Annotated in this window: 50 protein-coding genes, 1 tRNA gene and 1 other RNA gene; 33 read left to right on the top strand and 19 right to left on the bottom strand. The window is 69.4% G+C overall.

From position 1 onward, the window contains the following. The first annotated feature begins 14 nt into the window (after positions 1-14). The 4 genes from panB (at position 15) to AC4BGC_RS06410 (ending at position 5,211) form a co-directional block, all read left to right on the top strand. Complete coding sequence (panB, locus tag AC4BGC_RS06425; protein ID WP_490544900.1) at positions 15-890, top strand: 3-methyl-2-oxobutanoate hydroxymethyltransferase; 876 nt, start codon at positions 15-17, stop codon at positions 888-890. A 129-nt stretch (positions 891-1,019) separates the two neighbouring features. Beyond that, positions 1,020-2,678: a DUF1800 domain-containing protein gene (locus AC4BGC_RS06420; RefSeq protein WP_490554861.1), complete on the top strand. Its 1,659-nt coding sequence runs from the start codon at positions 1,020-1,022 to the stop codon at positions 2,676-2,678. A gap of 8 nt (positions 2,679-2,686) precedes the next feature. Then, on the top strand, positions 2,687-3,979 hold the full coding sequence (locus AC4BGC_RS06415; RefSeq protein WP_490554860.1) for a DUF1501 domain-containing protein: 1,293 nt from the start codon (positions 2,687-2,689) through the stop codon (positions 3,977-3,979). 50 nt (positions 3,980-4,029) lie between these two features. Further along, on the top strand, positions 4,030-5,211 hold the full coding sequence (locus AC4BGC_RS06410) for a PQQ-dependent sugar dehydrogenase (RefSeq protein WP_490554859.1): 1,182 nt from the start codon (positions 4,030-4,032) through the stop codon (positions 5,209-5,211). Positions 5,212-5,346: 135 nt separating this feature from the next. On the opposite strand, the gene AC4BGC_RS06405 is transcribed toward AC4BGC_RS06410, so the two are convergent. Further along, positions 5,347-5,610, bottom strand: a complete 264-nt coding sequence (locus tag AC4BGC_RS06405) for a hypothetical protein (protein WP_490554858.1) — start codon at positions 5,608-5,610, stop codon at positions 5,347-5,349. A 78-nt stretch (positions 5,611-5,688) separates the two neighbouring features. On the opposite strand from AC4BGC_RS06405, the gene AC4BGC_RS06400 reads away from it, so the two are divergent. Next, positions 5,689-7,095 (top strand): M15 family metallopeptidase, encoded by a 1,407-nt coding sequence (locus tag AC4BGC_RS06400; RefSeq protein WP_490554857.1) that lies wholly within the window; start codon positions 5,689-5,691, stop codon positions 7,093-7,095. 92 nt (positions 7,096-7,187) lie between these two features. Here the strand turns inward: AC4BGC_RS06400 and AC4BGC_RS06395 are convergent, their stop codons facing one another. Further along, positions 7,188-7,373 (bottom strand): hypothetical protein, encoded by a 186-nt coding sequence (locus AC4BGC_RS06395; protein WP_490544911.1) that lies wholly within the window; start codon positions 7,371-7,373, stop codon positions 7,188-7,190. A 67-nt stretch (positions 7,374-7,440) separates the two neighbouring features. Between AC4BGC_RS06395 and map the strand changes: the two genes are divergently transcribed. The 6 genes from map to AC4BGC_RS06365 all read left to right on the top strand — a co-directional run bounded on the left by map (position 7,441) and on the right by AC4BGC_RS06365 (position 14,295). Then, positions 7,441-8,289, top strand: a complete 849-nt coding sequence (gene map / locus AC4BGC_RS06390) for a type I methionyl aminopeptidase (protein WP_490554856.1) — start codon at positions 7,441-7,443, stop codon at positions 8,287-8,289. A gap of 51 nt (positions 8,290-8,340) precedes the next feature. Continuing rightward, positions 8,341-9,954, top strand: a complete 1,614-nt coding sequence (locus AC4BGC_RS06385; RefSeq protein ID WP_490555720.1) for a circularly permuted type 2 ATP-grasp protein — start codon at positions 8,341-8,343, stop codon at positions 9,952-9,954. Next, positions 9,948-10,874 carry an alpha-E domain-containing protein gene (locus AC4BGC_RS06380; RefSeq protein WP_490544914.1) on the top strand — a complete coding sequence of 309 codons (927 nt, stop codon included), beginning with the start codon at positions 9,948-9,950 and terminating at the stop codon, positions 10,872-10,874. Before AC4BGC_RS06385 ends, AC4BGC_RS06380 begins: the two co-directional genes overlap by 7 nt. Continuing rightward, the gene (locus AC4BGC_RS06375; protein ID WP_490544916.1) at positions 10,871-11,716 is read left to right on the top strand and encodes a transglutaminase family protein; all 846 of its coding nucleotides are present in this window, start codon (positions 10,871-10,873) and stop codon (positions 11,714-11,716) included. Before AC4BGC_RS06380 ends, AC4BGC_RS06375 begins: the two co-directional genes overlap by 4 nt. A 76-nt stretch (positions 11,717-11,792) precedes the next feature. After that, entirely contained in the window at positions 11,793-12,188 is a 396-nt protein-coding gene (locus AC4BGC_RS06370; protein WP_490554855.1) for a hypothetical protein, read from the top strand. A gap of 136 nt (positions 12,189-12,324) precedes the next feature. Further along, positions 12,325-14,295 carry a CotH kinase family protein gene (locus AC4BGC_RS06365; RefSeq protein WP_490554854.1) on the top strand — a complete coding sequence of 657 codons (1,971 nt, stop codon included), beginning with the start codon at positions 12,325-12,327 and terminating at the stop codon, positions 14,293-14,295. A gap of 109 nt (positions 14,296-14,404) precedes the next feature. On the opposite strand, the gene AC4BGC_RS06360 is transcribed toward AC4BGC_RS06365, so the two are convergent. Continuing rightward, entirely contained in the window at positions 14,405-14,713 is a 309-nt protein-coding gene (locus AC4BGC_RS06360) for a hypothetical protein (RefSeq protein ID WP_490554853.1), read from the bottom strand. 326 nt (positions 14,714-15,039) lie between these two features. Here AC4BGC_RS06360 and AC4BGC_RS06355 point away from each other — a divergent pair, with 326 nt between their 5' ends. The 7 genes from AC4BGC_RS06355 to AC4BGC_RS06325 all read left to right on the top strand — a co-directional run bounded on the left by AC4BGC_RS06355 (position 15,040) and on the right by AC4BGC_RS06325 (position 19,624). After that, the gene (locus AC4BGC_RS06355) at positions 15,040-15,432 is read left to right on the top strand and encodes a hypothetical protein (protein ID WP_490554852.1); all 393 of its coding nucleotides are present in this window, start codon (positions 15,040-15,042) and stop codon (positions 15,430-15,432) included. A 54-nt stretch (positions 15,433-15,486) separates the two neighbouring features. Then, positions 15,487-16,308 carry a fibronectin type III domain-containing protein gene (locus AC4BGC_RS06350; RefSeq protein ID WP_490554851.1) on the top strand — a complete coding sequence of 274 codons (822 nt, stop codon included), beginning with the start codon at positions 15,487-15,489 and terminating at the stop codon, positions 16,306-16,308. Beyond that, the gene (locus AC4BGC_RS06345; RefSeq protein WP_490554850.1) at positions 16,305-16,862 is read left to right on the top strand and encodes a fibronectin type III domain-containing protein; all 558 of its coding nucleotides are present in this window, start codon (positions 16,305-16,307) and stop codon (positions 16,860-16,862) included. Before AC4BGC_RS06350 ends, AC4BGC_RS06345 begins: the two co-directional genes overlap by 4 nt. Next, on the top strand, positions 16,847-17,101 hold the full coding sequence (locus AC4BGC_RS06340) for a hypothetical protein (protein ID WP_490554849.1): 255 nt from the start codon (positions 16,847-16,849) through the stop codon (positions 17,099-17,101). The genes AC4BGC_RS06345 and AC4BGC_RS06340 overlap by 16 nt, the downstream gene beginning before the upstream one ends. A gap of 595 nt (positions 17,102-17,696) precedes the next feature. Continuing rightward, entirely contained in the window at positions 17,697-18,014 is a 318-nt protein-coding gene (locus AC4BGC_RS06335; protein WP_490554848.1) for a hypothetical protein, read from the top strand. A gap of 168 nt (positions 18,015-18,182) precedes the next feature. Next, positions 18,183-19,319: a protein kinase domain-containing protein gene (locus AC4BGC_RS06330; protein WP_490554847.1), complete on the top strand. Its 1,137-nt coding sequence runs from the start codon at positions 18,183-18,185 to the stop codon at positions 19,317-19,319. Next, positions 19,319-19,624, top strand: coding sequence for a hypothetical protein (locus AC4BGC_RS06325; protein WP_490554846.1), 306 nt, complete (start codon positions 19,319-19,321; stop codon positions 19,622-19,624). Before AC4BGC_RS06330 ends, AC4BGC_RS06325 begins: the two co-directional genes overlap by 1 nt. 1,169 nt (positions 19,625-20,793) lie before the next feature. Here AC4BGC_RS06325 and AC4BGC_RS06320 read toward each other — a convergent pair. After that, positions 20,794-22,023 carry a hypothetical protein gene (locus AC4BGC_RS06320; protein WP_490554845.1) on the bottom strand — a complete coding sequence of 410 codons (1,230 nt, stop codon included), beginning with the start codon at positions 22,021-22,023 and terminating at the stop codon, positions 20,794-20,796. A gap of 1,459 nt (positions 22,024-23,482) precedes the next feature. Between AC4BGC_RS06320 and AC4BGC_RS06315 the strand changes: the two genes are divergently transcribed. Further along, on the top strand, positions 23,483-25,765 hold the full coding sequence (locus AC4BGC_RS06315; RefSeq protein ID WP_490554844.1) for a nuclease-related domain-containing protein: 2,283 nt from the start codon (positions 23,483-23,485) through the stop codon (positions 25,763-25,765). Positions 25,766-26,231: 466 nt separating this feature from the next. Here the strand turns inward: AC4BGC_RS06315 and rnpB are convergent. Next, an RNA gene (gene rnpB, locus AC4BGC_RS06310) (RNase P RNA component class A) lies at positions 26,232-26,618 on the bottom strand. Positions 26,619-26,762: 144 nt separating this feature from the next. On the opposite strand from rnpB, the gene AC4BGC_RS06305 reads away from it, so the two are divergent. Next, complete coding sequence (locus tag AC4BGC_RS06305; RefSeq protein ID WP_490554843.1) at positions 26,763-28,556, top strand: sensor histidine kinase; 1,794 nt, start codon at positions 26,763-26,765, stop codon at positions 28,554-28,556. 84 nt (positions 28,557-28,640) lie between these two features. Then, a complete protein-coding gene (gene yaaA, locus AC4BGC_RS06300) occupies positions 28,641-29,420 on the top strand; it encodes a peroxide stress protein YaaA (RefSeq protein ID WP_490554842.1) in 780 nt (259 codons plus the stop codon). Between the two features lie 10 nt (positions 29,421-29,430). On the opposite strand, the gene AC4BGC_RS06295 is transcribed toward yaaA, so the two are convergent. The 4 genes from AC4BGC_RS06295 to AC4BGC_RS06280 are packed head-to-tail and all read right to left on the bottom strand — an operon-like array spanning position 29,431 to position 33,563. Next, on the bottom strand, positions 29,431-30,138 hold the full coding sequence (locus AC4BGC_RS06295; RefSeq protein ID WP_490544925.1) for a histidine phosphatase family protein: 708 nt from the start codon (positions 30,136-30,138) through the stop codon (positions 29,431-29,433). Beyond that, the gene (locus AC4BGC_RS06290; RefSeq protein ID WP_490555719.1) at positions 30,135-30,848 is read right to left on the bottom strand and encodes a zinc ribbon domain-containing protein; all 714 of its coding nucleotides are present in this window, start codon (positions 30,846-30,848) and stop codon (positions 30,135-30,137) included. Before AC4BGC_RS06290 ends, AC4BGC_RS06295 begins: the two co-directional genes overlap by 4 nt. Positions 30,849-30,905: 57 nt before the next feature. Continuing rightward, entirely contained in the window at positions 30,906-32,030 is a 1,125-nt protein-coding gene (locus AC4BGC_RS06285) for a Nif3-like dinuclear metal center hexameric protein (protein ID WP_490554841.1), read from the bottom strand. Positions 32,031-32,039: 9 nt separating this feature from the next. Beyond that, on the bottom strand, positions 32,040-33,563 hold the full coding sequence (locus AC4BGC_RS06280) for an AMP-binding protein (RefSeq protein WP_490554840.1): 1,524 nt from the start codon (positions 33,561-33,563) through the stop codon (positions 32,040-32,042). Between the two features lie 106 nt (positions 33,564-33,669). Here AC4BGC_RS06280 and AC4BGC_RS06275 point away from each other — a divergent pair, with 106 nt between their 5' ends. Then, on the top strand, positions 33,670-35,139 hold the full coding sequence (locus AC4BGC_RS06275) for a sensor histidine kinase (protein WP_490554839.1): 1,470 nt from the start codon (positions 33,670-33,672) through the stop codon (positions 35,137-35,139). Here AC4BGC_RS06275 and AC4BGC_RS06270 read toward each other — a convergent pair. Continuing rightward, positions 35,084-36,418 (bottom strand): cation:proton antiporter, encoded by a 1,335-nt coding sequence (locus AC4BGC_RS06270; protein ID WP_490554838.1) that lies wholly within the window; start codon positions 36,416-36,418, stop codon positions 35,084-35,086. The genes AC4BGC_RS06275 and AC4BGC_RS06270 overlap by 56 nt on opposite strands. 202 nt (positions 36,419-36,620) lie before the next feature. Here AC4BGC_RS06270 and AC4BGC_RS06265 point away from each other — a divergent pair, with 202 nt between their 5' ends. After that, complete coding sequence (locus AC4BGC_RS06265) at positions 36,621-37,559, top strand: hypothetical protein (RefSeq protein ID WP_490554837.1); 939 nt, start codon at positions 36,621-36,623, stop codon at positions 37,557-37,559. Positions 37,560-37,579: 20 nt separating this feature from the next. On the opposite strand, the gene AC4BGC_RS06260 is transcribed toward AC4BGC_RS06265, so the two are convergent. From AC4BGC_RS06260 to AC4BGC_RS06245, 4 genes are all read right to left on the bottom strand, one after another. Further along, positions 37,580-37,654: transfer RNA gene (locus tag AC4BGC_RS06260), tRNA-Val, on the bottom strand. A gap of 224 nt (positions 37,655-37,878) precedes the next feature. Further along, positions 37,879-38,340: a peroxiredoxin gene (locus AC4BGC_RS06255; RefSeq protein WP_490554836.1), complete on the bottom strand. Its 462-nt coding sequence runs from the start codon at positions 38,338-38,340 to the stop codon at positions 37,879-37,881. Between the two features lie 38 nt (positions 38,341-38,378). Further along, positions 38,379-40,076 carry an AMP-binding protein gene (locus AC4BGC_RS06250; protein ID WP_490544938.1) on the bottom strand — a complete coding sequence of 566 codons (1,698 nt, stop codon included), beginning with the start codon at positions 40,074-40,076 and terminating at the stop codon, positions 38,379-38,381. Between the two features lie 39 nt (positions 40,077-40,115). Then, the gene (locus AC4BGC_RS06245) at positions 40,116-40,532 is read right to left on the bottom strand and encodes a DUF3052 domain-containing protein (protein ID WP_490544940.1); all 417 of its coding nucleotides are present in this window, start codon (positions 40,530-40,532) and stop codon (positions 40,116-40,118) included. A 226-nt stretch (positions 40,533-40,758) separates the two neighbouring features. Here AC4BGC_RS06245 and AC4BGC_RS06240 point away from each other — a divergent pair, with 226 nt between their 5' ends. The 4 genes from AC4BGC_RS06240 (at position 40,759) to AC4BGC_RS06225 (ending at position 45,945) form a co-directional block, all read left to right on the top strand. Then, positions 40,759-41,277, top strand: a complete 519-nt coding sequence (locus tag AC4BGC_RS06240) for an NfeD C-terminal domain-containing protein (protein ID WP_490554835.1) — start codon at positions 40,759-40,761, stop codon at positions 41,275-41,277. 63 nt (positions 41,278-41,340) lie between these two features. Beyond that, complete coding sequence (locus AC4BGC_RS06235) at positions 41,341-42,852, top strand: flotillin family protein (protein WP_490544944.1); 1,512 nt, start codon at positions 41,341-41,343, stop codon at positions 42,850-42,852. Between the two features lie 121 nt (positions 42,853-42,973). Further along, positions 42,974-45,727, top strand: a complete 2,754-nt coding sequence (aceE, locus tag AC4BGC_RS06230) for a pyruvate dehydrogenase (acetyl-transferring), homodimeric type (RefSeq protein WP_490555718.1) — start codon at positions 42,974-42,976, stop codon at positions 45,725-45,727. After that, positions 45,724-45,945, top strand: coding sequence for a hypothetical protein (locus AC4BGC_RS06225; RefSeq protein ID WP_490544946.1), 222 nt, complete (start codon positions 45,724-45,726; stop codon positions 45,943-45,945). Before aceE ends, AC4BGC_RS06225 begins: the two co-directional genes overlap by 4 nt. Positions 45,946-45,982: 37 nt before the next feature. Here the strand turns inward: AC4BGC_RS06225 and AC4BGC_RS06220 are convergent, their stop codons facing one another. Continuing rightward, positions 45,983-46,972 carry an alpha/beta fold hydrolase gene (locus AC4BGC_RS06220; protein ID WP_490544947.1) on the bottom strand — a complete coding sequence of 330 codons (990 nt, stop codon included), beginning with the start codon at positions 46,970-46,972 and terminating at the stop codon, positions 45,983-45,985. Positions 46,973-47,089: 117 nt separating this feature from the next. Here AC4BGC_RS06220 and AC4BGC_RS06215 point away from each other — a divergent pair, with 117 nt between their 5' ends. Beyond that, positions 47,090-47,365 carry an acyl carrier protein gene (locus AC4BGC_RS06215; RefSeq protein WP_490554834.1) on the top strand — a complete coding sequence of 92 codons (276 nt, stop codon included), beginning with the start codon at positions 47,090-47,092 and terminating at the stop codon, positions 47,363-47,365. A gap of 81 nt (positions 47,366-47,446) precedes the next feature. Here AC4BGC_RS06215 and AC4BGC_RS06210 read toward each other — a convergent pair whose 3' ends face one another. Both AC4BGC_RS06210 and AC4BGC_RS06205 read right to left on the bottom strand, forming a co-directional pair. Next, on the bottom strand, positions 47,447-47,950 hold the full coding sequence (locus tag AC4BGC_RS06210) for a DUF3145 domain-containing protein (RefSeq protein WP_490544951.1): 504 nt from the start codon (positions 47,948-47,950) through the stop codon (positions 47,447-47,449). Between the two features lie 169 nt (positions 47,951-48,119). After that, positions 48,120-49,043: an alpha/beta fold hydrolase gene (locus AC4BGC_RS06205; RefSeq protein WP_490544953.1), complete on the bottom strand. Its 924-nt coding sequence runs from the start codon at positions 49,041-49,043 to the stop codon at positions 48,120-48,122. Positions 49,044-49,144: 101 nt separating this feature from the next. On the opposite strand from AC4BGC_RS06205, the gene AC4BGC_RS06200 reads away from it, so the two are divergent. Then, a complete protein-coding gene (locus tag AC4BGC_RS06200; protein WP_490554833.1) occupies positions 49,145-50,554 on the top strand; it encodes a hemolysin family protein in 1,410 nt (469 codons plus the stop codon). Next, complete coding sequence (locus AC4BGC_RS06195) at positions 50,551-51,597, top strand: hemolysin family protein (protein ID WP_490544957.1); 1,047 nt, start codon at positions 50,551-50,553, stop codon at positions 51,595-51,597. Before AC4BGC_RS06200 ends, AC4BGC_RS06195 begins: the two co-directional genes overlap by 4 nt. 138 nt (positions 51,598-51,735) lie before the next feature. Here the strand turns inward: AC4BGC_RS06195 and AC4BGC_RS06190 are convergent, their stop codons facing one another. Further along, positions 51,736-52,848, bottom strand: a complete 1,113-nt coding sequence (locus AC4BGC_RS06190) for a DNA adenine methylase (protein WP_490554832.1) — start codon at positions 52,846-52,848, stop codon at positions 51,736-51,738. 164 nt (positions 52,849-53,012) lie between these two features. On the opposite strand from AC4BGC_RS06190, the gene AC4BGC_RS06185 reads away from it, so the two are divergent. After that, on the top strand, positions 53,013-53,534 hold the full coding sequence (locus AC4BGC_RS06185; RefSeq protein WP_490544959.1) for a DUF5994 family protein: 522 nt from the start codon (positions 53,013-53,015) through the stop codon (positions 53,532-53,534). A gap of 13 nt (positions 53,535-53,547) precedes the next feature. On the opposite strand, the gene AC4BGC_RS06180 is transcribed toward AC4BGC_RS06185, so the two are convergent. Beyond that, positions 53,548-54,348, bottom strand: a complete 801-nt coding sequence (locus AC4BGC_RS06180; protein ID WP_490555716.1) for an HAD-IIA family hydrolase — start codon at positions 54,346-54,348, stop codon at positions 53,548-53,550. Between the two features lie 212 nt (positions 54,349-54,560). Here AC4BGC_RS06180 and AC4BGC_RS06175 point away from each other — a divergent pair, with 212 nt between their 5' ends. Both AC4BGC_RS06175 and AC4BGC_RS06170 read left to right on the top strand, forming a co-directional pair. Continuing rightward, positions 54,561-55,904: a CHAP domain-containing protein gene (locus tag AC4BGC_RS06175; RefSeq protein ID WP_490554831.1), complete on the top strand. Its 1,344-nt coding sequence runs from the start codon at positions 54,561-54,563 to the stop codon at positions 55,902-55,904. A 390-nt stretch (positions 55,905-56,294) separates the two neighbouring features. Then, positions 56,295-57,653 (top strand): HNH endonuclease signature motif containing protein, encoded by a 1,359-nt coding sequence (locus AC4BGC_RS06170; protein ID WP_490554830.1) that lies wholly within the window; start codon positions 56,295-56,297, stop codon positions 57,651-57,653. Positions 57,654-57,671 lie beyond the last annotated feature (18 nt).

The following is a 57,671-nucleotide window of genomic DNA, read 5'->3' as shown; positions in this document are numbered from 1 at the left end:
CTAGCGTTCCTCGCATGAGCGAAGAAACCGCGCCCTACGGCACCGGCTCGTCAGCAGGCGGCGCCGGGGCCTCGCAGCCCTCGACCCCCCGACCGGGAAAGCGCATCCGCACCCAGCACCTGCGCGAGCTCAAGCAGCGCGGGGAGCGGTTCGCGATGCTCACCGCCTATGACATGTACACCGCGCAGATCTTCGACGAGGCCGGCATCGAGGTCCTGCTCGTCGGTGACAGTGCCTCCAACAACGTCTACGGCAACGAGAGCTCGCTGCCGGTGACTGTGGACGAGCTGATCCCGCTCACCCGGGCCGTCTCCCGCTCGGTGACGAGGTCCCTGGTGGTCGGCGACCTCCCCTTCGGGTCCTACCAGCGGTCGCCGGAGCAGGCCTACGACACCGCGGTGCGGTTCATGAAGGAGGGCGGCGCCCACGCGATCAAGCTCGAGGGCGGGCGGGAGATGGCTCCCCAGATCGAGCTGCTCAGCCGGGGCGGAGTCCCCGTGATGGCCCACATCGGGTTCACCCCCCAGAGCGAGCACGCCCTCGGCGGCTACCGCGTCCAGGGGCGGGGCGAGACCGGTGATCGCATCCTCGACGACGCGCGCGCGGTCCAGGAGGCCGGAGCCTTCGCCGTGGTGATGGAGATGGTTCCCGGAGACGTCGCCGCTCGGGTCACCGAGGAGCTGTCGATCCCGACGATCGGCATCGGCGCGGGCGCCGACTGCGACGGCCAGGTGCTCGTGTGGCAGGACGCATTCGGGCTCAGGGCCGGGAAGATGGCCCGGTTCGTCAAGCAGTACGCCGACGTGCGCGGCGTACTCCTCGACGGTGCCCGCGCCTACGCCGCCGAGGTCAGGGCCGGCGAGTTCCCCGGAGCCGAGCACACCTTCTGAGCCGGGCACCTTCCCCTGGGACGGACTCTTGTCCGTTTTGATCCGTTTTTGGTTATTCGTCAGCATTTTCCACGCTGAGCCGCGACGATGTCTTCACGGACGTGTTCGACAGCTCGGCGGGGGCAGCAGATGGCAATCTTCGACACCAGGAAGCGCAAGCGGCGCAAGAAGCGTCGCCTCCGCGTCAAGGTCAAGCGCCGTCGCGTCGTCAAGCCGAAGCCGAAGCCGAAGCCGAAGCCGAAGCCCAAGCCCAAGCCGAAGCCCAAGCCGGTCGTCAAGAAGCCGGCCACGGTGAAGAAGCCCACGGCCACCCCGGCGAACCAGGCGTGGCGGTCCCCGGCCCCGACACCGACCGCTCGCGAGCGGCTCTACCTGAACCGGTTCGGCACCGGGTTCACCCCGAGGTCGCTGGCCCAGCTCCGGGCTGCGGGCTCCCCCGAGGCCTGGCTGGCCAAGCAGCTGTCCCCAGGGAGCATCCCAGAGGCAGCGAAGATCGCCAGCATCGACTCCTGGTTCTCACCGCTGCGGCGTTCGGCCGCCGAGAAGGCCGAGACGAACGCCGGGACCGGCAAGCAGGCCTGGGAGTACGGCAACGACCTCGGCAACTGGAGCATCCTGCGCCGGATCTACTCCGAACGGTCCGTGCTGGAGACGATGACCGAGCTCTGGTCCGCCCTGCTGCACATCCCGGTCGGCCACGACCGGGCCTGGGCGTTCCGCTACGACTACGACGCCACGATCCGCCGGCACGCCCTGGGCACGTTCGAGGAGCTGCTCACCGCGTGCTCGCTGCACCCGGCGATGCGGCTCTACCTCGACAACTGGAAGTCGGTGCGCAACAAGCCCAACGAGAACCAGGGCCGTGAGCTCCTCGAGCTTCACTCCGTGGGACGCAGCGCCGGCTACACCGAGGACATGGTCAAGTCGTCGGCGGTGATCCTCTCCGGGTACACCGTCGACTGGGGCAAGAGCTACGCGGTGCGGTACGACCCGAAGGCGCACACCATGGGGCCGGTCAAGGTCCTCGGCTTCTCCAGCGCCAACGCGTCCGAGGACGGCCAGGCCGTGACCATCGCCTACCTGAAGTACCTCGCGCACCACCCGGCCACCGCCCGGCGCGTGGTCACCAAGCTCGCCACGCAGTTCGTCTCGGACTCCCCCTCCGACGCCCTGGTCAACTCCCTTGCCGCGGTCTACACGAGCTCGGGGACCAGCATCTCGGCGGTGCTCACCGCGCTCTCGCGGCACCCGGAGTTCCTCACCTCCACGGGCCAGAAGGTGCGTACGCCGGTGGCGGACCTCGTCGCGACCGCTCGCGTGCTCGCCGTGGACGTCCAGGCCCCCGGGTCGGGGAACTCGTGGGCGAACGCGGCCAACTACGTCCACGGCGGAGACCGGGTCTTCGCCTGGCCCCGACCCGACGGTCCCCCGCTCACCGGCCGCTCGTGGTCGGCGGCCTCCCGCCTGTTCGCGAGCTACGACATGCACCAGAGCCAGGCCGGAGGCTGGTGGCCCAAGGAGGGCGCGAAGTACCGCACCGCGGCCTCCTGGCTGCCCGCGTCCTCGCTGAGGTTCGACGCCTACGTCGACCACCTGTGCCGGATCTGGCTGGGCAAGCCTGCCGATGCCCGCCTGCTGAAGGTGGCCACCCAGGCCGTCACGGGTCCGGAGAAGTGGGCGATCGTGACCGCCTCGAGCATCGTCACCAAGGACCACAACCTCGGAAGCTGGCTGTTCCCGCGACTCGTCTGCGCGCTTCTCGACACTCCCGACCACATGACCACGTGAGGCAAGCCATGACCAACCACTCGAGCCACTCGAGCACCCCGGACAACGCCTGCTGCAGCGACCACACCCGCTCGCAGGTCTCCCGGCGTTCGCTGCTGCAGGGGGCCGCCGCCGTGGGCGGCGGCATGGCCGTGACCCAGATGTTCGGCGACGCGATGATGCAGGCGACCTTCGCGGGGACCCCCGGCGGCAACACACTGGTCGTGATCAGCCTGCGAGGTGGCATCGACGGGATGGGCGTCGTGGTCCCCCACGGCGACCCCGGCTACTACAAGGCCCGTCCCACCACCGCGGTCAAGGCCAACACCCTGCTGTGCGCGGACTCCATGTTCGGGCTGCACCCGGCGATGAAGCCGCTCGAGCCCCTGTGGAAGGGCGGGAAGCTCGCCGCGATCCAGGCCACCGGGCTTGCCGTACCCAACCGCTCGCACTTCTCAGCCATCGAGGAGGTCGAGGACGCCGCGCCCGGCTCATCGGCGCGGACCGGCTGGATCAACCGGATGATCGGCCTCGGTCCTGCGAACGGGACCCTGGACGCGGTGCAGCTCGGGATGAACTTCCCGACCACCGCCCTGATCGGCCCGCACCCCACCCTGGCCACCCAGGACCTCGACGGACTGCTGGTCCCCGGCCTCGACGGCCGGGCCACCCAGCGCTACACCTCGCTGACCTCGGCGTGGGCCGGCGCCACCGGGCCACTGGCCGCGGGCGCACGCGAGGCGGTGGCCATCTCCAAGGGGCCCGGGCAGAAGCTCAAGTCGATGGCGAACAGCTCCACCGCCTACCCGACCGAGTGGTTCGCGACCCCGTTCGCCCAGCCGCTGAAGAACGCGGCCAAGCTGATCCGCGCGAACATCGGCACCGACGTCATCGCCATCGACGCCGGCAACTGGGACCTGCACACGAACTACGGGACGCTCACCTGGGGTTCGATGCAGAGCAACATCTCCGGCTTCGCCCAGGCCCTCGCCGCCTTCATGACCGACCTCGGGACGCTCAGCTCACGGGTCACGGTGGTCACGATCTCGGAGTTCGGCCGCCGCGTCGCCGAGAACGGCAGCCAGGGCTTCGACCACGGCTGGGGCAACATGATGCTGGTGGCCGGGGCCGGCGTGAAGGGCGGCAAGTACTACGGCACCTGGCCCGGCCTCGAGACCGGCTCGGTGATCGACGGCGACCTCAAGGTCACCACCGACTACCGCAACGTCCTCGCCGAGATCGTCAAGAAGCGCTTCCCGGACCGGTCCGTCCCCGCACTGTTCCCGGGCCTGGCCATCGAGCCCGTGAACATGATGGCGTGACGGTGCCCGAGTGCCTCGGTTCAGCATCGTTCCCGGCATAGCCTGAGACGATGCGACGTCTCCTGCTGGTGACCCTCGGCCTGCTCCTCGTCCTCACCGGCACGGCGTACGCCGGCCAGGCCGCGGGACTGCCCGGCAGCACGAAGGACCAGACGAGGAGCCAGGCGCGCGCCGCCAAGGTGCCCGCGCTCCGGGTCACCGTCCTCGCCCGACGCCTCGACCTGCCCTGGGACGCCCAGCCGATCGGCAAGGGGCGCTTCCTGGTCACCGAGCGCGCCACCAAGCGGTTGCTGACCGTCCGCAAGGGCAAGGTGCGCCGCGTCGGCTACGCCTCCTCCACGGTGTGGGCCCGCGGCGAGACCGGCCTGATGTCCCTTGCCGTGGACCCCGGGTTCGGGAAGAACCGGCGGTTCTACACCTGCCAGGGCGGTTACCTCGGCGGCGGTCGTCACGACGTCCGGGTGATGGAGTGGCGACTCTCGCGCAACGCGCGCACCGCCACCCTGGTCAAGCCGCTGCTCACCGGCATCCCCGCCACCTCGGGCCGCCACGGCGGCTGCCGGCTGCTGATCAGCGGCAACGCGATGATCGTCGGCACCGGTGACGCGGTCACCGGCACCAACGCCCGCAACCTGAACTCGCTGGGGGGCAAGACGCTGCGGCTGAACCGGTTCACCGGGGCGCCGTGGCCGACGAACCGGTGGGTCCGCTCGTCCTCACGCGCCGCGCGTTACGTGCTCACCTACGGTCACCGCAACGTGCAGGGCCTGGCCCAGCGGCCCGGGGGCGCGGTCTGGTCGGTGGAGCACGGGACCAACCGGGACGACGAGGTCAACCAGCTCGCCAACGGCGGCGACTACGGCTGGAACCCGGTCCCGGGCTACGACGAGAGCCGCCCGATGACCGACCAGGGCCTCCCCGGGACCCAGATCAACGCCCGCTGGCGCTCGGGCTCACCCACCCTGGCCACATCGGGTGCGGCCTGGGTGCTGGGGCGCAAGTGGGGCGCGTACAACGGCACCCTCGCCGTGGCGGCGCTGAAGGGCGAGCGCCTGATGTTCATGCGCTTCGACTCCGCGGGCAGGTTCCGCAGCCTCGCGGCACCGCCCGCACTGCGCAAGTACGGCCGGCTGCGCTCAGTGACCCGCGCGCCCAACGGCGACCTGCTGGTGACCACGGCCAACGGTGGCTCCCGGGACTACGTCCTCCGGGTCAGCCCGCGGCGGCGCTGACACCCTCGCCGAGCGCCTCCAGCAGGCGTGCGTCTCATCGGCATAGCGGCGGGCCAGGGTCGACCTGCCGACACACGAGGGCCCGTTGAGGTGGATCAGCCGAGACATGGCGCGAACCTACGACACGGGCCCGGCTCAGCCGCCCCAGCCGAGGTAGCGGGTGCCGATCACGATCGTGGGCAGCCAGACCACCAGGCCCAGCAGCGGCAGCCAGGGCACCCGGTCGGGGTGCGGCACGAACCAGCGCACGGCCAGCGCGAACAGCACCAGCCACAGCAGGACGAACAGGACTGTCACCCACCAGGGCGCCACGTTCGCGGTGCCCAGGTTGAGGAAGAGCAGGCACGCCATCGCGCCGAGGCCGACAAAGCCCCACGGAGAGATCTTCGAGCGCGCCACCCGCGGAACCCTACGTGAGAACACCTTTTGCCCTACCTTGACCTCACGCACCACGCCGGTGCCGTCTCGGAGGAAAACGTGAACCCATCGTTCGTGCCCGCGCACCGCGCTCGCCGTACCGCACCCGTGCTGCTGGTGTCCCTCCTGCTGGCCGTCACCGGTTTCCTGGCTCCCTCGGGGCCGGCCGTCGCCGAACCCGCACTGGGGACGACGATCACGCTGAGCGCTCCCGCCTCCGGCAAGGCCGGGCTGCCTGCCCGGTTCACGATCGCGCTGACCGACGCCGGCGGGGCTCCCGTGGTGGGCGCCAGGGTCACGCTGCAGCAGCTCACCTCCGCGTGGACGGCCGCCGGGTCCGCGACCACCGACAGCACCGGGCGCGCGGTCGTCACCACCGCCCTGCCAGCGGGTACGACGTCGTGGCGGGCGACGTACGCCGGGGACGGAGTGAACGCACCGTCGGTCTCCCCCACCTCCCTGGTCCTCGGCCAGCGCTTCACCACCACCCTGAAGCTGTCCGGGCCGCCCCGGATCGTCGACGAGCGCACCGGCACCCTGAGCGTGCTGTGGACCGCTGCCGACGGCAGCCCGGTCCGCGGGGCGATCACGATCCACCGCCGCGTCGGCACCGGCCCGTGGGTGGTGCACCGCAGGCTGAGCACGTCCGCGACCGGGCGGGTCGCGCTCACGGTGGCGCCCCGGACCGACACCACCTGGCGTGCGACCGGCGCCGCGGGCAGCTGGTGGCTGGCCACCACCTCCAACGACCAATTCACCGACAACGTTCCGCAGGTGGCCCCGGTGGTGCTCCCGGCCAACGCGCCCCGCCCCGCGGCGACTCCGGCGCAACCGCGCGCCACGGGCGCCGGCGCAAACGCGAGGGTGACCCGGATCCCGACGAACGTGTGGCGCTCGATGGTGGGCCGGAGCTGGCACCGCGGCTGCCCCGTCGGCCGGGCCCGTCTGCGCCTGATCCAGGTGAACTACTGGGGCTTCGACGGCTACCGCTACCGCGGCGAGATGGTGCTCAGGGCGGGCGTGGCCGGTCGTGCGGCCGCCGCCCTGCGCGACATGTACGACGCCCGCTACCCGATCCGCCGCATGTACCGCGTGGACCGCTTCGGCTGGAGCAAGGTGCTGCGCGGGGCGAACGACTACGCCTCGATGCGCGCGGACAACACCTCCGGGTTCAACTGCCGCTCGGTGGTGAACAAGCCCCGGGTGCGCTCCCCGCACGCCCGTGGGCGTTCTGTGGACGTGAACACCTGGGAGAACCCCTACCGCTCGGCCACCGGCCTGGTGCCGAACTCCTGGTGGGCCTCACGCAGCCACCCGCGCGTGGCGTGGCGGTCGAGCTCGCACCCGGTGGTGAAGATCTGGCGACGGCACGGGTTCCGGTGGACCTACGGCAACAACGACAGCCAGCACATGGACGGCCGCAAGGCCCCCGGTGCCGGCTCGATCGCCGGCAGCTTCACCGGCTGAACCGGATAGTCCGAGACCTTTCCGTCGTCGAAACGGACATCTGAGAACGGAAACGTCTCGGACTATCCCGCCTGGCCGGTCGGTCCGGGTGGTCAGTCCTCGAGCGCGTCGTCGTTCCAGTTGGGGTCGTTGTCCCACTCCTCGTTGCGCTCCTGGGTCTTCTCCAGGGCGCGCTCGGCCTCGGCCGCGGAGGGGTAGGGACCGAGGCGGTCCGCGTTCTTGCAGCCGTCCTTGCCCTCGACCGCATGGTGCTTGAGGCAGTACCAGTACTCGCTCATGTCGCCGAAACTACGCGGTCGCGCCCGAGCGTGCGAGGCCGCGTTCGGCGAAACTACACTCGGCGCCGTGACTGCCATAGCTCCTGGACGCATCTCCCCGCGGCGCCCGGTGCCCGCGCACATCGCTCGCCCCGAGTACGTCGACAAGCCGGCGCCCGCCCCGTTCACCGGATCCGAGGTCAAGGACTCCGACACGATCGAGCGGATGCGGATCGCGGGCAGGCTGGCCGCCCAGGCCCGCGACCTGGTCGGCTCGCACGTGCAGCCCGGCGTGACCACCGACGAGCTCGACCGCATCGGCCACGAGTTCCTCTGCGACCACGGCGCCTACCCGTCCACGCTGGGCTACAAGGGCTTCCCGAAGTCCCTGTGCAGCAGCATCAACGAGGTGATCTGCCACGGCATCCCGGACAGCACCGTCGTCCAGGACGGCGACATCGTCAACATCGACATCACCGCCTTCCTCGACGGCGTCCACGGCGACACCAACGCGACCTTCCTGACCCCCGGCGTCGACCCGGAGGTGGTCGAGCTGGTGGACCGCACCCGCGAGGCGCTGCGCCGGGCGATCAACGCGGTCAAGCCCGGCCGCAGGATCAACGTGATCGGCCGGGTGATCGAGTCCTACGCCAAGCGGTTCGGCTACGGCGTCGTACGCGAGTTCACCGGCCACGGCATCGGCACCTCGTTCCACTCCGGCCTGGTCGTCCCCCACTTCGACGACCCCCACTACGACGACCTGATCAGGCCCGGGATGACGTTCACCATCGAGCCGATGCTCAACCTGGGCACCCACGAGTGGGAGATGTGGGACGACAACTGGACCGTGGTGACCAAGGACAGGCGGGTCAGCGCGCAGTTCGAGCACACCCTGCTGGTCACCCCGGAGGGGGCGGAAATTCTCACGCTGCCCTGACCGGGACACCGGGCGAAACACGTCCTCGCTAGGGTCGCGGGCGTGACGAGCATGTTCGAGGACTACGAGACCGGCATGGGCTCCGCCTACGACGAGATGTACGGCGTCGGCAGCGAGCTCAGGACGCCCTACAGCCAGCTGCAGCCGTCGCTGCAGGAGATGGGCCAGAGCGAGCTGCAGAGCCGGGTGGAGGCGCTGCAGTCCAGCTACCTGGACCAGGGCGTCACCTTCGACATCGGCGGAGAGGAGCGGGCGTTCCCGCTCGACGTACTCCCCCGCGTCATCGAGATGGACCAGTGGGCCAAGGTCGAGGCGGGCGTGCAGCAGCGGGTGCACACGCTGGAGAAGTTCCTCGCCGACGTCTACGACGCGGGCCGGGTCCTCGACGACGGGGTCGTGCCGCGCAGCGTGGTCACCACCTCCTCGCACTTCCACCGCGCCGCAGCGGGGATCGAGCCGCCCAACGGCGTCCGCGTCCACGTGAGCGGGATCGACCTGATCCGCGACGACACCGGCGAGTTCCGGGTGCTCGAGGACAACGTGCGCGTCCCCTCCGGCGTCTCCTACGTGATGACCAACCGCCGCGCGATCGCGGCCGCGCTGCCCGAGGTCTTCGCCGACCACCGGATCCGCCCGGTCGCGGGCTACCCGCAGAAGCTGCTCACCGCGCTCCGCGCCGCCGCACCCGCCGGTGTCACCGACCCCAACGTGGTCGTCCTGACCCCCGGCGTGTTCAACGGCGCCTACTTCGAGCACGCGCTGCTGGCCCGGACGATGGGCGTCGAGCTCGTCGAGGGCCGCGACCTGGAGTGCCGCCGCGGCCGCGTGATGATGCGTACGACGCAGGGGCTCGAGCCCGTCCACGTGATCTACCGCCGCGTCGACGACGAGTTCCTCGACCCGGTGCACTTCCACAGCACGTCGCTGCTCGGCTGCTCCGGCCTGCTCAACGCCGCCCGGGCCGGGAACGTCACGATCGCCAACGCGGTCGGCAACGGGGTCGCCGACGACAAGCTGATCTACACCTTCCTGCCCGACCTGGTGCGCTACTACCTCGGCGAGGAACCGATCCTGCGCAACGTAGACACCTGGCGCCTCGGCGACGCCGACCACCGCGAGGAGGTGATGGACCGGCTCGACGAGCTCGTCCTGAAGCCGGTCGACGGCTCCGGCGGCAAGGGCATCGTGATCGGGCCGCAGGCCACCAAGGCCGAGCTCGACGAGCTGCGGGGCAAGGTGATGGCCGACCCGCGGTCGTGGATCGCCCAGCCGGTGATCCAGCTGAGCACCGTCCCGACGTACGTCAACGGGATGATGCGGCCCCGCCACGTCGACCTGCGGCCGTTCGCGGTCAACGACGGCAACCGCGTGTGGGTGCTGCCGGGCGGCCTGACCCGGGTCGCCCTCGGCGAGGGCGAGCTGATCGTGAACTCCTCGCGCGGCGGCGGCTCCAAGGACACCTGGGTGCTGGCCGGGCACGGGCGCACCGTCGTACGCGCCGAGCCGGAGACCATCGAGATCCACTCCGCCCCCCAGGTGGTCGGGCCCGCACTCGACTCGTTCTCCTCCCAGCACGACCAGCAGCAGCAACAGCAACAAGGCGGTCGAGCAGCGAGCGCCAGCGAGCGATCAGTCGAGACCTCGCCGAAGGAGGCGTCATGCTGAGCCGGATCGCCGAGTCCCTGTTCTGGATCGGCCGCTACGTCGAGCGGGCCGAGGACACCGCGCGCATCCTCGACGTACAGATGCAGCTGATCCTCGAGGACCCCGGTGTCGACGAGGAGACCACCTGCCGCAGCCTGCTGTCGATCATGGGCGTCGACCTCGCCGAGGACGCCCCGATCAACAGCACCGAGGTGATGCGGCTGCTCGCGTACGACGCCACCTCCTCCGCCTCGATCGCCGCGACCCTGGCCGCGGCACGGGAGAGCGCCCGGCGCGCACGCGAGACCCTCTCCACCTCGATGTGGGAGGCGATCAACACCACCTACCGGGCGATCCCCTCGGGGCACTTCCGGTCGATGCGCCCGCCGGTGGCCCTGCGCTGGGTGCGTGACCGCGCCGCCCAGGTGAACGGCACCGCCGAGGCCACGATGACCCGCGACGAGGGCTACCAGTTCCTGGTGCTCGGTCGTTCGATCGAGCGCGCCGACATGACCTCGCGACTGGTCGCGACCGCGGCGATCACCTCCGGGTCGGCGTGGGGCACCTCGCTCCGCGCCTGCGGCGCCTACGAGGCCTTCCTGCGCACCTACAAGGGCCTGGAGACCGAGCGTGGCGCAGCGGAGTTCCTGCTGCTGGACCGCCTGTTCCCACGGTCGGTGGTGTTCGGGCTCAGCGAGGCCGAGCGCTGCCTGGAGCGGCTGCAGTCCTCGGGCACCCGTGCCGGCTTCCAGAACGAGGCCCAGCGTCTCCTGGGGCGGACCCGGGCCGAGCTGGAGTACCGCTCGCTGAGCGACTTCGTCGCCGACCTGCCCAGCGAGATGGAACGCCTGCAGCGCACCTGCGCACAGGCGACCGAGGCGATCTCCCGGCGCTACTTCGCGGGCGCCGAGGCAACCGAGTGGCACGGAGTGAGGGCATGACGATGCAGCTGCGCATCCAGCACACGACCGGTTTCGAGTACGACGGCAAGGCGAACACCTCCTTCAACGAGGCCCGTCTGACTCCGCTGACCCTGCCGGGCCAGATCGTCGTGCACTCGCGGGTGGAGGTCTCCCCGACGCCGTGGGCCTACACCTACAAGGACTACTGGGACTCGCAGGTCACCGCCTTCGAGGTGCTCGACCCGCACACGTCGCTGACGGTCACCGCCTCCGCGACCGTGCACACGAACCGCTCCCCCGTCGGGGAACCGGTGATGACGTGGGAGGAGATGCGCAGCGCGGAAACCGCCGACCAGCACACCGAGTTCCTCGCCTCGCCGGTCCGCGTCGCCGCTCCCGAGGACCTCGTCGCCCTCGCCCGTGAGATCGCGGACGACAGCGCCACTCCCAGCGAGGCCGCCCGCCGCATCTGCGCCCTGGTCTACGACGAGGTCAAGTACGTCTCGGGCTCGACCACCGTGGACGCCCTGGCCGCGCACGCCTGGGCAGAGCGCTCGGGGGTGTGCCAGGACATGGCGCACATCGCCATCGGGGCGCTGCGCTCCGTCGGTGTCCCGACCCGGTACGTCTCGGGCTACCTCCACCCCAAGAAGGATCCCGTGGTCGGCGAGGTCGTGCACGGGGAGTCGCACGCCTGGGTCGAGTGGTGGGACGACGGCTGGCGCGGCTACGACCCCACCCACAACACCGAGCCCGGCGACCGCCACGTGATCGTGGCCGCGGGACGCGACTACAACGACGTGAAGCCGCTCGCCGGCATCTTCTCCGGCTCCGGGACGTCGCGGATGTTCGTGGACGTGCAGGTCACCCGGCTGCAGTAGTGCGCCGGCGCCCATGGTTCGGGCAGGCTGGTAGCGGCGTGCGCCGTACGCCACCATCGAGCGGGAGGTAGCACCAGTGGCAACCCAGAAGAGCCAGGCACCGACACCGAAGAAGGCGGCGAGCTCGGCGACGACGAAGAAGACGGCCGCCAGCAAGAAGACGGCCAAGAGCGCGGGCGCCGGGGACGCGACAACACGGAGGACAACGCAGAAGACTGCCCGGAAGGCTCCTCAGAAGAAGTCCGTCGTCCAGCAGGCCGAGCTGTCAGTGGAGACCGTCGAGCGGATCGCGCGCGAGACCGCGGAGCGGGTGTCGCGCGACATCACCGAGCACCTGAAGCGCACCCTCGCGACCCTGGAGGATGAGTCGAAGCGGGCCCGCAAGGCTGCACGGAAGGCAGCCGACCGCGCCGAGAAGGGCATCAAGGCCAAGAAGCCCAAGTCGAAGTCGAAGTCCAAGAAGTCGAAGTAGGCGAAGTACTCCGATCGTCCTCGCGTTCGGCCCGATCCCGATAACGTTCCGCGAAAATCGGGCGACGGATCGGACCGACGTGATGCACCATCGGAGACTTCGCGGCCGTGCCGGCGCCCTGGCCCTGCTCCTCGGGATGTCCGTCGTTCCGCTGACCGGCGCGGCCGTGAGCAGCGCCGCGGCGGCCGACACCTGGGCCGTACCGGATGCTCCAGCGACGTTGACGATCACGACCGCCGGCGGCGCGGCGGTCGACACGAAGACCGACTACGTCCCCGGGACCATGTCGCTGCAGGGGGTGGAGCACCCGCTGCGGATCAGGGGTCGCGGCAACTCCACCTGGGGCTGGCCGAAGAAGCCCTACCGGCTCAAGCTCGACACGGCCGCGAGCCTGCTCGGGATGCCCGCCGAGAAGGACTGGGCCCTGCTTGCGAACTACGGTGACCCCACCTCCCTGCGCAACCACCTTGCGCTGGCCCTCGGCAGCCGGACGACGCTGCCCTGGACGCCGCGTGCGCGCTACGTCGACGTCGTGCTCAACGGGGAGGCGATCGGCAACTACCTGATGACCGAGCAGGTCGAGCAGGGCAAGGACCGGGTGGCCCTGCCCGAGGGGGGTCTCCTGCTCGAGGTGGACCAGCGCATGGAGGCCAGCGGAGACCCGGGATTCCGGTCCGACAGCGGCCTGCCGATCGCCTTCAACGACCCGGACGACCTCGACGACACCCAGCAGCAGCAGGTGCGCCGGGCCGTGTCCGCGTTCGAGAAGGCCCTCTACGGCAAGGACTTCAAGAACCCGGTCACCGGGTACGGCGCCCACGTCGACCTCGCCTCGTTCGTGGACTGGTATCTCCTCAACGAGCTGTTCAAGAACATCGACGCGGACTTCTTCTCCAGCGTGTTCGTCACCTGGACCCCCGGCGGGCGGTTCGCGATGGGACCGCCGTGGGACTTCGACCTGAGCTCGGGGTTCGATCCCGGGCACGCGCCGACGGCGACCGATCCCCGGGGCTGGTGGCTCCGGGCGGGCGCCGCCAGTGAGCATGCCGCACACGACACCCACTGGCTGGCCAGGATGTCCGAGGACCCGGCGTTCCTGGTGCGGGTGGCCAACCGGTGGTGGCAGCTGCGCCCGATGGTTGACTCCCTGGTCGCACAGATCCCCGCCACCGCACGGGTGCTCGAGCCCTCGCTGCTCCAGGACTGGACCCGCTGGCGGTCCGGGGGCGATTTCGTGTCCGGGACCAGGCACGCCGCCTCCCGGACCGGGGAGATCGACCGGCTCGCGCGGTGGCTGGCCGACCGCGCCGCCTGGATGAGCGCGGAGCTCGCCAAGGCCGGTGGGAACGCCGTGGTCACCCTCGCCCCGGCGCAGCGCACCGTCTCCGAACGTGCCGGCGCCGTGCAGCTGACCGTGACCCGCAAGGGAAACACCCGTGTCCCCGCGAGCGTCCGCCTCAGCCGCACCTCTGGCACCGCCACCCCCGGCTCCGACTTCGTCCTGCCCCCCGCGACGGTGAGCTTCGCCCCCGGGGAGGTCACCCGGACAGTGGCCCTGCGGATCCTGGACGACGCACGCGGCGAGGGCGCCGAGACCGTCCGGATCTCCCTGACCCAACCAGGCGCAGGCACCTCCCTGGACTCGCCGGCCGCCTCCACTGTCACGATCGCCGCGAGCGACCAGCAGCCCGACCTGCAGGTGAGCACGACCGCCACCAGCGGCTTCGTGGGGAACAACGTCTACAACACCACCGCCGCCAGGCAGGCGAAGTCGGCCGACGTACGCCGTGGGAAGGCCCGCAACTTCATCGTGCGGATCCAGAACGACGGCGCCGTCACCAACATGTTCCGGCTCACCGGCAGCCGGGCGGTGGCCGGGTCGGTGAGCTACCTGCACGGGACCAACAACGTGACCCGGTCCATGCTGGCGGCGACCGGCTACCCGGTCACCGTGCCCGCAGGCGGCTACCGCAGCGTCAAGGTCCGGATCGTGCCGCCGCGCAAGGCGAAGCGCCACTCACTGCACCCTGCAACGGTCCGTGGGAGCTGGGTGGGCGACAGCGCCCGGGTCGACGTCGTGAAGGCAGTCGCCCGGACGACCCGTTAGCCCCCGCACGGCCCGTCGGCCGCTGACGCCGCCCTCGAGCTGTCGCGGCGATCTGGGCCATCCCTGACCAGACCAGTCCCCGTTTTGCCAACGCTGACCTTTATGCCGTTTAGCGTCCGGCTCCCGGCCCGTCGGCCGTCCTTCCCCACTCGAAGGTGCCGTACATGCCCCTGCCTGCTCCCGCCACGTCCACCAGGCCCTCCCGGTCCCGGCTGCTGGCCGCTTCCCTCGCGGCCCTGGTGGCCGCAGCCGTCGTCCCGGTCACGAGCGCCCCTGCCGCGGCCGTCCCCGACACCGCCGCCGTCACACCGACGACGACAGTGGCGGCCAGCTCGCGCAGTGGGGCGGAGACGACGCTGTCCGGCATGGCGGTCACCGAGGCCGACCCGGGCCAGGAGCTGCAGGTGGATGTGTCCATGACCCTCGGCACCCTCACGTTCCCCGCCCGGGCCGGGCTGACCCTGGGCTTCGGCAACTCCTGGAGCGGGACCAGGTCGGTGAGCTTCAGCGGTGTGGAAAGCCATGTCAACGCAGCCCTTTCCGCCGCCAAGCTGGTCGGCAGCGGCACCGCGGGATCCGCGACCGTCAGCATCACCTCGATGCGCAAGAACGACGGCTACGTCTACGCGGCACCGAACCAGCACTTCTACGAGTACGTGCGTGCTCCGGGCATCTCCTGGGACAAGGCACGGACGGACGCCAAAAGCCCGGTCCTACAAGGGCCAGCAGGGCTACCTGGCGACCATGCCCACCCAGCAGCTGAACGACTTCGTCTCCCAGCGCATCGAAGGCGCCGGGAACCTCTGGTTCGGGGCCCTGGCGGTGTTCGACCCCGAGCCGGGCATCGTCCGCCGGTGGACCTGGGCGGACGGCGCCCTTGGCGGCCAGCCGTTCACCGAGTGCGCCAACGTCACCGGTCTCTGCTCGGTCGTCAACGCAGCCGGCCGTTACAGCAGCTGGGCCGCCGACGAGCCCAACAATGCCGGCGGAGAGACGGCGGCCGTCACGAACTGGAACGGGACCATCGGTCACTGGAATGACCTCCGGCCCGGGGACAGCGGTCAGATCAGCGGCTACGTCGTGGAGTACGGCGACCTGCCCCAGGGCACCGAGACCCCGTTCGCCGACTTCCACTAGGCCTCGAGCACCGTCTCGCTCGCCGACGTGCCGGCGGCCCATGTAGCGCCCGCGGTGGAGGCTGGCGACGGACGACTCACCGCCACCCTGGTCGCACCCGGCGACGGCGGCAGCGCCCTGACCAAGTACGTCGAGGCCGCTCCGGTCGGCGGCGGAAGCGTCGTCACCGCGGAGTGTGCTGCACCCGCGACGGCATGCGCCGTGACCGGACTGGAGAACGGCGTGGCCTACGACGTGCGTGTGGTCGTCTACAACGACCGCGGCGCCTCCGTGGCCAGCACCTCGACCAGGTCGACGCCCGCGACGACCCCCAGCGCTCCCAGCGCCATCTCCCTGACCTCCTTGGACGGCTCGGCGCTGGTCGAGTTCGCCCCGCCCGCCTCCACCGGCGGCCATCCCGTCACCTCCTATGTCGTCTCGGTCGACGGTGGCCCCTGGCAGGTGCTCACCACCACCCCGGTCGCCGGCGGCAGGTTGCAGGCCACTGTCGGCGCACTCACCAACGGGAAGAAGCACTCGCTGCGGATCGCGGCAGTCAGCCTCGTCGGCACCGGAGCCCCCAGCCAGTCCAGGGTCGTGGCCCCGGCTGGTCGGCCCTCCGCGCCCCGGCAGGTGACGGCCGGCCTCAACGGCCAGACCGCGAGGGTCTCGTGGTCGGCCCCCGCCAAGGACGGCGGCGCTCCGATCACGGGGTACGCCGTGACCTCGCAGCCGGGCGGCCACCCTGCAACACGGTGGCTGCGGCCCGGTCCTGCAACATCACGGGCCTCCGGGTGGGCACCGCCTACACGTTCTCCGTCGTCGCGCTCAACAGCACTGCGGGACTCCCCGGGACCGGGCGCGGTGCCGCTGCCCAGAGCGGCAAGTCGACCGTGACCGCGAAGCCCGGTGTCCCGCTCGCAGTGAGCGGTGTCCCCGGTGACCGCGTCCTGACCGTGCGGTGGCAGGCACCGACCAACCCGGGCACCTCCAGCGTGCGCGGCTACCAGGTCAGCATCGACGCCGGATCGACCTGGCGAACGGTGCGGCCCACCGGCTCGACCAGGCTGTCCACCATGTTCACCGGGGTGCGCAACGGTCGCGCCTACGCCGTGCGGGTCCGCGCGGTCAACGCCGGCGGTCCCGGCCCGGTCGCCGCGGTGCGCGTCGACGTACGTCAGTGGTTCGCCGACCCCCTCACGGCTGCGCAACGTGCACGCCTGGTCCCCGTGCCGAAGGCACCCGCGCGCGATCGCGGTGCGCTGCATCGCACGGTCGCCTGGGGCACCACGTCCGACGGTTCGCCGGCGATGTCGCTGAACCGGCTGCGGGGACGTCAGCTGCAGTCCGGACAGGCAGCCACGCTGTTCGAGCGCAACATGTTCCGCTTCAACCGCGCGACCCTCACCCGGCACGGCGTCAACAGCTGCGGGCCATGGCGGCCAGCCTGACCTACGTCGACGCCGTCCGCTGTGAGGGCCACGTCGACCACGGCGGCCGGGCGCGCTGGGCCCGCATCCTCGCCAAGCAGCGCGCCGAGAAGGCGTGCCGCGTGCTGGTCAGGTACGGCGCCGACGTCACCACCACCAGCAGTGGCTTCGGCAACCGGGTGCCCGCGGTCATCGGCGGCCGCGGCCACGACGACCGCTGGTCCAACCGCCGCGTGGTCATCGTCGTGACCAAGGGCTGACCCCCCGACCCGGACGCCAAACGGGCGCCACCTCCACACCAACGACCTGATCGTGCGGACGAACGCCCGGTGTGCGGACGGGCTGGCTCATAGGCCGGGGTTCGACCCCGCGTCAATCGCAATTAATGGTCATTGGTGGAAAGTGTCTCTGACCTGCACAGATGGCGGTGGCGGTGGGCGACCCTTGGCGACCGTTGGTGACGTTTTTGCGGACTGTGTGCGGACCGCCAACACGCGTATTCGTCCCCGTAAGGCTTCGCGGCCGTCGCCGTCGAACGTCCAGGGCTCCCCGGGCGCCGGTAGCGGACGGGCGCGGTCAGCAACTGGACGACCGCGGCAGCCCGCGCCAACGCAAGCCGGCCCTCCAGCGTCTTGACTGCCCCGAAAGGTTCTCGACGACCTCCTGCGCCGCGGCATGGCGCTCCTCGGCGACCGCGGCACACAATTCAGCATCTGCAAGGTCGCGGCGCTCGGCCTCCGCGGAGTTCGAGCGCCTGGGCTCGTCGTCGTAGAGCGTGGCGAGCTCGGCTGAATCCGCTGCGTCCCGCAGCGCCTTTGGTTTTTCTTGATTTCGAACTGGGGCACCCTCGCCCCAATGACCGACTGGGTCACCCACCAGCAGGCGGCCGACATCCTCAGCTGTGACGTCAGCAACGTGCCCAAACTGATCGCCAAGGGCCACCTCACTCCGCGAGGCGTCCACCGACTCCCTTCCCTGGACCGCGCCGAGGTGGCGGCCCTGACCGAGCGTCGCGCCGCGGAACACACCGCTCGGCCCCCCAGGCTCTCTAGCGGGTACCAACGGGTCGACCACCGTCCCGACACCGACCACGAGTGGCTCTGGATCAACGAAGTGGCGAAGCTCCTCGGCGTCACTCGGACACCGGTCATTTACCGCATTAAGCGGGAGTAGATGCCGGCGACCCACAACGGCGGCCGGTGGTGAGTTTGGCGGGACCTGCTCGAGCAGGTTGAGGCGGCTCGCCTGGCACGTGGGACGCGCCGCCCGCAGGGCACGCTTCATGTCTTGCCTGGCGTTCCTCGCCTTCCAAGCGGCAGTGCGTTGCTGTCAGACTGAGGCATGCAACCCAGACCGCGCGCGATGATCGGGCGTGTCCTGGGCGAGCGGTACCTAGTCGGGTCCAAGTTCGCCCAGGGCGGGATGGCGACCGTCTACGAGGCGACCGACCTGCGTCTGGACCGCACCGTCGCGCTCAAGGTGATGCACGAGGGGCTGGCCGACGACGACGAGTTCGTGCGACGGTTCCAGCGCGAGGCCCGCTCGGCCGCCGGGCTGTCTCACCAAAACGTGGTGGCCGTCTTCGACAGCGGCGTCGACAACGGCACGCTCTTCCTGGTGATGGAGTACGTCCCGGGACTGACCATGCGCGACCTGATCCGCAAGGAGGCTCCGATGTCGCCGACGCGGGCGCTGGCCGTGATCGACCCGGTCCTCGCCGCGCTCGCCGCCGCCCACGACGCCGGCATATTGCACCGTGACGTCAAGCCGGAGAACGTCCTGCTGGCCGACGACGGGCGGGTCAAGGTCGCCGACTTCGGCCTGGCCCGCGCGATCAACTCCGAGACCCAGCACACTGCCACCGGCGGGGTCCTGATCGGCACGGTCTCCTATCTCTCCCCCGAGCTCGTGGTCAACGGTAAGGCAGATGCTCGAGCGGACGTCTACGCCGCCGGCGTGCTCATCTACGAGATGCTCACCGGCCACAAGCCCCACCAGGCAGCCACCCCGATCCAGGTGGCCTACAAGCACGTCCACGAGGACATCCCCGCACCCTCGGCCTCCACGCCCGGCATCCCGCCGTACGTCGACGCGCTGGTCGCCCGGGCCACCGCCCGCGACATGGCCCTGCGTCCGGCCGACGCCCGCGTGCTGCTCCACCAGGTACGCCGGATCCGCAACGCCCTCGACCACGGCGTCGTTAACGACCCCGACCTGGCTTCGCCGCGCGCCGCAAAGTCGGTTGTGGAAAGCGACTTTGCCCATGCATCAGAACTCGACCAATTTCCAGCAAGCGAGACGCCACCTCGCCACCGCTCGACGGTAAGCGAGGAACTACTACAAGGTCTGAGTTACACGTTCTCCTTCGGCCGACGGAGATTGAACCTTCGCGCAGCACACAACGTCGAAACCGCTCTACTGCAGGCTCGGCTGACGTTGAGGCTGGCCGAGGAGCGGGCTCAGGGAAGCAGTAGGTAGTGACCGAGATGAGTCCTCCGCAGAGGACAGGCGACCGGAGCGAATTGGACCTTTACCAAGACGCAGGCGAGGACACTCGCAAGATCATCCGGCTGATCATGGCGCGGGAGTACACCTTGGCCCGCCAGGGGTTCTGGCTCAATGTGCTGGGCCTCGCCACGGGCTTTTTGATCTCAGTAGCATTCCTCATTGTCTCCGCATGGCTTATCAGCGACGGAAACGAAGTCAGCGGAACCGTTCTCGGCACGGTCGATCTCGTAGCCCTTGCGAGTGTCTTCGTTACCTCCAACCGTCAAGACCAATAGACACTCGAACCGCAGAGCAAACTCGCCTCGGTTCCTCACCCGCGAACAGGTCGCCGAAGAGCTCACGATCAGCCAGGCCAGGTGTACGCCCTGATCCGCCGCGGCGGCCTCCAGGCCATGAAGATCGGTGGCCGCGGCGCCTGGCGCATTGGCCGGGACGACCTGAGGCGTACATCAATTTGGCCTACGCCGAGACGGAGCGGTGGATCGACGAGCATCCTTTCACGGAGGACGACGAGTAGAGCCCGCACGCGTCACCGAATCGACGCCGGCTATCACTTTCACAATGCGGTTCGAGAGGGATTCCCTTTACGCGTGGATGACCTCTCCGACCTGGCTTCTGTCCGTAACGCTTATCTCCTCCCCTATCGGGGGTGCACTCGCGACGTCTACGTCTACCGACTGGACCGATGGCTGGGCTAGTGCGAGGCGCAAGCGATCGAACCATTGCGAGCGCGACGCAACGACGTAGAACTCTACATTTAGCACCTGCCTCTGGGCCCGGGCCAGAAGGCTTCGAGCGTCAGCACGGCTCTGACTCCGGTTCGCGGGTTCTATCGCTTCGCCTATCGATCGCGACCACGCGGTGCTTGCTAGACGTCCGCGATACCCGCGCGGCCCAGTCGACACCCGTTGGACTCGACCGACCGCAGATTCGGGCCTTCCTGGAGGCGGGTCAGAGCCTCGGCGGGCGGTCTCACGCGGTTGCACATCTGACGGTGTGCATGGCGCTGCGCGCAACTGAAACCGGCTCGCTGCAGATCGAGGACTATCAGCGCACGATTCGCGGCCACCGCGTCATCGAGTTCCTCGGAAAGGGTGGGCTGCCGGCCCGGATGCCCTTACCCGTGCCGGTCGTTCGTGCTTTGGATTCAGCCGCAGATGGGCGGAGCACACGGTCGTTGAGTCTTCGGCGGGACGGTGGCGTTCTGCCTCTTGTGAGACCGATTTGTCAATCGGCGCCAAGGTTGTCTGGGGTCCCGTGATCCCCTCCCCAGGCATCAGAATCCTGTTGAGTAGCTGCTGATCCGGGTGAGCTGCGCGCAGATGTCGTGGGTACCTTCCGCAACTCCGCGCCCTCTGTGGTGCCCTGAGGGGCATCCTCCAGATTCGGCTAATGACTTTGTACACGCTGGGCCCACCCGGTTCGCCCAGGGGTTCCCCCCGGCTCAAGCGATTGGCACAGGCGGTGGAGGTAGGCATGTTTTGCGAGGTGGCCAGGCGGCCACAACGGAAAGTGCCAGAACGAAGAGGCCGATCCAATAGGCACCAGGGACGCCGAGGCCGATCCATGTGCACGCCGCTGACCAAAGGCTGATTAGGCCCACTGGGCGGGCCAGTTGTGAGCCGCGCCAGAACAACACTGCGCCGCAGAGAAGTAACACCACCACCCAAAAAGCGATGTCCGCCAAAGCCTCGAGCTTTGCGACCTGCGACGCGGGCGCGAAACTCTCCCACGTGCCACCCCACGGCTTCGCGCTGGCGCCGATCAGGGGCAATGAGGCTGCGACTAGGAGTGAAGAACGCCCGCGACTCCGACGAACTTGGCGACTTACACCCGCGAGTGACAGGGCGCTTGTCCGTGTCGACACGTTCAGTGCGGAGTTGCGGGCAAGAACGTACCTCGCCCATGTCCTCGCGGCGCTGTATGTGACCGTGAACCCGATGGCGAGGATTACGTTCTGCGCTATGCCAGAAGTCGTAGTTTGTTGTACCCCGAGCCCCATGGTGGCCGAAACGATCACCGCAAGTGGTGGCCTGATCGCAACCAATGCGTCGAGTTGTGACTGATGTTCGTACACGGCGGCCTGGTTGCCGGCCGACAGGAGGGCTGGCGGCGCCACTGCGGTGGCGATGGCAGCGTCTCTCTCGATTTGACTGGTGATGGCAGGTATTACGCCAACGCCGTTCCCGTAGTAGGACGTGTGATCCAGAAAGAGTGATGCCGTCTGGGGCACCTTCGTTACGCGCTGGCTGCTACCCAGCACGCCAAGCGCTCTTGAGACGGGGTCGTGGGTCGCGATTATGTCCAAGCCGTCAGCCGAGCAGCGAGTTCGGCCAATGATGGCTTGACCCGTGGGGATGAAAAAGAACGAGAGGAAGACGAACATTGCTCCGTTGAGGATGGAGAAGCGAATCCAGAGGCCTTGGGGGATCGCAGGGGTTTCCTGAGTCAGAGCCTCATATGCGCCGAGAAGAGACCTCTCATTCATGCCTTGCAGAAGCACCTCGAGTTTGGACACGTCGGCGACCGGTAACGTCCAAATGGCCTGAAGCCAAAGTAGGAGGTCGCTCGCCTGAGAAAGGAGTCGCGGAATCCACTCGTCCAGGACGAAACCAAGAACCAGACCAAACCCCGCCAAGTAGGAGAGTGTGAGGGTGAGAGCGGCGAAGATCATCCAGATCCGGTGCTCCCGAACTTCATACAGTGTCGCTAGGAGAGCGTGTCCGCTTCCTAGAGTGATGAGGCTGGGTTGTCTAGAGCGCACCTGCTCGTCTTGCACTAACTCCGTAAGGATCGACCCCCCTTGTGAATGGCCAATCAAGATTGTGGAGTCGGCACCGGCGGCAACCACACGCCGTGCGCACGACTCCTTAATTCGCTGGCGGAAGTCGTCGTCGGAGCACCAAGCAAGGGCATCATTGACCAGATCCGCTATTCGTCCGGACAGAAGTACCGCAGTGGCAACGATTGGGACTGCCAGAATCAACAAGCCTGTGCGAACTACTAGCCACAGCGGGCCCACGGTAAGTGCGTATGCGAGTTGGCGCCTTCTTCCTTCGCTTTTCCCTTCCCAGAGGACGAGGGCTCCGGCGAACGGAGTGATGAGTTGCAGGAGTAGCAGCGCGAACGCGGCACGCGCAGTCCACCAGGCGACTCTTCGGCGTGATACCCGCGGCGCCGAGTTGCCCCAATACAGAGGATCGATCACGAGCGACACCTGCATTTGGGCCCGCACCGCCTCCAGATGCTCATGGCCAGGTGCGTACGCACATCGGGCCGAGCAGACCACGTTTCGCCAACCAGCCGGCGACTCGTCCAGGAGTCCTCCGACAATCGCTCGCAGCGTGCTCTGCGCGAAGACTTCGCTATTTCTAACGCCGATACCGTGTACAACCAACGCGTAAATACTGTGCTGCTGCGCGTGTCTTGTCTCGGCGGAATCGTTACCCCGCGCAGTGAGCTTGGGTCGCCGGCGGGATTTCTTGGCGCTTCGGGGGGACATGATGCTCTTATACCTTCTGGCGAACACGTGGGCAGGCGTCTACTCAGCGTTTGCGTGAATTTTCCCGAAAGGGCGTAAGTCAAATGCCCCTTGTGCACTGAGGTTGCGGAATTACCCCTTTACTTAGTTCATTGGGACGGTGTCGCGCCGCCTGTGCCAGCGCTGAGCGCCTCTCGCGCACCTGCAGGCGACAGGTGGTAAAGGAGGCAACACTCACCCGCCAGCAAGTGGAGTCGAGGCGTCTAACCTCGGGCCGGCGGTGACCGGATTCGTTATCCGATCACGTCCTCGTTTTGCTGGCCACCACTCGTGTTGCGGCGCGACCACCGACTTCCCTGACTCGCAGTTCTCGACAACGGCGCGGTGGCGGTCCCGGCGGGCTGTCTCCTGGCTAAGCGGCGAGGGGACGAAGGCTGGTCCGCTCTGGACGAGGTGCCGGCGGTCCGGAAGTGAGCCTTGTACGCCGCCAGCATCTGCAGGCCGCTCCTAAGTGTCAGCAGTGCGGGTGCTCGCCGCGCCTCTTCACGCAAAAGCCCTCGCGCTCGCCGTCTGCTTCGTAACCTAAGACACCGATCTCCCACCGAGGTCGGGACCCGTGGCGAGGCCGTCAGGGGAAGGCAACGGGGGCAACGTGAAGGTTATCTATCCGGTCGGGGGCAGTTCCCTCGTCTCCTCGGAGAAAAAATTCCTTAAACACATCGACCACACCGGCGGTGTACTTGTCGTCAACCCTGAGATTCCGGACCGCAAGCGCTATAACACCACCCGCGAGTTCGACGGCGTTCTGATACTTCCGACCGGGATATTCACGGTTGAGGTGAAGGGCACGGGCGCCCGGGGGGAACTGCACACACCTGGGATTGACGGATGGTCCGTCGGCGGAGACCTGTCCGCGTTTCACGGACGCCCCGGTAAGCAGGCGGTGACCCAAGCCAAGATCCTTGCTTCGCTCTTCCAGGCCAACCGGATGGCGGTGGGCCTGGTCAACGGGATCGTCGCGATCGTCGGCCGTGACGTCACGCTGCCCTCGAACGCTTCGGTTCACTTCGTCGAGAAGGCCCACGTCGTGATTTCTCGGCCGGGTGTTGGCGCGGTGATCGACGCTGAGGTCCACGGTGAGTTCCCGAGACGACGCATCAGCATCAATTCCGTCGAGCGGATCCTGCGGGTCCTGGGCGGTGTCCAGGCGACCCCGACTCGCGACGTGTTGGCAGGCGAAGGGTTCCTTACCGAGGACCAGTTGGCTGCCGTCGTCTACGCCGAGCAGGAAGAGGCGCAATCTGCCGATGGCGCGCTCGCGTCGATGACGCCACCGACGAAGTCGAAGCCGTCGCAAACAGTCGCAGAGCGTCCTGCCGCTGACCGGGATAGGTTCGAGGCTTCCCGTGCCACCGACCGGGACCTAACCGAGGTGGTCGAGATCGTCGCCGGCGTCGCCTTTTCCCGCGACGCCTTCGCGAAGTCAGTCGGCGAACGGGTGGGCATCGTGTCGCTCGCCGACATCGTCAACAACCCGATCGCTGTACGGGAAGGCGATGAAGGCGCGGTCGTCTACAGCTTCGGGGAGGAACACGTTGTGGTGACGCGCAGGCTCGACGGTCTGGTCCTTAGCTTCGATGACACGCTCTCCTACGAGCGCCGTCGCAATGGAGCGACAATAGGCGAATGGAAGATCAGTGCCCGCGCCGTCAAGGGAGCGTTCATTCTCGGGCTGCCCCTTGACGCCGTCGTGCGCATCGCAGAACAACCCGAAGACGAGTGGGCGACCCAAGAAGGCGTCAGTAACGTGGTTCGGGCCCGGTGTGACTACGCGGCCACGTGCAGCGTCGGGGATAAAACGATCTTGTCAGTGACGCAGCGGATCTCGGCAATGCACAACGCGCTGAGGGAGGACACCGGTCCTGTTGTGTCCGCCGAGGTGACCTACATTGAGTCCGACGGCATAGTCATCCGCGGTGGCGCCCTGGCCCGGGTAAAAGCGAAGACCTTGTCGGTAGAAGAGATCGTGCGGGTCGCCGTATCCCCAGAAAAAGTCTGGCCCGGGAACGAGAAGGCCACCGAAGTGCGACTCGGCCCCGACTTCGCGTTGATTGTTGACCGGCGCGACGGCGCGGTTGTGGCCACCACGCCTCGCTCCAGCGCACTGAAGTACCGAGACGGCACGACCCTCGACGGCCTACGGATCAACGGAAGCGCATTGTTCGCGGCCTCGAAGCAGCGAATTCTGGAACAGCAGTTGGTCGACGTAGTCCGCGAATCCAAACGTCGCTACCGCGCCCCCGGCCGCGGCGAGATGGTCTACCTTGGGGACGGGTTTGGTGTGGTACGCAGTGACGCGGACGGGACGATCATTGGCATCCTTCCGCCGTGGGACATAGATCGTCACATCGCGACGGGTTCCTGGGTGAAAGTTGACGTGCACCACGCGATCCCCGAGGGAGGCGCTCCGCGTCCGCGGCGCCAAACGAACAGCCAGGCGAACGGGGCTCCGGATAGGGACCGCCCCCCGGGCAAGCCTCGCGATGTCCAGGACGACAAGAGCGGCCACGAGGGCTCGTCGGCGTCAGGCCAGCGCAAAGGCGGTCGAAGCACAGCGGGTCAGCAGAAGCGCCGACGACCGCAGGGGTCGCTTCAGCAACTCGCTCCCGAGGTCGTCGATGGCATACGGATGCGCAGCCAAGTGCGGAAATTGCTAACCAAGGACGGCATTACCGTGGCGCAGGTCGTCGCGTGTTTAACCGACAGCGGTCACCGTCTGACGATCGAACAGAGCGAGAGCGGCTCCAAGGCCATATACGCCCTTGGGGATCTCCGCTGCGTAATCAGTGGCGGCTACCTCGTCTCGGCGACCCGATCTTCTCAAGCGCGCCCCGCGACGGCCCAAGACACGACCGAGTCCAAGCCTACCGACTGACTGACGACGGGGGTTCGTGCGCTGCCGACACCATTACGCCCAAGGGGATCGATTAAGCCTGATTGGCTGGCGCACCTCGTTACCGAGCGTCGGACTGCCCCAAGTCGTCCGAGAGGTGGACTACGGAGCCCGAAACCTCGGTGAACGAGCTGCGGTCAGGTCTCGTGGCAGCAACCTGATGGTGGACCTTGCGGCACTACTACGCCTCTCTGCCCATCCGCCTCGGCGAATCAGTGAAGACGGTGCAGGCGCGTCTGGGGCACGCAAGCGCCGTCGAGACTCTCGGCACCTACAGCCATCTCTGGCCAGATTCTGACGATCGAACCCGTGAAGCAATCGACTCGGTCCTTGGCTCTTCTGCCCCAGACCTTGGGCGCGGGCGGACAGTCATTCTCGGGCTCCTGCGGACTGTTCGCGGACTGCAGCCCCTCTAATTCCGCTTCTTTGCAGGTCAGAGGGGGTGGTGCGGACGGGCTGGCTCATAGGCCGGGTTCTGTTCGCCGTACCGCCTCACGACGGCACGGTTGGCGACCATCCATCTCCGGGTGCCGTTGCCGACACCCTCCAGCGACCTACCCGCGAGCTCGGGCGGACCACCCTCGAGCACTCGCTGTTCGGTCTTGCTCCAGGTGGGGTTTGCCTAGCCACGACGGTCTCCCGCCGCGCTGGTGGTCTCTTGCACCACCGTTTCACCCTTACCCCGGCTCGAGAGCCGTGGCGGTCTGTTTTCTGTGGCACTGATCCCGCGGGTCACCCCGGGTGGGCGTTACCCACCACCTCGTCCTGTGGAGCCCGGACCTTCCTCGACATCCTCGGACGAATCCGAGAACGACGCGATCGCCCGGCCAGCCCGTCCGCAGGCCAAGGATAGGGCACCGGAGCCCGGAAGCGTCCCGGGCTCACGCGGATTGCCGACTTCTGCCTCGGCGCCCTTCTCCTGTGGTGTTTCTGGGACGTTCTGCCCGCCCGAGCCCTACCCTTGGGTCAAGGGGGGGTCATGACCACAGCGGCCGAGGCAGAGCACGTCGCGACGCTGCCGCACTCCCCGGTCCCGCCCACCAGCTGGTTGCTGACCGACACGCTCGTCGCCCACCTGCAGCTGATCGCCGACGGGGTGGTCGCGGTCGCAGGCTTCGGCGTGGCAGCGATCCGGATCCGCAGCGGCGACGAGCTGGTGCTGGTTGTGGACACGGGCCTGCCCGAGGAGGTCGGGACGCGCATCCCGCTCCGGCTGATGCAGGACGAGCTCGCGCTGGCCGACGACTGGGGCATCCTCCAGTTCGTGCCGCACGAGCGCGGCACTGCCGGCCCCAGCACCGGTGGCTGGATCGTGCCGGACGTGACCGTCACCGATGGACCCGACGCCTGGCACCCCCTCGACATGCTCGTCGCCCCGCTGTACGACGAGCAGGGCGAGCTGCGCGGGACGCTGGCCATCGACGAGCCGCTCGACGGGCGCCGACCCGGAGTCGCCCGCCGGCGGGTGCTCGAGCGGTTCGCTGGCCTGGCCAGCCGGGCCGTGCTCTCCGCGGTGGAGCGGGAGTCGCTCGCCGAGCAGGTGGCGATGGCCAACATGGTCAAGGAGGTCGTCCGGACCACCAGCGCCCAGCTCAGCCTCGAAGGCCTGCTCGCCTCCTGCGAGCAGACCCTCGTCGAGGGGTTCCGGGCCGACGGGCTGTGGATCCAGACGGTCGTGGAGGAGGACCGGGGCGGGCTGCTGTACACCCCCGAGGGCGTCGACGTGGTCCTGCCGCCGGCCATCGTCGAGTTCGCGGCCGCCTCGGCGAGCTACTGCTGGCACCACCAGCTCGTGGTCACGATCGGCGAGGACCACCCGGTCCCGCCGATGATGGACCCGCGTCAGCACCACGAGATCGTGGAGCTGCTCCGGGGCATCTCGATGTCGGCGCTGATCTTCGTCCCGCTGGGCGCCGGCACCGAGCACATGGGCAGCCTGGTGCTCACCCGCCGCCAGGCGCAGGACGAGTGGTCCGAGATCGAGCGCTCGGCCCTCCTCGACATCGGTCACGACCTCGGCCGAGCCACCCTGAACGCACGCACCTTCGAGCGTGAGCACGCCCTGGTGACCGAGCTGCAGGCGCTCGACACCTACAAGAGCCAACTCATCGCCACCGTCTCCCACGAGCTGAAGAACCCGCTGACCGCCGTCACCGGTCACCTCGAGATCCTCGAGTCCGACGCCCTGGGCGTGGGCGATCTCGCCCGTTCCTCGCTGGCCGCGATCGGCCGGGCCTCGTCGCGGATGTCGCGGGTGATCGAGGACCTGCTCCTGCTCCGGGAGATCGGCGAGAAGGAGAAGCCGCTGGGCCAGGAGGCGGTCAACCTGGTCGACCTCGTCCACGAAGCCGTCACGATGACCGCCCTGATCGCGGAGAGCAAGGACCTGGACGTCCGGGCCCGCGTTCCCGAGCACCCCGTGCTGGCGCTGGGCGAGGTCGACGAGCTCGACAAGGTCGTGCTCAACATCGTCAGCAACGCCGTGAAGTACACCCCCGGCGGGCGCGCCGTACGCATCAGCCTGGAGTCGCGGGCCGGCACCGTGGCCCTCCGCGTCGAGGACGAGGGACTGGGCATCTCCGAGCAGGACCAGGCGCAGCTGTTCACCGAGTTCTTCCGCTCCACCAACCCGCGTGCCGTCGAGCAGCCGGGCACCGGGCTGGGCCTGGCGATCGTCAAGCGCATCGTCGAACGACACCGCGGCACGGTCGAGGTGGAGTCGCGGCTGGGCCACGGCAGCACCTTCACCGTGGTCCTCCCGGCAGCCCGCTGACACCCTCCCACCCGCGTTCGGGGACCGGGGTCGGACCGCCCGCCCGCTGCGTCCGGCGCCGGAGCACCGACCTAGGCTGGCGCGGTGCTGATCCTGCTACCGCCCTCCGAGGGCAAGGCCCGACCGTCGCGGAGCAAGCCGCTCGACCTCGATTCGCTGAGCTTCACCGCACTCACCGGGCCGCGCGAGCGGGCCCTGGAGGCGCTGGCGCAGCTGTGCGGCGGGGACCCCGAGGAGGCCGCGAAGATCCTCGGCCTCGGCCCCACCCAGGTCGAGGAGGTACGCCGCAACCAGCATCTGCTGACCGCCCCGACGGCACGCGCCGACGCGATCTACACCGGCGTGCTCTACGAGTCCCTCGACCTCGCGTCCCTGGACCCGGCCGCACGCAGGCGTGCCTCGCGGTCGCTGGCGACCACCTCGTCGCTGTTCGGGCTGGTCCGCCCCGGCGACCGGATCCCGTCCTACCGGCTCGCCGGTGGCGTCAACCTGCCCGGCCTCGGCGTGGTCTCGGGCCACTGGCGCGGTGTGCTCGACCCGGTCGTCCGGGAGGCGGCCGGTTCCGGCCTCGTGGTGGACCTCCGCTCGAGCACCTACGGGGCGTTCTGGCGCCCGGCCCCCGACCTCGCACACCAGGTCGCCACCGTGCGGGTGCTGCAGCAGGTCGGCAGCGAGCGCAAGGTCGTCAGCCACTTCAACAAGGCGACCAAGGGCCGGCTGGTCCGGGCCCTGCTCCAGGCCGGAGCGACACCGGTGACCCCGGCAGCGCTCGCCGACGACATCTCGGCCCTCGGCTGGAAGGTCGAGCTGCTCCCGCCCGGGAAGACCAGCCAGCAGCTCGACGTCGTGGTCGACGACCTCTGAGCGGCCCGGGTCAGCCGAAGATCTCGGTGGGGCGCGCGTTGAAGAGGCGCAGGTTGGCCATCGGCTCGTCCTGGCCCGGCCCGCCGCTGAAGTAGGAGATCACCGTGACCGAGGCCGGGGCGAGCTCCATCCGGTAGACCGCATCGAGGGGAGCACCCAGCGCCTCGGCGACCAGCACCTTGATCGGGGTCACGTGGCTGACCGCGACGACCGTCTGCCCGGCGTACGACGACACGATCTGGTCGCGTCCCTCCAGGACCCGCGTCTCGACGGCACGGAAGCTCTCCCCGCCGTGGGGAGCCGACTCCAGGTCGCCGAGCCAGGCGGTCATCTCGTCGGGGAACTTCTCGTGGACCTCGGTGAAGCTCAGCCCGTCCCAGGTCCCGAACTCCATCTCGGCGATGCCGGCCTCCTCCTCGACCTCCAGGCCGAGGATCTCGCCGAGGATCTCGGCTGTGTCGCGGGTGCGCCGCACGGGCGAGCTGACCAGCACGTCCAGCGTCCCGGCCAGCGGGGTGAGCCACTCGCCGGTGGCCCGCGCCTGCTCGCGGCCGGTCTCGTTCAGGGGCGGGTTGCTGCTGTTCATCCCACCGGAGAAGAGCTTGCCCACGGTGTGGTCGGTGACACCGTGACGGACCAGGACCAGCGTGGTGACCTCGACCTCCGAGGGTCCCCAGCCGCGTTTGGGCGCCTGCTCCTGCTCGGCGTCCAGGCTCAAGTGCCGGACTCCCCCGTACGCACCAGGATCCGGTCGCACTCCTCGCAGCGGACCACCGTGTCGGTGGGCTGCTTGGCGATGATCCCGAGGTCCGAGGCGTTCAGGGTCAGGCGGCAGCCCTCGCAGGCGCGACGGCGCAGCGCAGCCGCACCGACCCCGCCCTTCTGGGCCCGCAGCTTCTCGTAGAGCGCCATCAGGTCCTCCGGCATCCCGGAGGCCGTGGTCTTGCGCTCCGCCTGCACCGAGGCCAGGTCGTCACGCAGCACCTTGGCGCGCTCGTCCAGCGCCTCCTTGAGCCTGCCCTCCTCGAGCTCCAGCTCGGCGAGCTCGGCCGACCGCCCGTCCAGCGCGGTCTGGGCGGTCTCGAGCTGCTCCATGATCTCCAGCTCGGTGTCCTCCAGAGAGGTGATCCGCCGGTGCAGGGACTCCAGCTCCCCCAGCATCCGCTCGAGCGCCTTGGGGTCCTTGACCTGGCCGGCGTCGATCATCGACTGGTCGCGCTCACGACGGGTCTTGACCTGCTCCACGTCGGCGTCGGCGCGCTTCTGCTCCCGGGTCAGGTCGTCGACCTGGATCCGCAGGTCGCGCACCGAGTTGGCCATGGCCGTACGCCGGGCCGCGAGCTCGCGTAGTTGCGCAGCCTCGGGGATCGACTGGAGCTGGTGGTTCAGGGCGTCGATCCGGGAGTCGAGCTCCTGGACGTCGAGCAGCCTGAGCTGGACGAACGGGTCGGCTTTCAGAGGATTCTCCTGATGTAGTTGTGGTCCTCAGACCCGGAAGGTCCACGGGTCCGTGTTCGTCGTGCTGACGCGGACCTCCACCGTATCGCCCAGTGCCTCCACCAGCCGACGGCGGAGCACCGGGAGCCAGGTCGCCTCGGCGGCCCAGTGGGCCACGTCCACCAGCGCCGGGGCATCGCGCTGCTCGCGCAGCTCCGACGCGGGGTGGTGGCGAAGGTCGGAGGTGAGGTACACGTCGACGCCGGCAGCCCGCGCCCGGTCGAGCAGGAAGTCCCCGGCACCGCCGCACAGCGCGACGTGCTCGACCACCCGGTCGGGGTCCCCCGCGACGCGTACGCCGTGGGCCGTCGGGCTCAGCGTCGCGGAGACGTGGGCCGCGAACTCCGCGAGCGACATCGGGGAGGGCAGCCGGCCGCGCCTCCCGGAGCCACGGTCGGGCTGGGGCAGCTGGGCGAGCTCGATCACGTCGTACGCCGGCTCCTCGTAGGGGTGCGCCGCCAGCATCGCCGCCACCGCCGCGCTGCGCAGGTGCCGGGGGCACACGGTCTCGATGCGCACTTCCTCGACCTGCTCGGGGCGGCCGACCTCCCCGATCGCCGGCCGGGAGCCCTCCAGCGGCCGGAAGCGCCCCTCGCCGAGCGAGGTGAAGCTGGCCGAGTCGTAGTCACCGATCCTGCCCGCGCCGGCCTCGGTGAGCGCCGCCCGGATCCCGTCGGCCGCAGCCACCGGGGCGAACACCACCAGCTTGTCCAGCGGCGGCGCGGGGTCCGGGTCCAGGGGGCGTACGTCCACCAGCCCCAGGGCCAGGCCCAGGGCCTCGGAGACCCCTCCCGCCGGGGAGTCCGCGTTCGTGTGCGCGGTGAACAGCCCGCAGCCCGAGGTCAGCAGGTTGTGCACCACGCGGCCCTTGGGACCGGTGGCCGCGACGCCGTGGACCGCCTTGAGCAGCAGCGGGTGGTGGCAGACGAGGAGCTGGGCGCCGAGGGCGATCGCCTCGTCGGCCACCGCGGCGACCGGGTCGACGGCCAGCAGGATCCGGCGCACCTCGGCCGCCGGGTCCCCGCACACCAGTCCCACCGCGTCCCAGCTGTCCGCGTGGTGGGGTGGGTACCAGTCATCGAGCAGGGCGGTGATCTCTGCGAGCGTGGGCACGGGTGCAGGCTAGTTGACCTGCCGCTCGCGGTCCTTCCAGTACTCCTGGCGCAGCTTGAACTTCTGCAGCTTGCCGGTGGCGGTGCGGGCGAGCACCTCGCGGAACTCCACCGAGGACGGCGCCTTGTAGCGCGCCACCTTGGACTTGCAGTAGTCGATCAGCTCCTGCTCGGTGAGCTCGGAGCCCTCGTTCTTGACCACCAGGGCCTTGATCGTCTCGCCCCACTTCTCGTCGGGTACGCCGATCACGGCGACCTCGGCCACGTCGGGGTGGGAGAAGATCGCGTCCTCGACCTCGATCGAGGAGACGTTCTCGCCACCGGTGATGATCACGTCCTTCTTGCGGTCCTGGATCGTCAGGTAGCCGTCTTCACCGATGACACCCCCGTCCCCGGTGTGGAACCAGCCGTCCCGCAGCGCAGCCTCGGTCTCCTCCGGCTGGTCCCAGTAGCCCTCCAGGATCACGTTGGACCGGGCCAGCACCTCGCCGCCCTCGTCGATCTTCAGCGTCACCCCGATGGCCGGCTGCCCGGCACGGACCAGCTTGGCGGCACGCTCCTCCCCGGACAGTTCGTCCCACTCCGCCCGGGTGCGGTTGACCGTCAGCAGCGGAGAGGTCTCGGTGAGGCCGTAGATCTGGATGAACTCCCAGCCGAGCTCGGACTCGACGCGGGCGACGGTCTTCGTCGGCGGCGGCGCTCCCGCGACGATGATCCGGACCTTGTCCCGCCCGGGGATCTCGCCCTGCCAGCTCTCGGCGGCCTCGAGCACCGAAGCGACGACGGCCGGCGCAGCGCACATCACCGTGACGCCGTACTTCTCCACGCGCCGCAGGATCTCGGCCCCGTCGATCTTGCGGATCACCACCTGCTCGACGCCCATGCCGGTCATCGCGAACGGCATCCCCCACCCGTTGGCGTGGAACATCGGCAGCGTGTGCAGGTAGACGTCGCGGTCGGTCACCCCGGCATGCAGCGCGAAGGTGACCGCGTTGGTCCAGACGTTGCGGTGAGTGATCTGCACGCCCTTGGGGCGGGCCGTGGTCCCCGAGGTGTAGTTGATCGTGGCGGTGGCGTTCTCGTCGTGCTCCCAAGGCTCCGGCTGCGTCCCCTCGGAGTACATGTCCTCGTCGCGGCCGATCACGAACTTGTGCTCGCACTCCACGCTCGCCATCGACTCCTCGAGCTCGGGATCCACGTAGAGCACCCGCGCACCGGAGTGCTCGACGATGTACTTGACCTCGTCGACGGAGAGCCTGAAGTTGATCGGCACCAGCACCCGGCCGTGCCCGGCCACCCCGAAGAACGCGGTGTACAGCCGGGCGCTGTTGTGCGAGAGGTAGGCCACCCGCTCCCCGAACCCGATGCCGAGCTCGTCGAGCTTGGCGGCCTGGGCCCGGGCCAGCTCGCCCACCCGCGCGTAGGTCATCTCGCCCAGCGACGGCGCAGGCTGGTCCGGCTCGTCGACGATCCCGATGCGGTCGGCGTACACCGCCAGGGCGCGGTCGAGAAAGTCGGACGCTGAGAACGGCACGATCACGGTTGTGACTCCCCTCACTGTGGATGGAACCACCCTAACTGCCATGCCACCCGGTCAGACTCCCTTGAACCGGGCATAGGTGAGGGGCACACTCGTGAACGTGCAGGCCAACGACTCGGACCTCGTGGACGAGTCATGGCTCGCGCCCGAGGCCCGTCGCCTGCGCGTGCTGTTCGACCGGGTGCCCGCGCTGATCGGCTACTGGGACAGGGACCTCCGCAACGTGATGGCCAACGCGGCACACGTCGAGTGGTTCGGGAACGAGCCGGCGGACATGACCGGGAAGCACATCAGCGAGATCCTCGGTCCCGAGCTCTACGCCAAGAACCGACCCCACATGGAGCGCGCCCTCGCCGGTGAGCAACAGGTCTTCCAGCGCACCATGACCTCCGCGATGCCCGACCGCCGCACCCGGCACGCCCAGATCTCCTACGTGCCCGACCTCGTGGACGGCGAGGTGGTCGGGCTCTTCGCGCTCGTCACCGACATCACCCAGACCGTGGAGACCCAGCGCCAGCTCGACGAGGCGCAGGAGATCTCCCAGCTCGGGAGCTGGCGCTACGACGTCGCCACCCGCGACGTGACGTGGTCGCGGCACATGTACCGGCTGATGGGCCAGGACCCCGACGACTTCGTCCCCGTGAGCGAGACCTGGATGCCGCAGGTGCACCCCGAGGACCAGGACGACCTGATGGTCATGATCACCCGGGCACGTGAGTCCGGCGTGGACTACGAGATGAGCTACCGCCTCGTCCGCCCCGACGGAGAGGTCCGTGAGGTGCTCAGCCGGGTCCGCGCCGAGTGGTCGCCCGAGGGTGAGGTCACCGGGCTCACCGGCGTGATGCAGGACCTCACCGAGTCCAACTCGCTCACCCGTGAGCTGAGCCGGGTCAACGAGGAGCTGCGGCAGGTCAACCAGCTCAACGCCGACGTGCTCGGGGTGGTCGGTCACGACCTGCGCACACCGCTCTCGCTCGTCCTGGGACACCTCGAGGAGCTCTCGGCGACCTGGGGCAGCAGCGACGAGGACACCAAGCTCGCTCGCGTCGACAAGGCGTACGCCGCGTCGCTGCGCCTTGCCGCCCTGGTCGAGGACGTCCTCGCGATGGCCAGCTTCGACTCCGGCACGGTCGCCACCCGGCCGCTGCGCGTCGAGCTGGGCGAGGTCGTCAACGAGGCCCTGGCGGGCGTGCACGGGGCCACGGAGGTGGAGGTCCGGGTCGAGGGCTGCCCCGTCAGCGTCGTCGACCCCTTCCACGTGCGCCAGATCGTGGCCAACCTGGTCACCAACGCGCTGCGGTACGGCGCTCCCCCGGTGGTCGTGACGATCAGCGAGACGGGCGGCTCGGCACGGATCGAGGTCACCGACCGGGGGGAGGGCGTCCCGGCGGACTTCGTCCCGCACCTGTTCGAGCGGTTCACCCGCGCCACGACCGGGGTCGCCACCCGGCACCGGGGCAGCGGCTTCGGCCTCTACATCGTGCGCCGGCTGGCCGAGGCCAACGGCTGCGAGCTCACGTACGCTCCGGCGCTTCCTTCGGGCTCGCGGTTCCGACTGGATCTTCCTTGACCTCGTGGTGGGCCTCAATCCACCTCATCGCCGGTTTCGCCAGCACCCCGTGGACCAGGACCGAGAGCCCGATCGTGAACGCGACGGTGGCCCACAGCCACCGGAGCTCCTCGAAGTGGGCGTGCCCGGCGGCGTACGCCAGGTAGAACAGCGACCCGACGCCACGCACACCGAAGAAGGCCGTGACGAGGCGTTCCCTGCGGTCCATGCCGTGGCCGCTCCTCGCGAACGGCACCAGGCTGGCCACGCCGGCCAGGGGACGCAGGACAAAGACCAGCGCCACCCCGGCCAGCACGCCCCGCCAGTCCAGCGCCTCCAGGATTCCGCGACTCATCGCGATGCCCAGGCACAGCAGCACGAGCAGGGTCAGCAGCCGCTCCAGACGCTCCACGACGCCGTGCATCGCCTCCTGGTAGTCGTGGCTGCGCTCGGCGTTGCGCATCGCCATGCCGCAGCAGAACACCGCGATGAAGCCGTACCCGCCGACGAGCTCGGCGGCGCCGAAGGACAACGCCAGTGCCGCCAGCGCCAGCAGCGGCTCACCCTGCTCGGCCAGCCGCAGCGAGGCCCTGCGCGCCCGGAATGCCAGCTTGGCCAGGAGGTAACCCACCAGGGCGCCCACCAGCACGCCCAGCACCACCTTGCCGAGCAGGTCCCACAGGAACCACTTCCCCACCCAGGACCAGGTGGTGCCCTTCTCCACCAGGTAGATGGCCCCGTAGACGAAGGGGAAGGCGAGGCCGTCGTTGAGGCCGGCCTCCGAGGTGAGCGCGAACCTGACCTCGTGCCGCTCGTCGCTCTCGTCCTGGTTCTCGGTCTCGACGTCCGGGCCACCCACCTGGACGTCACCGGCGAGCACCGGGTCGGTGGGGGCCAGCACCGCGCCCAGCAGCAGCGCAGTGGCCGGGGCCAGGCCCAGGCCCCACCACCCCAGCAACCACACCGCGGCGATGCTCAGCGGCATCGCCGCCAGCAGCAGCCGCCAGGTCGCGGACCAGCGCCGCCAGTCGCGCGGATGACGCAGGCGGAGCGGACGGTCCAGGGCCAGCCCCACCCCCATCAGCGCCAGGAGCACGGTGAACTGGGTGACCTGCTCGACGGTGGTGTGGTTCTTGACCGGGTCGAAGAACGCGTCCGTGCCGACCGGCAGGAACCCCATGCCGATGCCGGCTGCGAGCAGCACCATCGGCGGGGAGACGGCGAACCGGCTCAGGGTCGACGGCAGCACGGCCGCCAGCAGGATCGCGAAACCCGCGACGAGATACAGGGCGCTGGACACGGGGCCCACCTTCCGAACGCAACAAGACGAACAGAGGGCCCGCGTCTCTGGGGCCTGACCGGATTGGGCAGCAGGACTCCCCTGCGAGTCCTCGCCGCGAAGCGATGCCCGTTTGACGGACTGTGCTCGTTGACGGGGCCCGGAGTCAAATGCCGTCTGGACAGATGCCGGCGGGTTGGGGTGCCCGGCCCACAATGTGCCTGTGAGCCAGGCACCCGAGCCCGAGTCCCCGTGGACCCGCCGTGCCCTGCTCACCGCCGGGGCCGCCACCGCGGCGGCGGCGCTGGCCGCCGACTCACGCAAGTCCGACCCAGCCCTCTCGGCCGCCCTCCGGGACCAGATCGGCGTACAGCTGCACCTCCGCTGGGAGGGGACGCCGTACTACGACCTCGAGCAGGTGATCGCAGCCCTGCGGGACCTCGGCGCGGGACACGTGCGGGACTCGTTCAACGTCGGCTGGCCGACCCAGAACGCACAGATCAGAACCGTCGCGGACGAGTGCGAGGTGAAGTTCACCCTGACCGCCAGGATGAGCGACCCCATCGACGGCTTCGTCGAGGGGGTCGCCGCCCTCGGCGATTGCGTGGTCGCCGTCGAGGGGGTCAACGAGTGGGACAACACCGGCCGTCCCGACTGGGCCGCCGAGGTGCGCGCGCACCACACGGAGCTGTACGCCGCCGTGAAGCGCGCGATGCCGCAGATGCCGGTGCTCGCACCCTCGGTCTCGGACCCTGCCCAGGCGAAGACGCTCGGCCCGGTGCCCTGCGAGTTCGGCAACGCCCATGCCTACCCCGACGGCGCCCCGGGGGCGTGGCTCACGGTCCCGCTGACGGCCGCGGCGGCGGTCGCAGGCAAGCGCGTCGTCGTGACCGAGACCGGCTACACCAACGTCCTGCGCGACTCCGACGTCAGGTGGCACCACCCGGTCACCGAGGAGGTCGCGGGCGGCCACATGGCCAGCCTCGTCAACGCCCACCTCGAGGCCGGCGCCCCCCGCGTCTTCGTCTACGAGCTCTTCGACCAGGGGCCTGGCGACGTCGACGTGGAGCACGGGTTCGGGCTGCTCCGCTTCGACGGCAGCCCCAAGCTCGCGTTCACAGCGCTCAGAGGGCTGCTCCGCGGCACCGACGACCTCGGCTGAGCCGGGAGGTCGCGGACGGGTGGTGGGCGCAGCAGGGATCGAACCTGCGACCACCTCGTTGTAAGCGAGGTGCTCTACCGCTGAGCTATACGCCCCAGGGTCTCCGGCCCGATGGATCAGGCCCCGACCACGCGGCCAAAGACTACGGGAGGTGGGCGGTGGCGCCCAACTCGCCCGGTGTATCCGGATTCGCGACGAGCCCGTCAGGACACAAAGAAGTCGCGCCGCTGGCGTCTCGGGTCACCAGCGGCGCGACAAGGCAAAGAGTGCCCCAAGACGGGCCAGCTTCCAAGGGCTTCGCGGAAAATGGCCGAGACAACTAGACCAGGGCGGCCAGGACAGCGGCATGTTCGTCCAGATCGCGCGCCTGGCCGCTAGCGTTGTGCGCCGCCCAGGCGATCTGCCCGTTCCGGTCGACGATGTAGGAGGACCTGGTCGGTCCCCCCGAGCGCTCGTCGAAGACGCCGTACGCCTTCGCCGTGGCGCCGTGCGGCCAGAAGTCGCTGAGCAGCGGGAAGAAGATCCCGTCGCGGTCGGCCACCGCACGCTGGGTGAAGATCGGGTCGCAGCTGATCGCGATCAGCGTCGAGCACTCGGTCTCGAAGTCGCCGAGCCGGTCGCGCAGGCCGGTGAGCTCGCCGGTGCACACCCCGCTGAACGCGAACGGGTAGAACACGAGCAGGGCGGCCTTCCCGCGGGCCTGGGTGGTGAGCGTGACGGCCTGGCCGTGCTGGTCCCTGAGGGTGAAGTCAGGCGCCGCTGCGCCGATGGCCAGAGTCATGCCGGCCATCGTGCCAGCCACCGGGCACAACCTCGACGTCAGTCCCCCGAGTCCTCTGCGCCCCCGGCTGCGTCCGAAGCCTCGTCCTCACCGGAGTCGCCGTCGTCGCCGGGGTTGCCGTCCTCGTCGTAGTGCTTGAGGTCCTTCTTCAGGACCTTGCCGGTGGAGTTCCGGGGAAGCTCGTCGAGGAACACGAACTCACGCGGCACCTTGTAGCCGGCGAGGTTCTCCTTGACGTGGGACTTCAGGGTCTCGCGCAGGTCGTCGGGATCGACGTCGCCGCTGATCACCACGAAAGCACGCAGGCGCTTGCCGTACTCCTCGTCGTCGACCCCGACGGCGGCGACGTCCTCGACGCTCTCGTGGCGCGACAGGCAGTCCTCGACCTCCTTGGGGAACACGTTCTCCCCGCCGGAGACGATCATCTCGTCGTCGCGACCGTCGACGAACAGGCGGCCCTCCTCGTCGATGCGCCCGATGTCGCCGCTGGACATGAGCCCGTCGATCATCTCCTTGCCCTCGTCCTCGTCACCGGTGTAGCCACCGAAGAGCATGGTGTTGCCGACGAAGATCCGGCCCGACTCCCCCGGCGTCTGCTCGTTGCCCTCGTCGTCGTAGATCTTCACGACGGTGTTGTAGGGAACCTTGCCCGCCGTACCGGGGGCGGCGCGCATGTCGTCGGGCTGGGCGATCGTCGCCCAGGCCACCTCGGTCGAGCCGTAGGTGTTGTAGAGGTTCTCGCCGAACGCATCCATCCACTTCGTGGCGAGGTCCCCGGGCAGCGCCGACCCGGAGGCGGCCACCACGCGGAGCCGGGACCAGTCGCCGGAGCGCTCGTCCTCGCTGAGCTTGAGGATCCGCTGCATCATCACCGGGATCACGATCATCGCGTCGCAGTCGTGCTTCTGCAGGGTCTCGAGACAGTCCGCGGGATCGAACCTGCGGCGCAGCACCACCGTGGAGCCGAGCAGCATCGCGAGGTTCAGGTGGGCCCAGCCCCAGGTGTGGAACAGCGGGGCGGCGATGTAGGTCCGGCCGCCGGTCTTGAACGGGATCTTGGACAGCAGCGCGACCGCGCCGTCGATGCCGGACTCGCCACGGGGTGCGCCCTTGGGCGTCCCGGTCGTGCCCGAGGTGAGGATCACCGGACGCGTCGTGTGGTCGGGCACGGGGTGCGCCTCGGTGGAGCCCTTCTCGATCAGGTCCTCCACCAGCGGCACCTTGCCGGGCTCGCCGTCGTGCCACGCGATCACCCGGGGCATGTCGATGCCGGACTTGTCCACCAGCTCGGTGAACTCTTCGTCGTAGACGATCGCCGCGGGCTTCTCGCGCTCGCACACCTCCCCCAGCTGCGGGGCGGAGAAGGCGGTGTTCAGGTAGAGGATGTCCGCCCCGAGCTTGGACAGGGCGGTCGAGGCGTCGACGAAGTACCGGTGGTTGCGGCACAGCACGGCCACGCTGTCTCCCTGCTCCACGCCGAGCTCCTTGAGCCCGTGCGCCAGCCGGGTGGCGCGCTCGTCGACCTCGGCCCAGGTCAGCTCACCGAGCTCGTCGATGAGGCCGAGCTCCTGGGGTGACCGGACCGCCAGCGCCCTCATCCCACCGGCGAACCCGATGCCCCAGTCCATCACCGTGCGGCCGATCCCCACCAGCTTGCGAGGGCCGTAGGGCCGGATCACCCCCGACTGCGCCATGACCTTGACCATCCGGGCGTGACGAAGCGCTGTTCTCTGCATCTGCGGGAACATCGGGTGAGGACCTCCTGAGCTGTGGGTTCAGTTCTTGGGAGCGACCAGACGGGTGCCGGTCCACTCCTTACCCACTGCAACGGTCGTCGTCGTAGAAAGTCCCGCAATTGGCGCGGCTTCGGCGACATCGGCCGCGTCCACGGCTCCGGGCCTGCCCACCTTGGGGGTCAGCAGCCAGATCGCTCCACCCCGGACGAGGTCGGTCAGGCTGTCGACGAGCGCGTCGACGAGGTCCCCGTCGTCGTTGCGCCACCACAGGAGTACGACGTCCACGACGTCACCGTGGTTGCCGTCGACGAGGTCGGAGTCGATGGACTCCTCGATCGCGGCACGGATCGAGTCGTCGACGTCGTCGTCCCAGCCGAGCTCCTGCACGACCGTGCCGGGCTTCAACCCCAACCGTTCCCCCAGCTGGACATCCGCGCGGTCTGCGCTCGGGCTCACCTGTTGCCTCCACTCACTGATCTCTAGGTCGGAATCACCCACACGAATTCGGGGTCCCGGTGCCCGTAGTCCACTAGACCCAGGGGTCAGGCGCAAGCCCGGACGCTCCATGTCCAGCATCCGAGGTGCTGCAGGAAGCCCCAATCACACCCGGCCGTGCCCGATTTGCCGATACGCTCCGGTTCCTGCCAGGACCTGGTCAGGTGGGCGAGCGCGGGGGGTTCCGTTGACGACCTTCATGGTCATCGGCCTCGTCGGGCTGGCGCTCCTCCTGGTCTCGCTGGTGATCGGGGACGTGCTCGACGGCGCCCTCGACGCCCTGACCGGTGACGTCTTCTCGAGCGCGGTGATCGGTGGGTTCGTGGCCGCCTTCGGGTTCGGGGGCGCGGCGGCCCAGGCCGCCGGTGTCCCGGTGCTGGTCAGCGTTCCGGTCGGCGTCGTCGCCGGAGCCGGGTTCGGCTGGTTCGCGGCCTGGCTCACCCGGTTGCTGCGTGACGGGAACAGCGACGCCACGCCCGTCGCGGAGGACTCCCTGGGCCGCGAGGGCACCGTGCTCACAGACATTCCCGAGGGCGGGTTCGGCACCGTCAGGGTGCTGCTCGGGGGGCACGTCGTACGCCTCAACGCCCGTGCGGAGCGCCCGGTGCCCGCCGGCACGGGGATCCACGTCACCGCGGTCCTCTCCCCCACCGCCGTCAGCGTCGCCCCGCTCTGGGACGACCTCGAGATCCCTCCCGCCCACTAGCCCCGGCTCCCAGCCACCTGGGCTGGGCGTGCCACCTCGCGGTAACCCTGAAAGGACTCCCCCATGAGCCCGGTGATCGTCCCCGTACTCGGCTTCGTCGCCCTCTTCGTGCTGCTCCTGCTGCTGGTCACCAGCCGCTACAAGGTGGCCGGCCCGAACCAGGCGTACATCGTCACCGGCCGCAAGGGGAAGGCGGTGCTCAACCCCGAGACCGGCGCCCTGACCACCGACCTGTCGGGGCAGAAGGTGATCCTCGGCGGCGGCACGTTCGTGATCCCCTTCGTGCAGAAGCTCGCCACCCTCGACCTCTCCAGCCGCCGGATCTCGGTCCAGATCAGGGGCGCGGTCTCGGGGCAGGGCATCAAGCTCAACGTCGAGGGTGTGGCGATCGTCAAGGTCGGGGGCAACGCCGACCAGATCCGGCTCGCGGCCCAGCGCTTCCTGAGCCAGCAGCAGGACGTGGAGGCCTTCACCCAGGAGGTGCTGGCCGGCGCCCTGCGCTCGATCGTGGGCGGGCTGACGGTGGAGCAGATCATCCGTGACCGCGCCGCGTTCGCGCAGCGGGTGGCCGACGAGTCGGAGAACTCCCTCACCGGCCAGGGCCTGATCCTGGACACCTTCCAGATCCAGGACGTCACCGACGACGGCAGCTACCTCGCCGACCTCGGCCGTCCCGAGGCCGCACGGATCGGCCAGGCCGCCTCGATCGCCGAGGCGAACGCACGCCAGGCAGCCGAGCAGGCGCGGATCAAGGCCGAGGAGGAGATCGCGGTCGCCCAGCGGGCGCTCGCCCTCAAGCAGGCCGAGATCAAGGCCGAGACCGACGCGGCCTCGGCCAACGCAGCCGCTGCGGGACCGTTGGCGCAGGCGGACCGGGACCAGTCCATCCTCCTCGAGCAGGAGAAGGTGGCGGTGCGACAGGCAGCCCTGACCGAGCGTCAGCTCGAGACCGAGGTCCGCAAGCCGGCCGACGCCGCGCGGTACAAGGTCGAGCAGGAGGCGGAGGCGAACCGCACCGCGGAGATCTTCGCGGCCGAGGCCCGCAAGGCCGCCTCGATCGCGAACGCCCAGGCCAAGGCCGAGGAGACCCGGCTCAGTGGTGAGTCGGAGAAGTCGAGGCGTGCGGCACTCGCCGAGGCCGAGGCGATCGAGGGCCAGAAGCGCGGCGAGGCAGAGCGGTCCCGTCGCGTCGCGGAGGCGGAGGCGACCCGCGCCGAGGGCGAGGCGACCGCTGCCGCCACCCTGGCCGTGGGCCAGGCCGAGGCCGAGGCGATGGACAAGCGTGCCGAGGCGTTCGCCCACTACAACGACGCCGCGGTGCTCCAGATGCTGATCGAGGTGCTGCCCCAGATCGCACGCGAGGTGGCCGCCCCCATCGCCGCCATCGACCAGCTCACGATCGTCTCGACCGACGGGGCCGGCGCCATGCCCAAGCAGGTCACGGACAACGTCGTCCAGACGCTCTCGATGCTGAAGACCACCACCGGGCTCGACCTCGAAGGACTGATCAAGCGTGCGGTCGACGGTGCCACGAACGGTGCCGGGATCGTCCCCACCGGCGCGTCCGACGCCTGAGACGAGGGCGCCGGATGCCCGTACTCGTCAGTAGATTTTCTCTGCTTACGAGAAGTGACACGATGAACCGGTGAACGACTCCGACAACACCCAAGAGCCAGTCGAGGCTCGGCGCGCCTCGGTGATCCACGAGGGCCTGCCGACCCAGCTTCCCGACATCGATCCCGACGAGACCCAGGACTGGCTCGCGTCGTTCGACGCGATGGTGGACGACCGCGGTCGCGACCGCGCGCGCTACCTGATGCTGCGACTGCTCGAGCGTGCGCGCGAGCAGTCGGTGGGCGTCCCGGCGCTGCGCAGCACGGACTACATCAACACGATCCCCCCGGAGCGCGAGCCGTGGTTCCCCGGTGACGAGGACGTCGAGCGCCGGATCCGCGCCTTCATCCGCTGGAACGCCGCGGTGATGGTCTCCGACGCGAACCGTCCCGGCCTCGAGGTGGGCGGGCACATCGCGACGTACCAGTCCGCAGCGAGCCTCTACGAGGTCGGCTTCAACCACTTCTTCAAGGGCAAGGACGCCGCCGGTGGTGGCGACCAGGTCTACATCCAGGGCCACGCCTCCCCCGGCATCTACGCCCGGGCCTACCTCGAGGGTCGGCTCACCGAGGAGCAGCTGCTCCGCTTCCGCCAGGAGGTGCAGCACGGCGTGGGCAAGGGGCTCCCGTCGTACCCCCACCCCCGCCTGATGCCGGAGTTCTGGGAGTTCCCCACGGTCTCGATGGGCCTGACGGCGATCAACTCGATCTACCAGGCCCGGTTCAACCGCTACCTGCAGAACCGCGAGATCAAGGACACCTCGAAGCAGCACGTGTGGGCCTTCCTCGGTGACGGCGAGATGGCGGAGCCGGAGTCGCTGGGCGCGATCGGTGTCGCGGCTCGCGAGGAGCTCGACAACCTCACCTGGGTGATCAACTGCAACCTGCAGCAGCTCGACGGCCCGGTACGCGGCAACGGCAAGATCATCCAGGAGCTGGAGTCGACCTTCCGTGGCGCCGGCTGGAACGTGATCAAGGTGATCTGGGGTCGCGAGTGGGACGCGCTGCTGGCGCGTGACGTCGACGGCGTCCTGGTCAACCAGATGAACGCCACCCCCGACGGCCAGTTCCAGACCTACTCGGTCGAGGACGGTGCCTACAACCGCGAGCACTTCTTCGGTCCCGACCCGCGGCTGCGCAAGATGGTCGAGCACATGACCGACAAGCAGATCGAGAAGCTGCCGCGCGGCGGTCACGACTACCGCAAGGTGTACGCCGCCTTCGACGCTGCCACCAAGCACGTCGGCCAGCCGACCGTGATCCTGGCGCACACCATCAAGGGCTGGACGATCGAGTCCCTCGAGGGCAAGAACGCCACCCACCAGATGAAGAAGCTCAAGACCGCCGACTTCAAGAAGTTCCGCGACCGGCTCTACCTGCCGATGAGCGACAAGGACATCGACGACGCCTACGAGGAGACCGGCGGCGCCCCGTTCTTCCACCCGGGCAAGGACTCGCCCGAGATGGAGTACATGATGGAGCGGCGCCGCCAGCTCGGCGGCTCGCTGCCCAAGCGCGTGGTCCGCGCCAAGCCGCTGAAGGTCCCCGGCGACGAGCTCTACGCCGAGCTCAAGCAGGGCTCGGGCAAGGCCAAGATCGCCACCACGATGGCGGTCGTGCGACTGCTCCGCGACTGGATGAAGGACAAGAACATCGGCCACCGCCTGGTGCCGATCGCTCCCGACGAGTACCGCACGTTCGGGATGGACTCGATGTTCCCCAGCGCCAAGGTCTACAACCCCGGCGGTCAGCGCTACGAGTCGGTGGACCGCAAGCTGCTGCTGAAGTGGCGTGAGGACACCAAGGGCCAGCTCCTCCACGAGGGCATCTCCGAGGCAGGGGCGATGGCGTCGGCCACGGCCGCCGGCTCGTCGTACAGCACCCACGGCGAGGTGATGATCCCGTTCTACATCTTCTACTCGATGTTCGGGTTCCAGCGCACCGGCGACTCCATCTGGGCGATGGCCGACCAGCTCGCGCGCGGCTTCCTGATCGGCGCCACCGCTGGCCGCACGACCCTGACCGGCGAGGGGCTCCAGCACGCGGACGGCCACTCACCGCTGCTCGCCGCGACCAACCCCGCGGTGGTGCACTACGACCCGGCGTTCGCCCACGAGGTCGCGCACATCATGCAGGAGGGCCTGCGCCGGATGTACACCGTCACCGAGGAGCACCCTCAGGGTGAGGACGTCATCTTCTACGTCACGGTGTACAACGAGCCGATCTCGATGCCCGCAGAGCCGGAGAACATCGACGCGGAGGGCCTGCTCAAGGGCATCTACCACTACGCCGACGCCCTCGAGGTGGACGGCAACGGAGACGCGCCTCGCGTCCAGCTGCTCGCCTCGGGAGTCGGGTTCCCGTGGATCCAGAAGGCCCAGCAGCTGCTGGCCGAGGACTGGGGCGTGGCCGCCGAGCTGTGGTCGGTGACCTCGTGGAACGAGCTGGCCCGCGAGGCCATCGCTGCGGAGAAGTGGTCGTTCAACCACCCCGACGAGGAGGCCAGGGTCCCCTACATCACGAACAAGCTGGCGGACGCCAGCGGTCCCGTGGTGGCCGTCAGCGACTACATGCGCGCGGTGCCCCAGCAGATCGCGCCCTGGGTGGGCACCGACTTCCACGCGCTGGGCACCGACGGGTTCGGCTTCGCCGACACCCGGCCCGCAGCACGACGCTTCTTCCAGGTCGACGCGGAGAGCGTGACCGTCGCTGCCCTGCAGGCGCTCGCCGCTCGCGGTGAGGTCAAGCCCGAGATCGTGGGCGAGGCGTTCCGCAAGTACCGCGTGGACGACCCCACCGCCGTGGCCGACGTCAAGCAGGAGGGCGGGGACGCGTGAGCGAGGCCCAGCAGCGCGCCTGGCTCGACGCCGGCAGGCGGGGAGTCATCCCGATCGCCGGAGGCGTGCTCTGCCTCGCGCTCTCCTGGCCGGCGACCCAGGACCTCGACCCGCTGCTGAAGGGGCTGGGGGCGGTCCTGGTCGTCCTGGGACTGGTGATCGTCGTGACCACGGCACGCACGCTGGGCGCGGAGTACCGCCGCATCGGCGCACCCTGAGCGCTGGCCTGCCAGCGACCCCGGTGGTCCAGAGAGCTCAGGCGCCGCGCCGGGGCAGCTGGGCCACCGGGGCCAGCGGCCGGTCGCCGGCCTCCGCGCGGTTCACCGGCTCCATCGGGCCGTTGCGGAGCAGCTGGCGCCAGCGCCCGCGGTGGTACGTCGCCGGCGGGTAGGCCCGGACGAAGTCCTGCACGATCTTCACGAAGCGTTCCGGGTGGTCCTTGTGCGGGAAGTGCCCGCTGTTGGGCAGGACCTCGACGACGGCGCCGGGAGCGATGCCGGCGACGTTCTCGGCGTGCTTGGCGGGGATCACCATGTCGTCGGACCCCCAGACCACGAGCATGGGCATCGCCTGGGTGAGGTAGGCGCGGTCGACCATCGTGACGATCTGGCCCTTCAGGTCGACGACCGCCCGGACCACGTGCCGGATCGCGGCCCGCGCGTGCGGGTCCTTGAACGACTCGTAGATCTCGGCGACCTCGGCCAGGTCGCGCGCGGCCGTGACCCCGGTCCGCGAGAGCGCCCGCAGGCCGGCCTTGCCGACGTGCCGGACACCGGGCAGGGTCGCGAGACCCATCACCTGGTGGAAGCCCGGCAGCGTGACCGCACGGATCATCGGGCTGACCTCGGGGCCCATGCCACCGGGGGCGACCAGGATCATCCGCTGGGTGCGCTCGGGGAACTGGTAGCCGAACTGCATCGCGATGCCGCCGCCGAAGCTGTGCCCGACCACAGTGACCTTGTCGATGTTGAGCACGGTGAGCAGGTCACGCATCCCGTTGGCGTAGCCACCCACCGAGTAGTCGGCCCGGGGCTTGCCGCTGACCCCGTGGCCGAGCAGGTCGGGGGCGATCACCGTGAAGTTCTTGGCGAGGTCGCGGATCACGGGCGACCAGGTCGAGTGGTCGCAGCCGAGCCCGTGCAGGAGCAGCAGCACCGGGCCCTCGCCCATCTTCACGAACGCCCGCTCGTGGCCGTGGATGGTCAGGCGCTGGAGCTCGACAGCCGGTTGGGGAACCTGGTCCATGCCGCGCTCCTGATTGTGGTCTGAGACAACGAAGTCAGAGTCAACCAGAACCTGTTCCAGATGGATGCTCCGTAGCCGCATCGTGGGCATGTCGCCTCACTGACTAGAGTCTCACCCATGCCAGGACGCCCCGGACCCAGCCCCGACGCGGCGACCACGCTGTCCCAGCTGGCCAGAATCGTGCAGCTGGTGACCGAGCGCCCGGAGCTGGAATTGCGCCCCGACCAGCGCTTCGTCGACGACCTCCGGATCGACTCGCTGTCGATGGTGGAGATCCTCGAGGGGTGCGCGCAGCACTTCGCCGTGCGCATCGACGACGAGGACGCCAAGGCCTTCGTGCACGTGGGCGACCTCGTCGACTACCTCGACACCCGGCTCGCGACGCGAACCTGACCGCCGGGCCGCGTTGGGGAGCCGGCTGCCGGTGGTTGAGCCGGCGCGCTGGTGGTTGAGCCTGTCGAAACCCCCGCCGACTCAGACGACCTGGTGCAGCCAGCGGACCGGGACGCCGTCGCCGGCGTGCCGGAAGGTCTCCAGCTCGTCGTCCCAGGGCTTGCCCAGCAGCTTGGCGACCTCGAGCTCGAGGGTGGTCTCCCCCAGGCTCGCCTTGACGACGGCGGCCTTGAGCCGGTCCTCGGGGATCATGATGTCGCCGTGCAGCCCGGTGACGGCATGGAAGACGCCGAGGGTCGGCGTGGCGCAGTAGCGCGCCCCCTCGGTGCTCGAGGTCGCCTCCTCGGTCACCTCGAAGCGCAGGTGGTTCCAGCCGCGCAGGGCCGAGGTGATCGCGGCACCCGTGCCCTGGTCACCCACCCACGAGTACTCCGTGCGGTAGGTGCCCACCTGGGCAGGCTGCGGCGTCCACTCGACCTGCGGGGCAACGCCCAGCACTCCACCGATGGCCCACTCGACGTGCGGGCACAACGCGGACGGCGCCGAGTGGATGTAGACAACTCCACGGGTCGCTGAACGAGTCACGACTGACCTCCTCTGCTCCGGCGCGAGATACGCCTTCCCCAGCGGTCTCGATCTTGAAGCAGCAGCGTCCGTGCGACTCTGTGTTGAACGTGTGAACTTGTGCGCCCATTGTGACCGATGGGAGGGCTGGAGACCAGCAGATCCCACCAAAACCGCCCCGGCGTGTCGCTTATGTCGCAGATGACTGGGTTGTCGAGCGGGGTCCCAGCTCCATCAGCTCAGTGAGCACCTTGCTGACCACGCCGAACCCGCCGAGGTGCGACTCCCCGTCGACCGTGGTGAACGTGGCGTGCGGCAGTCGCGCGGCCACGTGCACGCCGTGGGCGTGCGGGATGATGTGGTCGGAGTCGCCGTGCCACCAGTGCACCGGGACCTGTACGTCGGCCCCCTCGAAGCCCCAGTGCCGGGTGAACAGGATGATGTCGGACAGGGGCGCGCTGACCTGGAACCGCGAGCCGTTGAGCAGGTCGTCGAGGAACATCGCCCGGAACTCCGGGCGCGCCAGCATCTCCTTGTCCCCGCGCGGCTGCACCGAGGCGTAGCCGTCGATGATGGCCCCCGCGACCGGCCGGACCAGCCGGATGAACTGCGCGAGCGCGATCCCGAGCGGCACCCTGGTCAAGGACAGCACCGGGGCGGCGTACGGCGCCAGGCTGACCAGTCCTCCGGAGATGGCGTCTGGCCCCTTGGTCGGCGCGACGCCGCCGAGGACCCCGACCCCGTGCACCCGGTCGGGCAGGGCGGCCCCGGCGGCCAGCGCGTAGGGACCACCGCCGGAGAGCCCGATCACGTGGAGCTTGTCGATGTCGAGCACGTCGCAGAGCTCGACGAGGTCGCCGGTCCAGTCGAGGATGTTCTCGTAGAGGTGCGGTGTGGAGGACCCGATGCCGGGTCGGTCGACTCCGATGATCCGGATGCCGTTCTCCTCGGCGTACTCGCGCGCCTCGATCGGGACCTGGCGGCGGGCGCCGGGAGTGCCGTGCATCCACACGATCGCCCGGCCTCGCGGCACCCCGAACTCTGCGAACGACAGCCTGCGGCCATCGCGTACGGCCACGGACCCCTCGAGCCGGGGGCGGTCCACCTCGCTCATCCGCGGATTCTTGCACGCGAGAGGCCTGCGGTCAGGCGGTTCGATCCCGCCGCCGACAGGTGCGCGCCCACGAGCGCCGGGGACACCCCACAATGGTCCCCATGGAATGGTTGCTGCTCGCGATCTCGGTGGGCCTCGTGCTCGCGTGCGGCGGGTTCGTGGCCGCCGAGTTCTCCCTGGTCACCGTGGACCGCGCGGAGGTCGACAACGCGGCCAGCTCGGGAGACCCGGCCGCAGTGGGGGTCCAGAGCGCGCTGCGCTCCCTGTCCACCCAGCTCTCCGGCGCCCAGGTCGGGATCACCCTGACCAACCTCGCGATCGGGTTGCTCGCGGAGCCGGCCATCTCCGCGCTGATCCAGGAGCCGCTCACCGCGCTGGGCCTGGCCGAGGGCGCGGTGAAGCCGACGGCACTCACCCTCGGCCTGCTGATCTCCACCGCCGCCACGATGATCTTCGGTGAGCTCGTGCCCAAGAACATCGCGATCGCGCTCCCCCTGGAGACCGCCAAGGCGACCCAGGGCTTCCAGCGCGGCTTCACCACGGCGATGAAGTACCCCATCCGCGTGCTCAACGGCTCCGCCAACGCACTCCTGCGTGCCCTCGGCGTGGAACCACAGGAGGAGCTCCGCTCGGCCCGGACCTCCGAGGAGCTGGCCTCGCTGGCCGGCCGATCGGCCAGCGAGGGCACGCTGGACTCCGAGACCGCCCACCTCGTGCAGCGCTCGCTCGCCTTCGGCCCCCGGACCGCCGGCGAGATCATGACCCCACGCGTCCAGATGGCCTGTGTCGACGCCACCGATCCCGTCAGCGAGATCATCGAGCTCTCCGGGGTCACCGGGTTCTCCAAGTTCCCGGTCATCAAGGGCACCACCGACAACATCGTCGGCTCGGTCCACGTCAAGCAGGCCGTGGCCGTGCCCCGCTCCGAGCGGGACGACACCTTGATCCGTGAGGTGATGGTGGAGGCGACGGTGGTGCCGGAGTCCCTGCGCCTGGACCCGCTGCTCTCCCTGCTGCGCGCCGAGGGCTTCCAGATGGCCATCGTCTCTGACGAGTACGGCGGCACGGCGGGCGTGGTCACCCTCGAGGACGTGGTCGAGGAGATCGTGGGCGACATCGCCGACGAGCACGACCGCTACGGGTCCCGGATGCGCCAGCGCCCGGACGGCTCCTGGATCCTCTCCGGGCTGCTGCGGCCCGACGAGGTCGTGGGCACCACCGGGATGCAGCTGCCCGAGGACGAGAGCTACGACACCGTCGCCGGCCTCCTGGTCCGCGAGCTCGGCCGGATCCCCGCACGCGGGGACAGCGTGCTGGTGCCCTTGCCGCTGGTCATCCCCGAGGACGACGACGAGGAGCCCGTGCAGGAGCATGCGCTGATGCGGGTCGAACGGATGGACGGGCTGCGCGTGGACCGGATCTCGATCCGCCGGCTGGTCCCCGAGGCCGATGACGACTCGGGTCGCCTCGTCGCTGACCCGACGAAGCGCGAGACGGGGAGACGCTCATGAGCACCCAGGGTGCCCTGTGGCTCGGGCTGGTCCTCCTGCTCGGCAACGCGTTCTTCGTGGGGGCTGAGTTCGCGCTGGTCTCGGCGCGGCGTACGCAGATCGAGCCGCGCGCCATGGCCGGCTCCCGGATCGCGCGCACCACGCTGCGGGCGATGGAGAACGTCTCGCTGGTGATGGCCGGGGCCCAGTTCGGGATCACGGTGTGCTCGCTGGGCCTGGGCGCCGTCGCGGAGCCTGCCCTGGCGCACCTGATCGAGCCGGTCGCCCACGCCGCCCACCTGCCGGACGCCTGGCTGCACCCGGTGGCCTTCACGATCGCGATGATCTGCGTGGTCTACCTGCACGTCGTGCTCGGGGAGATGGTGCCCAAGAACCTCGCCCTGGCCGGTCCCGAGCGCGCAGCACTGCTGTTCGGCCCGCCGATGATGGTGGTCGTGACGGTGCTCAAGCCGGTGGTGTGGCTGCTGAACGCCGTGGCGAACGCCATCCTGCGGCTGGTCCACGTCGAGCCCCGTGACGAGGTCTCCTCCTCGTTCACCCGCGAGCAGGTCGAGGCGATGGTGACCGAGTCCCGGCACGAGGGGATGCTCGAACAGGGCGAGTACGAGCGCCTCTCCGGCGCCTTGGGCTTCACCTCGCGCACCGTTGCCGACGTGCTGCTGCCGCTCGACCAGATCGAGACCGTCACCCGGGGCGCCCGCGCCTCCGACGTCGAGGTCGTCTGCGCCAACACCGGCTTCTCACGGTTCCCCGTCGTCGGGACCGATGGTGAGCTCGTGGGCTACCTGCACATCAAGGACGTGCTCCAGTCCGATCCCCACGGTCGCGCGCGAGTCGTGGAGGACAAGTGGATCCGGCCGCTGGCCGGCGTACGCACCTCGGACACCCTGGTCGCTGCCCTGCAGACCCTGCAGGTCAAGGGCGCCCACATGGGGCGGGTCTTCGACGACGCCGGGGCGGTGGTCGGCGTTGCGACGCTCGAGGACGTCATCGAGGAGCTGGTCGGCGAGATCCGCGACGCCGCGCACGCCGACGGCCGCTGAGCAGCCGGCATCGCGATCCGGCGCCGCGATCCGGCGCCGCGATCCGAGAAGAGTGAGCGGCCGGGAGACCAGCGCCGTGGTTGGGAAAGGGTCTCCCGGCCGTGCCTAGAGAGTACTCATAAAAGACGTTTCAGGCATTCAAGTCTTATAACTTTTTTCGGAAGTATCGGGCGCAGGGTGGTCCGTGCTGCCGGCGGCGGCAGCCGCCGCCACCCGATCCCTGGCACCGGCCAGGAACAGGTATTCCACGTTGCGCAGCCGCTTGACCGTCCCCACCTTCTCCCCCGTCGGCCCGTGGATGCCGATCTGCGCCCCGACGTACCGCTTGGAGTCGAACGCGAGCACCTGCACACACTCGTGTCCGGCGTCCCGCAGGGCGATCGTCATCTCCTCCGGGGTGATCCAGGACTCATCGTTGTAGGAGACCACGACCACCTCGGCCCGGGCCCGGCGGATCAGGTCGGCGAGGGCGACGGGCATCGACCGCTTGCGGTTGAACACGCTGCGGGTGTGGTCCTCGCGCGCGTCGACCCGCTTGCACGCGACCCCGTAGTGCTCGGGCTCGTCGCCGCGCACCAAGGTCTCCCAGACGTGGTAGTTGGTGAAGTAGCGGTGCTGGTTGTACGGCGGGTCGAGGTACATCAGGTCCACGCGGTCGAGGCCGTCCACCGACCCCATCACGTCGCCCCGCACGGTGTGGCCGGCGCCCGGGAGCAGCTCGGGCACCCGGAGCTCGAGGTCGCGGTGGGACCGCGGCGACCACTCCTTGAGGTAGGCCATCTGGAGCCCCAGCGTGGAGTCCACCCGGTCAGCGGCGATCAGCAGGGCCGTCAGCAGGATCGCACGGACCGCCCCCTGGGTCCCGTCCGACCCGGCGGGATGGTCGCGCTCGATGGCGGCACGGATGGCGTCGATGCGGGCGCCGTTGCGTGGCTGGAAGTAGCGCGACTCCTCGCAGAAGGTGCGGGTGACGTAGCCCGGCGTCCCCGGCAGGGCGTTCAGCTGCCGCAGCTCCGAGACGAGCGCCTCGACATCGACCGTGCGCGCGTCGGTGGCGATGTAGCAGTCGCTGAGCACCTCGCTGTAGGAGGCGGCGTCAGTGGCGGTCACCTCGACCCCACGCCGCTTGAACTCCTGTGCCACCCGGGTGGTGCCGGTGAACATGTCCACTGCGGTGGCCGCCGCGACCGCGGTGGCGATCTCGCCGAGCACGGGCACGAGCAGCCGCTTCGAGCCCAGGTACTTGATCACCCTCGGCATGTTAGGGCGCTGAGGTGGGCCTGTGCGGGCGACTCGTCACGCGGACGGACGCAGGCGGCGCCGCGTGACCTTCAACACCTGTAGAATGGTGCTACTCGGTTCCGAGGCAGCCTCCACCCGGGAAGGCCATCGGGACGGAGTGAGAGGCGAGAGTGATGAGTACGTCGAACAGCGCCACCCACGCGCGCCAGCCGCTGAGGCTGCGCATGGTGGAGACCCCCGGCAAGCAGCCCCTGGACGGAGGGTGGTGGCCGCAGAGCCGCGACCTCACCGTCGAGCTCGCGGACCTGGTCGACAACTTCCCCGCCGAGCTCGGCCGGATCGTCAAGGTCATGATCTCCCCGCCCGACTGGGACGACGCCCCGCGCCGCGTCCCGACCAAGCGGGGCTACGTCAAGGTCGGCTTCGACGCCGACGACGACACGCACGTGCTGGTGGTGACCACCTCGGAGCGCACCGAGCACTGCGTCCTGGTCGTGCCGCCGGAGCTCTCGCGCGGCAAGGGCGAGGAGGCCCTGAACGCGGCGACCACCCCCGGTTACGCCAGCTCCCCCACCGCCCTGCTGGCCGCGGTGCAGGAGTCGCCTGAGGCCGAGGACGGCGAGCAGTGGAACGACGCCGGTGAGGCGTGGTGGGGCTCCTCCACCGCCCCGTCGTACCGCAACGCCACCACCTGAGGTCGCCTGAGCCTCACATCTCACCGGCGGGCTGCTGGGCGAGCTCGACCAGGTCTGCCACGGACTCGACGACCCGCGTGGGCCGGTAGGGGAAGAGTTCGACTTGGTGCGGCCGGGTCGAGCCGGTGGAGACCAGAACGGTCCTGATCCCGGCCTCGAGGCCGCTGATGATGTCGGTGTCCATCCGGTCCCCGACCATCACGGTGCTCTCGGAGTGGGCCTCGAGCCGGTTCAGCGCGCTGCGCATCATCAGCGGGTTCGGCTTGCCGACGAAGTACGGCGTCCGGCCGGTCGCCTTGCTGATCAGGGCCGCCACCGCACCCGTGGCCGGCAGCGTGCCCTGCATGCTCGGCCCGCTGGGGTCGGGGTTCGTCGCGATGAACCGGGCGCCGCCCTCGATCAGCCGCACGGCGCGGGTGATCGACTCGAAGGAGTAGGTGCGCGTCTCCCCGAGCACCACGTAGTCGGGATCCCGGTCGGTCATCACGTAGCCGACCTCGTGGAGCGCGTTGGTGAGCCCGGCCTCCCCCACCACGTAGGCGCTGCCGCCCGGGCGCTGGTCGGCGAGGAACCCGGCCGTGGCCAGCGCGGAGGTCCAGATGGCGCTCTCCGGGACGTCGATCCCGCTGGTGAGCAGGCGGGCACGCAGGTCGCGCGGGGTGAAGATCGAGTTGTTCGTCAGGACGAGGAACTTCTTGCCGGAGAGCTTGAGCGCCTCGACGAACTCCTTGGCCCCCGGGACCGGCTCCTCCTCGTGCACCAGGACGCCGTCCATGTCGGTCAGCCAGGTCTCGATCGGGCGCACGTTCTCCATGGTCATCCATGCTCCCACGCCCTGTTCCGCGCTTCCGGCGTTCCGGAGACGGCCCCGCAGGAGCGAGGCGCATCACACGGTTGTAGTTTACGCGTGACGCGCGGCGTGTCGGCTTGACCTTTGGCAAAATCCTTCACTCAGAGCACTTTCTGTCACTACACTCACACCTCGTGACCAGATCTGGGCGTTTTGCCTCATTCGGAGTCAGCCTGTTGCTGATCGGGGGGCTCGGCGTCACTGCGGGGGCCGCTCCCGCGTCCGCGACCATCACCACCCTGTGCAAGGGGTACGCCGGGTGCGCGAAGGCCGGGATGGGCGACGGCGGCTACTCGGCGGTCTCGAAGACGATGTACTGGCGGATGTACGCCGGGCACAACTGCACCAACTACGCCGCCTACCGGATGATCCGCAACGGACACTCGGCCACCCGGCCCTGGACCGGGAACGGCAACGCCACCAACTGGGGCACCCAGATGGCCCGCATCACCAACTCCACCCCCACGGTCGGGTCCGTGGCCTGGTGGCGGGCCGGGGTCAAGCCCGCAGGCTCCGCGGGTCACGTCGCCTATGTCGAGCGCGTGGTCTCCGCCAACGAGATCATCGTGTCGCAGGACAGCTGGAACGGTGACTTCTCGTGGACCCGGATCGTCCGCACCGGGACCGGGTGGCCCAGCGGGTTCATCCACTTCCGCGACGTCGCCGGCCCAGTCGCACCCGTGGCCCCTGCCCCCAAGCTCGTCGCCACCAAGCTCCCCACGATCACCGGGGTGGCCAAGGTCGGCTCGGTCCTGACCGCCTCCCCCGGCACCTGGAGCCAGCCCGGCACCACTCCGCACTACCAGTGGATGGCAGACGGTGCGCCCATCTCCGGCGCAGCGAAGATCACGTTCACCCCGCAGGCGGCACAGCTGGGCAAGGCGATCGCCGTGCGGGTGACCGTGGTGAAGGCCGGCTTCCCGAACACCCCGGCCTGGTCGGCAGCCACGGCAGCAGTCGCAGGCGAGGCACCTGCCGGGAGGCCTGCCCTGAAGCTTCCCTCGGCGCCCAAGCTCACGGGCACAGCGCGCCCCGGCTCCACGGTGACGGTCAAGCTCCCTGCCCTGCCGCCGCAGTCCGGCGTCGCGGTGCAGTGGATCCGCGGCTCGCAACCGATCTCCGGAGCGACCGCCGCCACCTACCGGCTCAGCGCCGCCGATGCCGGGTCACGTGTCCTGGCGCAGGTGCGGGTGACCCGTGCCGGCTACGAGCCCCTCACCACCCGGACGACCCCGTCCTCGGTGATTCGGGCCAAGCCAGTGATCAAGGTCGTCAGCGCGCCCGGCAAGCGCATCCTGTGGGTCAACGCCTCGGTCGTCGGCAGCGGCATCGGCCCGGCGTCCGGAGTCATCCAGGTCAGGTCGCGCGGCAAGGTGCTCGCCGCACTCCCGTTGCGCAACGGCGCTGCGCGGGCCACCGTGACCAAGGTGCCTCGCGGCAAGCGGATGTTCCGCTTCCGCTACGTCGGCACCGCGACGGTGGACCCCGGCCTCCTCCAGCGCCGGATCAAGATCCGCTGAGACAGGGCCCGACCGAACCGCGACATGGCGGTCGAGCAGCGAGCGGCCAGTCGGGTGAGCCGACAACCAGACGTACGCCGGAGCAGGCGACCCTAGGGTGGTCGAGCAGCGAGCGCAGCGAGCGGAAAGTCGAGACCACGCCAGGTGCGCCAAGCACCAGGCCTACGCCGGAGCACGCGACCCCAGGGTGGTCGGGCAGCGAGCGCAGCCTTGCGTTGAGCAGCGAGCGCCAGCGAGCGGACAGTCGAGACGAGCGGACAGTCGAGACCACGCCAGGTGACCCGAACGCGACGACTTCACACAGGAAACTGCCCAGAAAGTTCGAGAATCCCCTGTAGAACAAGGGGAATCTCGCCAGTTCTTGTCGGTGGTCGCTGCTTGGATTGATCCATGACCAGCCAGCCGGACACTCCTCCGGACACCCCGTCGGGCGCCTCGTGCGCCGGTCGGGTCGCGGCCGAGCTGGCCCGGATCCGTCGCGAGGTCCAGGGGCTGCAGGACACGTTGTGGGCGGCCGGTCGCGGCGAGGAGCTGATGGACACCGTCGCCGAGATCGAGGCGCTGAAGTCCACCCTCGATGCCGTCGAGCTCGAGGTCGTGCACGAGCTCGAGGTCACCAACGCCGTGAAGCCGGTCGGGTGGGCCTCCACCCAGGACTTCCTCACCTCGATCACCGGCGGCCGCAAGGGCACCGGCCCCGCCACCGTGCGGCTCGCGGCGGCGGTGCAGACCCCAGCGCTCGCCCTGGTCGGCGAGGCCCTCGCCGACGGCTGGCTCTCCACCGCCAAGGCGCAGGTGATCGAACGCGCCGTCGAGGACCTGCCCAGCAACCCCGACCTCCGCGTCCGTGGGTGCCAGGCAATGCTCGCCGAGGCCAAAGCGCTCGATGCCACCGACCTCGCCAAGGTCGGCCGGATCCTGGTCACCCTGGTGGACCCCGACGGCCAGGAGCGCCGTGCCGAGCGCGAGATGGAGCGTGAGGACCGCGCCGCCCACCTCGACCGCGACCTCAACGTCCGCTTCGACACCGCCGGAGGCTGCTGGATCAAGGGCCGCTGCTCCGCCGAGGACGGCGCCAAGCTCCGCGCCACCCTCCTCCCGCTCGCGAAACCGGTCCCCGCCAACGGTCCCGTGTGCGACCCCGACACCTGCGAGATCCCCGGCTGCGGCCACGACGGCCGCGACCCCCGCGACCACGGCGCCCGGATGCTCGACGCCCTGGTCGAGCTCTGCGACCGCGCCGCCACCGCCGAGCTCCTCCCCGAGTGCCACAGCGCGTCCCCGCGGGTCTCGGTCACCATCACCCTGGCCGACCTCCAGCAGCAGACCGGGTTCGGGACCACGGAGACCGGCGAGGACATCTACGTCGCCGCCGTACGCCGGATGGCATGCGACGCCCACGTCATCCCGATCGTCCTCGGCACCGACGGCGAGGTCCTCGACGTCGGCCGCCAGCTGCGGCTGGTCACCGCCGCGATCTGGAAGGCCCTCGTCGCCCGGGACAAGCACTGCCGATTCCCCAACTGCACCCGGCCACCGGTGATGTGCCACGCCCACCACCTCATCCACTGGGCAGACGGCGGGCCGACGTCGCTGGCGAACACGCTCCTGCTCTGCGGCCACCACCACCGCCTCGTGCACTCGGGGCCCTGGCAGATCGTGCCTACCAGACCCAACGAGTTCGCGTTCACCCCACCACCCGGCGTACGCCGGATGACCCCGGCTGGACGGGAGCCGCCTGACGGGTGAGGTCTGCGCCCGGGGTCA

This window comes from Nocardioides sp. Z38_18, from assembly GCF_058215695.1.
The sequence above is the reverse complement of the archived record's forward strand: the minus strand, read 5'-3'. Positions and strand labels throughout refer to the sequence as shown.

Bases quoted from the DNA above. Each gene is read 5' to 3' on its own strand.
- panB (WP_490544900.1), top strand. From the start codon at position 15: ATGAGCGAAGAAACCGCGCCCTACGGCACCGGCTCGTCAGCAGGCGGC.
- AC4BGC_RS06420 (WP_490554861.1), top strand. From the start codon at position 1,020: ATGGCAATCTTCGACACCAGGAAGCGCAAGCGGCGCAAGAAGCGTCGC.
- AC4BGC_RS06415 (WP_490554860.1), top strand. From the start codon at position 2,687: ATGACCAACCACTCGAGCCACTCGAGCACCCCGGACAACGCCTGCTGC.
- AC4BGC_RS06410 (WP_490554859.1), top strand. From the start codon at position 4,030: ATGCGACGTCTCCTGCTGGTGACCCTCGGCCTGCTCCTCGTCCTCACC.
- AC4BGC_RS06395 (WP_490544911.1), bottom strand. From the start codon at position 7,373: ATGAGCGAGTACTGGTACTGCCTCAAGCACCATGCGGTCGAGGGCAAG.
- AC4BGC_RS06385 (WP_490555720.1), top strand. From the start codon at position 8,341: ATGTTCGAGGACTACGAGACCGGCATGGGCTCCGCCTACGACGAGATG.
- AC4BGC_RS06380 (WP_490544914.1), top strand. From the start codon at position 9,948: ATGCTGAGCCGGATCGCCGAGTCCCTGTTCTGGATCGGCCGCTACGTC.
- AC4BGC_RS06375 (WP_490544916.1), top strand. From the start codon at position 10,871: ATGACGATGCAGCTGCGCATCCAGCACACGACCGGTTTCGAGTACGAC.
- AC4BGC_RS06365 (WP_490554854.1), top strand. From the start codon at position 12,325: ATGTCCGTCGTTCCGCTGACCGGCGCGGCCGTGAGCAGCGCCGCGGCG.
- AC4BGC_RS06360 (WP_490554853.1), bottom strand. From the start codon at position 14,713: ATGGACACATCCACCTGCAGCTCCTGGCCCGGGTCGGCCTCGGTGACC.
- AC4BGC_RS06355 (WP_490554852.1), top strand. From the start codon at position 15,040: ATGCCCACCCAGCAGCTGAACGACTTCGTCTCCCAGCGCATCGAAGGC.
- AC4BGC_RS06340 (WP_490554849.1), top strand. From the start codon at position 16,847: ATGGCGGCCAGCCTGACCTACGTCGACGCCGTCCGCTGTGAGGGCCAC.
- AC4BGC_RS06335 (WP_490554848.1), top strand. From the start codon at position 17,697: ATGACCGACTGGGTCACCCACCAGCAGGCGGCCGACATCCTCAGCTGT.
- AC4BGC_RS06330 (WP_490554847.1), top strand. From the start codon at position 18,183: ATGCAACCCAGACCGCGCGCGATGATCGGGCGTGTCCTGGGCGAGCGG.
- AC4BGC_RS06320 (WP_490554845.1), bottom strand. From the start codon at position 22,023: ATGATCTTCGCCGCTCTCACCCTCACACTCTCCTACTTGGCGGGGTTT.
- AC4BGC_RS06305 (WP_490554843.1), top strand. From the start codon at position 26,763: ATGACCACAGCGGCCGAGGCAGAGCACGTCGCGACGCTGCCGCACTCC.
- AC4BGC_RS06255 (WP_490554836.1), bottom strand. From the start codon at position 38,340: ATGACTCTGGCCATCGGCGCAGCGGCGCCTGACTTCACCCTCAGGGAC.
- AC4BGC_RS06250 (WP_490544938.1), bottom strand. From the start codon at position 40,076: ATGCAGAGAACAGCGCTTCGTCACGCCCGGATGGTCAAGGTCATGGCG.
- AC4BGC_RS06235 (WP_490544944.1), top strand. From the start codon at position 41,341: ATGAGCCCGGTGATCGTCCCCGTACTCGGCTTCGTCGCCCTCTTCGTG.
- AC4BGC_RS06220 (WP_490544947.1), bottom strand. From the start codon at position 46,972: ATGGACCAGGTTCCCCAACCGGCTGTCGAGCTCCAGCGCCTGACCATC.
- AC4BGC_RS06215 (WP_490554834.1), top strand. From the start codon at position 47,090: ATGCCAGGACGCCCCGGACCCAGCCCCGACGCGGCGACCACGCTGTCC.
- AC4BGC_RS06205 (WP_490544953.1), bottom strand. From the start codon at position 49,043: ATGAGCGAGGTGGACCGCCCCCGGCTCGAGGGGTCCGTGGCCGTACGC.
- AC4BGC_RS06200 (WP_490554833.1), top strand. From the start codon at position 49,145: ATGGAATGGTTGCTGCTCGCGATCTCGGTGGGCCTCGTGCTCGCGTGC.
- AC4BGC_RS06195 (WP_490544957.1), top strand. From the start codon at position 50,551: ATGAGCACCCAGGGTGCCCTGTGGCTCGGGCTGGTCCTCCTGCTCGGC.
- AC4BGC_RS06185 (WP_490544959.1), top strand. From the start codon at position 53,013: ATGAGTACGTCGAACAGCGCCACCCACGCGCGCCAGCCGCTGAGGCTG.
- AC4BGC_RS06180 (WP_490555716.1), bottom strand. From the start codon at position 54,348: ATGGAGAACGTGCGCCCGATCGAGACCTGGCTGACCGACATGGACGGC.
- AC4BGC_RS06170 (WP_490554830.1), top strand. From the start codon at position 56,295: ATGACCAGCCAGCCGGACACTCCTCCGGACACCCCGTCGGGCGCCTCG.